Origin of the sequence: Lentzea sp. NPDC005914 (assembly GCF_040629405.1) — a bacterium.
GTDB lineage: Bacteria > Actinomycetota > Actinomycetes > Mycobacteriales > Pseudonocardiaceae > Lentzea.
On the sequence record NZ_JBEXVQ010000015.1, the window covers coordinates 1 to 54,759 of the forward strand.

The window sequence follows — 54,759 nt, forward strand, 5'->3', positions numbered from 1 at the left end:
CGAGTTCCTGCACCACTACAACCACCACCGGGCCCACACCGCACTCGGCGGCAAACCACCCATCACCCGCATCAACAACGTCTCAGGGCACTACAGCTAGGCGGCCGCTGAGCGGGCCAATCTGTGAAACGTTGATGTGACCTGGCGTACAACGCGATAACCCTGAGGCGTGTCTCAGTCACTGAGGGCTAACACCTCCACAGTGAACCAGGGGAGTTCGCATTGAAACGATCACATCTCGCCGCAGGGCTGACGGCTGTCGTGGTTGCCACCACGGCAGCCGTTCCTGTTTCCGCGGCAGCCGCACCACAGCAGGAAGCACGCGCCGACGGGCTGACCACCGAGGTCACGCTCGTCACCGGTGACAAGGTCGTCGTCACCGACGGAAAGGTCCAGGTCAGGCGCGCTCAGGGCAGGGCGGACGCCGAGTTCCGGACCTTCAAGGACACCCAGGGCGACCTGCACGTCGTGCCCGCGGACGCCCAGACCCGGCTCGACTCCGGTGAGCTGGACGCGCGGCTGTTCGACGTCACGCTGCTCGCCAGATCCGGCTACGACGACGCCTCGAGCAAGACCATTCCGCTGATCGTGCAGGGGCAGGGGATCAGCGCGGCCGGTGCCGAGTCGTTGCCGAGCATCGGCGCTCACGCTCTGAGCGCGGACAAGAGCGGCGGCTTCTGGTCCGGTGCTCGGGCGGCGGGTACCGGCAGGATCTGGCTTGACGGCAAGGTCTCCGCGTCACTGGACCGCAGCGCCGCGCAGGTCGGCGCGCCCCAGGCGTGGGCGAAGGGCCTCACCGGCAAGGACGTCACGGTGGCCGTGCTCGACACCGGCGTCGACGAGACGCACCCGGACCTCGCGGGTGCCGTCGTCGAGTCGAAGAACTTCAGCGACAGCGACTCCACCGACGACCGCCTCGGCCACGGCACGCACGTCGCCTCCACGATCACGGGCGAGGGCAAGTACAAGGGCATCGCGCCCGACTCGAAGATCGTCAACGGCAAGGTGCTCGGCGACTACGGCGGCGGCCGCGAGAGCGACATCATCGCCGGCATGGAGTGGGCCGCCACCAAGGCCAAGATCATCAACATGAGCCTGGGCAGCTCGTGGCCCGACGAGGGCACCGACCCGATGTCGCTGGCGCTCAACCGCATCACCGCGCAGACCGGCGCCCTGTTCGTGGTCGCCGCGGGCAACTCCGGTGGCCCGATCGGCTCGCCCGCCGCCGCCGACGCCGCCCTCACCGTCGGCGCCGTGGACCGCGACGACAAGCTCGCCGAGTTCTCCTCGCGCGGCCCGCGCTGGACGAACAACGCGGTCAAGCCCGACATCACGGCGCCGGGCGTCGGCATCGTGGCCGCGAAGGCCAAGAACGGCCAGATCGGCACGCCCGTCGACGAAGGACACGTCGCGCTGTCCGGCACGTCGATGGCGACCCCGCACGTGGCGGGTGCGGCGGCGATCCTCGCTTCGCAGCACCCGTCGTGGAAGGGCGAGGACATCAAGGCGGCGCTGATGAACTCGGCCAAGCCGAACCCGTCGCTGAGCATCTACGAGCAGGGCTCCGGACGTCTCGACGTGGGACGCGCTGTGTCCGCCGGCGTCTCCACGAACCACGGCAGCTTCTCGCTGGGCGTCGCGCAGTGGCCGCACGGCGACGACCAGCCCATCACGCAGAAGCTGACCTACCGCAACAACGGCACCGCTTCGGTGACGCTCGATCTGAGCGTGACGGACGTGAAGCCCGCGGCAACCGGCCTGTTCAGCGTCTCGCCGGCCAAGCTGACCATTCCGGCCGGCGGAACCGCCGACGCCGTCGTCACCGCGGACACTCGGGCGAACGTGCCGGACGCGATCTACGGCGCGGTCGTCGTCGCCTCGGACGGAACACGCGTGGCGGTCGGTGTGGAGAAGGAGACCGAGAGCTACAACGTGAAGCTCTCGTTCGTCGACCTGAACGGCAAGGCGGCGTCGAGCTACACCTACCGGTTCGTCAGCATCGACCAGCCGAAGGCGTACTTCCGCACTGACCCGTCCGAGCCGATCGTCCTGCGTCTGCCCAAGGGCGCGTACTTCTTCGACGGGTCGGTCTACACGCCCAACGCCGACCCCACCAAGCGCGGCAAGACCATGGCGGCGATCGAACCGGCGTTCAGCGTCACGGCCGACAGCGAGCTCGTGATCGACGCGCGCCAGGGCAACCAGCCCGCGATCACGGTCGACCAGAAGGAGGCCAGGCCGGCCACGTCCGAGCTGGGCTTCGGCATGATCACCAACTGGGGAACCACCGGCACCACCTGGATCCTGCGCGACTTCGAGGGCCTGTCCGTGCGCCCGTCCAAGTCGGTGTGGCCGAAGTTCACGTTCTACTCGCAGAGCGTCCTGGCCCGCCCGGACGGCAACGGCTTCTTCGACGGCAGCCCGTACCAGTACCACGTGCGGATCACCGAGAAGACCCGCGTGCCGGCCGACGTCCAGCGCGTGGTGAAGGACCGCGAGCTGGCCAAGGTCGACTCGGTGACGCACGTCCGCGTGCCGGGCTCGGTCGGTCAGCGCGACGACGGTGCCTCGGGCCCGCTGCCGTTGCGGCTCAAGGAGTTCTACACGCCGGACGTGGAGTGGTCGGGCTCGCTCTCGGAGTTCGCGAAGGTGGGCGAGTACCCCGGCTACGGCTACCAGTTCTCGGCCGTCCCGCGCACGTTCAAGCTCGGGCGCACCACCGAGGAGCACTGGAACAGCGCGGTCTACGGCCCCGGTGTGCCCAACGACTCCCGCTACGTCCGGTTCGCCGGCCGCGCTGGCAACGTGCTGCGGCTGGACCTGCCGATCCACGCCGCACAAGGCATGGCCGGCAACAGCGCCGTGAGTACCGCACGCACCGTCGTGACGCTGGACGGCAAGGTCATCTCCGACCAGCCCTCCGCTGGCTACGCCTACATCCCGAATGCGCCGGCGGAGAAGAAGCGCTACTTCGCCCACGTCGAGGCGACCCGCGACACGCAGTCGTCGCAGCTCACCGCCGACTGGCAGTTCACGTCCGAGAACGTGCCGGGCGAGGACTACAAGCCGGTGCCGCTGCTGGCGGTCCGGTTCGCACCGCGCCTGGACGAGCACAACCGCGCCGGTCGTGTCGTCACCGTGCCGATCACGGTGGAGCGCAACGGAACGGGCGTCGTCACCGACATCAAGGACCCGGCGGTGCAGGTGTCCTACGACGAGGGCAAGACGTGGAAACCGGTGCCGTTGTGGAAGAACCGCAACGGGTGGCAGGTCACGTTGTTCCACCCGCACGGGGCCAAGAACGTGTCGTTCAAGGCTCGTGCGGCGGACGCGGGCGGTGAGGTCCAGCAGACCATCATCCGCGCGTACGACCTGAAGTGACGGCGTGTGGGGCCGGGTGAGCCCGGCCCCACACCGCTACTTCTTGTACGGCGCCATGGCTTCCGGGTCCACGTCCGGCGCCCCCGTGATCGGGTGCACCTCGATCGGCGCGTTGAGGATCTTCCCGCCGGGACCGGGACACGCCGAAGCCCGGCGAGCGATCTCCACGACCCGCTCGTGGCTGTCCACGTCCACCACCCAGTACCCGGCGATGACCTCCTTGGACTCCGCGTACGGCCCGTCGACCACGATCGGCTTGTCGCCGTCACCGCCGCGCACCACGAACGCGCGCGCCGGGCCGCTCAGACCCTCGGCCTGCAGCAGCTCACCGTTGGCTTCCAGCTCGGCGTTGAGCGTGCGCATGTACTCGACCATGCGGTGCATGTCCTCGTCCGACCACGCGGCGATGCCCTCCCAGTCCTCCTGGTTGCCGCCGAAGGTCACCAGCATGTACTTCATTTCCGCTCCCCAGAGGTTGCGCGGGCCTTGATCTCCTGCACGGCCCAGCTGTTGCCGTCCGGGTCGTCGAAGAAGATGAACGACCCGCCGTCCTGTTCGTTCATGCGCACGATCTCGCCGACCTCGACGCCGCGCTCGACGAGCTGCGCGCGGGCCTTCTGCAGGTCGGAGACGACCAGCTGCACGCCCTTCAACGTGCCGGGCACGCCTTCCGCGATGCCCTTGCCCATCACGATCGAGCAGCCCGAGCCGGGCGGGGTGAGCTGCAGGACGCGGGTGTTCTCGTTGAACGTCGTGTCGTGGTCGACCTTGAAACCGAGCTGCTCTTCGTAGAAGTGCTTCGCGCGGTCGATGTCCGAGACCGGCACGACGATGACTTCCAGGGTCCAGTCCATGGTGCGAGTTCCTCTCAGCGGCTGCCCTACACGGTGCCGTCGAAGTGCTCAGACGCTTTTCGACAAGGGGTCGCGGCCCACATACCCGAGCAGCCGGTCCTGCAGCGGGGCGTCCGCGGGCACCTCGATCTCGGCGCCGTAGACCTCGACGCCGGGACCGAACGCGCCGGGCGTGCGGAAGCGTTCCATCAGGTCGGCGGGCACGGACCGGGCCGACGCCCAGAGCCGTTCCACGTCCGGTGCCGGGATCGTCTCGTCCTGGCCGGTGGCGCGGGCGAGGTCCCAGCCGTGCAGCACCAGGTCGTCGCTCACGACCTGGTCGACGTGGTCCTCGAGCGTCATCGGGCCCGCGGATGTGGAGACCTCGCCGCGCGCACGGTCCGAGTCCAGCGCCTCCTGCACCTGGCGCCGGGCCTCGCGGAAGTCCGTGAGCGGGTCATCGGTCCGTGGGATCTGCTGGCCGAGCATCACGCCGTGCATGTCGATGATGTGGTCCACCACCTCGAGCGCGGTCCATCGGGCACACGGCGAGGGGTTGTCCCACTGGTCCGCGCGCACGGCGGCGACCTTCGCCTCGAACGCTTGGGCTCGAGCCCGGTATCGATCCGCGATCATGGCCTCACTCCTCGACTGCGCCGCCGATCTTGCGCAGATGCTCGCGGAACGTCAGCCCGCTCGCCAGGTAGTCGGCGAACTGAAGCTGGCCGCGCAGGGACTCACCTTGCCTGACCCGCTCGGCCTGCGCTCGTTCGACGTCACGGATCCCGGCCGCCTTGGCCACGACGACCTCGACCTCGGACGCGGGCACGAACAACACTCCGTCGTCGTCGCCGAACACCACGTCGTCGGACGTGACGGTCCACTGGCCGACCTCTGCCGTCGAGAGAGCCTCGGGCGCACGGTCACGCAGGCTCAGCGGGCCGGTCGGGTTGGTGCCCTGGCTGAACACCGGCAGCCCGATCGCGCGGATGTCCTGGGTGTCGCGGTGCAGCCCCCAGATCACCACGCCGGCCAGCCCCGCGGCCTGCGCCTCGAGCACGATCAGGTCGCCCACGCAGGCCTCGTCGGTGCGGCCGTCGTTGTCGACGACCAGCACGTCGCCGGGCTCGGACCGTTCGATGGCCTCCAGGAAGATGTCGACGCTGCCCGCGTGCCGGGCGGGCAGGACGCGGCCGGCGGTCTTGGTGCCGGGCACGACCGGCGTCAGGGTGGCCGTGCGGACCGGGATGTTCGACCGGATGCACGCGTCGGCGAGGTGTGCGGTCGTGAGATCCAGAGTGGCGAGATCCATGCCGCACAGTCTTACGCCGACACCCGCTCCTCGGCGGATTCGGTCCGCAACACGCCTGCGGAGAATGCCGCGATCACGCAGAACGCGACCGGCAGCAGGAACGCGACGTTGAGCGGCATGACGTGCGTCATCCACCCGATCACCGCGGGTCCGGCCAGCACGCCGAGGTACCCGATCCCCACCACGCGCGACATGTTCGCCGCGGCCGCGCCGGCCTCCGCGTGGCCCGCGGCGCTGAACAGCTGCGGCACGGTGCCCGCGAGCCCGGCCCCGGCGATCGCCCAGCCCACCAGCGCCAGCCAGATCCACGGCGACAGCGCCGCCGTCGCGATGCCCGCGGCCCCGATCGCGGATCCCCAGCGCAGCACCGCCACCGGCCCGACCCTGGCGGTGACCCGGTCCGCGAGCAGCCGGCCGGTCGTCATCGTCGTCGCGAACGCGCCGTAGGCCAGCGCCGCGATCTCCGGCGAGGCGCCCAGCACGTCCTGCAGGTGCAGCACGCTCCAGTCGTTCGCCGAGCCCTCGCTCAGCATGATCAGACCCGCGAGCACCGCCATGACCCAGATCTTGCGAGGCACCCTGCGCTTCCCGGCCTCCTGCACGACGTGCGGCTCTTCCTTCTCGTCGAGCAGCGCCCTGGCCGTGAGGAGGCTGATGACGACACCGAGCGCTCCCGCGGCGGTCAGCGTGACGGCGGGGGAGAGCTCCCAGCTCAGGGTGCGCGCACCGGTCAACGCCGCCGCCACACCACCGAGCGACCACGTCGCGTGGAACGCCGACATCACCGGGCGCTTGTAGTGCCGTTCCACCACCACGGCGTGCGCGTTCATGCTGACGTCGATCAGGCCGTTGCCGATGCCGAAGATGAGCAATGCCGCACCGAGCGTCCACTGTCCGGTGGCCACGCCGGGCAGCACCGCCGTGACGCTGCAGAACACACCCGCGATCGGCAGGATCAGCTTCACGCCCATCCGGTCGGCGATCTTGCCGCCGATCCGCATGCCCACGAACGCGCCCAGGCCGAGCAACAGCAGCAGCCTGCCGAGCTCGGCGTGGTCGATGCCGGTGCGCTGCTCGACCGTCGGGATGTGCACGAGCCACAGCCCGAGCAGGAACCCGTTGAGCCCGAAGTACGTGAAGGTGGCCACTCGCGCGGCCTTGAGAGCGTTCACGTGCTGCACGCTAACGAACGATCGGCGTGTTCGAAAGTTTGAGTTTCGAACATCACTGATGTTCAATCGCGCTGTGTCCCGTTTGAAGCAGATCACCGAGGCCGTCCGCGACGCCGGCTCCCTCGGCGTGGTCGACCTGGCCGCGCTCACCGGCGCGTCCGAGATGACCATCCGCCGCGACCTGGAGGTTCTCGCAGCTCAGGGCGTCCTCGAACGCTACCGGGGCGGCGCCCGCAGCCTGCTCCTGCGCGGCTCCGAGCCCCCGTTCGCGTTGCGCTCCGACGAGAACATGGAGGCCAAGCGCCGCATCGCTACCACCGTCGCGGGCCTGATCGCGGATGGCGAGTCGGTCGTCCTGGACAGCGGCACCACGTGCCTGGCGGTCGCGCGGCTGCTGCACGACCGCCGCCTGACGGTCATGCCCCTCTCGCTGCACGCGGTCAACGCCCTGTCGTCCAGCTCCACCCTGACCCTGCTCGTGCCCGGCGGCCGTCCACGTCCCGGCGAGCTGGCGTTGACCGGCCCGTTGACGCTGGCGTCCCTGCAGGCTCTGCGCTTCGACACCGCCGTGATCGGCTGCTGCGGGCTCTCCGCCGCGCAGGGACTCACCGCTTTCGACCTGGAGGACGCCTCGGTGAAACGGGCCGCCATCTCCTCGGCCCGGCGCGTGATCGCGGCCGTGGACGCCTCGAAACTGACCCGCACCGCGCTGGCGTACGTGGCCCCGGCGTCCTGCCTGGACGCTGTGGTGACGGACGCGGACGGCGACGAAGACCTCGCTGCGGCGGGCGTGACGGTGGTGACGGCGTGATCGTGCTCTTCGACATGTTCGGCGTGATCGCGCGCGACCAGTCGCCCGAGGTGATGGAGCGGATGAGCACCTCGCCGCAGTTCTGGGACGCGTACTGGGCGCATCGCCCCGCCTACGACCGCGGTGATGTGACGGCCACGCAGTACTGGGCGCTCGTCGGCCACCCTCCGCTCGTCGACCTGGACGTCGAGAGCTGGAGCCGCGTGGACTACGAGATGGTCGCGTTCCTGCACGACCTGCACAGGGCCGGTCAGCGGATCGCGTTGCTGTCCAACATCCCCGAGGACCACGCACAGAACTTCGAGCGCACCTACGCGTGGCTGGACTTGTTCGAGGTGCGCGGGTTCTCGTGCCGGATCGGCGCCGCGAAACCGGAGCGCAAGGCGTTCGAGTGGTGCCGCGACGAGCTCGGCGACGACGACATCCTGTTCGTGGACGACAAACTGGAGAACGTCCGAGCCGCCGAGCTCGTCGGGATGCGCGGCCATCACTTCACCGGCATCGACGACCTGCGAGCAGTCCTGAGGTAGGGCCTCAGCAGTACACGTAGACGTACTTGGCCTGGTTGCGAGCGTCCAGCCGCCGGCTGGTCCACGCCTCGACGTCGTCCCAGCGGCCGTCCTGGTAGGTCACCCGGAACGGGTTGCCGTGGGCCTTGCCGGACCAGGGAAGCAAGCCGAAGTCATGGAACCCACAGGCGTCGAAGACCCACCACAGCCCCGGCGAGGGCTGGTCGGGATAGATGCAGGCATGCCCGTAGTCGCAGTTCCTGGACCAGTGTCCGACTCCGACCTTGACCTCGGGCGCGGCTTGGGCCGATGCCGTGAACACGCCGGCCAGGGACAGGCCGGCCGCGGCACAGGCCAGAGCTTTTCGTAGACCGTTCATCGAGTCTGCGATTCCTTTCCAGTGATGACAGAGGGAACGTCTCTGCCACCGCAACCCTGGTGGAGTCCTCCCGCGGCTGGTCGTTGTTCATCTTCACGGATTCATTCTTCACGCGGCGACCGCTACCGGGTGAAGCTCTCGGTTCCCAGCACGGCCAACAGCGCCAGCGCCTCCGATCCGGGCGATCCCGGTGGCGCGGTGTAGAGCACGAGGTGCTGGTCGTGGTCCGTGAGCGCGAGCGTGTCGCAGTCGACGGTGACCTCCCCGACCACCGGGTGCTGGAAGGTCTTCGTCAGCATCGGCGCGGCCTGCACGTCGTGCCGTGCCCAGAGCCGGGCGAAGTCGGCACTGCCGGCCAGGAGTTCGTCGACGAGACCGGTCACCGCGGGATCCGCCGGGTAGCGGGCGAGGGCGGAGCGGAGCTCCATGACGACGTGGTGGCGGAACTCGGCGGCGTCGGAGATCCCGTACAGCGGCGTGCGTTCCGGCCCGAGGAAGGCGCGGCGGGCGAGGTTGCGGTCCTTCTCGTCGAGCCCGGCGAAGTCCTCCATGAGCGCGGCCGCGAGGTCGTTCCACGCGAGCACCTCGAACACGGCGGAGATCACGAACCCGGCCGTGTGCGGCAGCCGTTCGAGCAGCCGCACTATGCTCGGGCGGACGTCGCGCCGGTGCAACCCGGTGCGGATCGGCGCGGTGCCGGCGAGGACGTGCAGGTGGTCGGACTCGGCGTCGGTGAGTCGCAGGGCGCCCGCGATCCCGGCGAGGACCTCACCCGACGGGCGCGGCGCCCGGCCCTGCTCGAGCCGGACGTAGTACTCCGTGGAGATGTGCGCCAGGACCGCGGCCTCCTCCCGGCGCAGGCCCGGTGTCCGGCGGCGAGGTCCGGCGGGAAGGCCGACGTCCTCCGGCCGCAGCCGCTCGCGCCGGCTGCGGAGGAATGCCCCGAGTTCGCGCTTGTCCATACCCCGAGTCTGCCCGGTGAGCGGCGCCGGATCCTGGTACGGCCTGTGCCTGTCTCCGGCCCGCAGGCCGGCTGACGCTGTGGACATGACCAACAACAGCGACTCGATCGGCCTGCTCTCCGGCAAGGTCGTGTTCATCACCGGAGCCAGCCGCGGCATCGGAGCGGCGGCGGCCCGGCTCTTCGCCTCCGAGGGCGCCTCCGTCGTGCTGGCCGCCCGCGGCACCGACGCCCTCGACCGCATCGTCGGCGAGATCCGCGCCGACGGCGGCGTCGCGGACGCCGTCACCCTGGACCTCGCCGACCGGGCGAGCGTCCGCGCCGCCGTCGACCGCGTCGAGGACCTGCACGGACGGCTCGACGGCGCCTTCAACAACGGCGCGACGATCCAGCACCCCGGCCCGCTCGACACCACGAGCGACGACGACGTCGACGAGCAGTTCGCGGTGAACTTCCGCTCCCACTGGACCGCGATGAACGCCGAGGCCGCGCTCATGCGCCGCACCGGCGGCGGGGCGATCGTCAACACCTCGAGCATCGGCAGCCGCCGCGCGAACCCCGCGCTCCCCGCGTACGGGGCGATGAAGCGCGCGCTCAACAGCATCACCGAGACCGCGGCCGTGACCTGGGGCCGCGAGGGCATCCGGGTCAACGGCATCACCCCTGGCGGCACCGCCACGGAGATGATCGACGCGTGGGAGGCCGCGTCGCCCGGCATCGTCGAACATCTCAACGCCGGGACCCCGCTCGGCCGCATGGCGGAACCCCGCGAGGTGGCCGAGGTGGCGGCGTGGCTGCTCAGCGACCGCGCCTCGATGGTGACCGGCGCGATCGTGCCGGTCGACGGTGGTGCCGGAGCCTGACCCCGGCACCGCCGAACCGCTAGACCAGCGTCGACCAGTAGAACCAGAACGCTTGCAGCACACCGGCTCCGACCACCAGATACCACAGGATCAGCACGACGCTGTGGTACTGGAAGGTCGGCCGGACGGTGCGCAGCGTCGTGTACCAGAAGATCGGGATCGTCACCGCCCACACGACCATGCAATAGGGGCACAGCGCGCCGATCTCGTACAGCGACTGGAAGATCAGCCAGTGCACGAACAGCACTCCGAAGGTCACCCCGGCCTGCAGCCCGATCCACATCCACCGCGGCAACGACACCCCGGCCAGCAGCACAACGCCCAGCGTCGTCACGACCGCGAACCCCGCGACGCCCAGCAACGGGTTCGGGAAGCCGAACACCTCGGCCTGCGGCGTGCGCATGACCGAGCCACAGCTCAGCACCGGGTTGATGCTGCAGGTCGGCACGTAGGACGGGTCCTTGAGCAGCGCGATCTTCTCGACCGTCAGCACGAACGAGGCGAGCAGGCCGACGAACCCGCCGACGGTGAGCACCCACGCGACGATCCGGTTCACTTCGAGAGCTCCCGGTCGATCGCCGTCTTGAGGTTCTCGTAGTTGGGGATGCCGCTGAACTTGGTGCCGTTGACGAAGAACGTCGGCGTGCCCTGCACCCCGAGCTTCGACCCCTCGGTGCGCGACGCGAGCACCCGCTCGCTCAGCGCCGGGTCGTCGAGCGCCTTCTCGAACGCGGCGGTGTCGAGCCTGAGCTGATGGGCGAACGAGACGAACGCGGCCCGTTGCGAGGTCTGCTGCCCGCCCCACTGCTGCTGCGACTCGTACATCACCTCGAACATCTCGTCCCGCTTGCCCTGCGCGTCCGCGGCCTCGACGGCGACGGCGGCCAGTTCGGCGTTGCGGTGGCTGGGGATGGGGAAGTGCTTGATGGTGAAGGTGACGCGGTCGGCGTACTCGCCCTTGAGCTTGACCACGCTGGGGTAGGCGGCGCGGCAGGACGGGCACTCCAGGTCGAGGTACTCGACGACGGACACCTTGCCGTCGCCGGACCGCGACGCGGCGGTCGTGTCGTTGCGGGCGAACAGCAGGAAACCGGCGACCACCACTGCGACGACGGCGACGATGACCAGGGACAGACGGGCGTTTTTGGACATGACAGAACTCCACGAAGGCTGAGGAACAGGACCGAAGAACGGGTTCGGTCTAGGCGCGCAGCACGCAGAGCTGCGCCAGCCGTACGTGCGGCCGACGTGAAGGACGAGACCGGACGGGGTGTGGCACCAGCCGCGCCGGCACGGACCCGGACCGCCGCAGCACGGCGAACCCGATCAGCACCGCCAGCGCCACGACGAGACACGCGCCCGCGACGAGGATGCCCTCGAGCAACCCGCCGTCGTCGGTCTGGTCGGAGTGGGCCACCGCGTGGGTGCTCGACGTCGGGCACTGCGCGGTCCAGGCGAACTCCGTCTCGCACGGGGTGCCCTGCATCATCGCGACACCGGCCACCAGCGCGAGCACGGCGAGCACGCGCGCGAGGTACGCACGGGTTCGCGAGGTGCCGGTCACGTGATCCAGCGTAGCGACCTGCGTTGGACGCCACGGCGAGTGTTGGCATTTGCGTGCTCGCATTGGGCGAAAAGCAGCCGTGTGCACTGCCGGCAAGCCATCATCAACTTCCATGAGCACCAGACAGCAGGTGGAGTTACGGCCGCTTCGCCGGTGGGTGATCGTGGCGTGCGCGGTGCTCGTCGTCGTCCTGACCGCCGCGGTGCTCGTCTGGCTGCTCTTCGAGGCCGGCTCCGATCCGGCACGCCGGATGGAGGCGATCAGGACCGGCTTCACCGTCGGGCTGGCGGGCGGCGGCAGCATCGTGCTGTTCCTGGCCGTGCGGCGGCAGTGGCACCAGGAGGTCATCGCTGTCGTCACCACCCGTGACGCCGACGAACGCCGCCTCACCGACCTCTACGTGAAGGCCACCGAGCACCTCGGCTCACCGCTGGCCCAGGTGCGCATCGCGGGCCTCTACGCGTTGGAACGCCTCGCGCAGGAGAACCCGCATCAGCGGCAGGTGGTCGCGGACGTCATCTGCGCGTACCTGCGCATGCCCTTCGCCGACGGCGACCACGACCTGGAGACCCAGCAGGAGATGCACGTCCGCCGGGCCGCGGGAACGGTCCTCACCCGGCACCTGCGCGAGCCGGAGTTCTGGGGCGTCACGCTGGACCTCAGCCGGGCGGTGCTGGTCGACTTCAACGCACGTGGGTGCGTGTTCACCGGCGGCTTCGACTGCGAGCACGCCGTCTTCATCGGCACCGCGCGCTTCACCGACGCCCGTTTCACCGGCGTCGCCCGGTTCGTCGGCGCGGACTTCCGCGACACCAGCCGGTTCACCGGGGTGACCTTCGAGGAGGACGTCCTGTTCGAGGGTGTTCGCTCCGGCGGCTCGCGCTGGTTCATCGGCGCCAGGCTCACCAACCACAAGGCGGTGCTGGACATCCCCGGCTTCCACGTCGACCCGGACGGCAGCATCAAGCCCGACTGACCAGCCCGACGAGGTGGTCGACGGCGGCGCCCAGATCGGCGGGCCCGTCCACGGCGATGCCGGCACCGCCGAGCCGCAGCAGCGGGTCGATGTCGATGTCCACCCGGTCCCCGACGCTCCACGTGTGCGCGGCGGGCACGCCGAACCGGTCGAGCACCACCCGGAACGCCCCCGGATCGGGCTTGGGCGTGTCCCCTGCGTCCTCCGAGCTGAACACCTCGGTGAAGCCGCCGGTCCCGATGCCGACCTTGTCCAGAATGGACTTCATCGAGCCCCTCGTGTTGTTGGTGAGCAACACGATCGGCACCACCTCGCGAAGTCTGCCGAGCTCCCGCACCACGTCCTCGTCGTGGCGCAGGCCGTCCGCGATGGACAGATGGGTCTCGCGGTACCGCAGCCACTGCGCGACGTCGAACCCGTTGGCCCGCACGAACGACGTCGTCGACGTTCCTGACCAGTTGATGCGCATCGCCTCTCGCAGTTCGGCCACCTTCGCGTCCGCGTGTGCCTCGGAAGCGCCCTGCAGTTCCACGAACATGCGGCCGATCACCGCGAGTACCTGCTCCGCGTAGGCCTCACGGGGATAGAGCGTCCCGTCGAGGTCGAACACGACGAGGCGGGGCACGGAACCGTTGCCGAGGACGTTGATCACGCCGCCAGCATGCCAGCCGTGGGTGCTGAGCCTGGTCAAGTCCTCTTGGCCGGGGGTTGCCAGCCGCCGCTGACCTCCTTGGTCGGTTTGTGGGGGAAGCGGCGCTGAGCGTGTTCCTGCGCGGCCGAGCCCGGCATGACGTAGAGGGTCTCCGTCTTCTCCTGCAACGGTCGCAGCACGGTGTCCATGAAGGTCTTGCGGTCGTCGAGGTACGGGCCCAGGACGTCCTCACCCGCGGGGCAGACCGCCACGCAGTAGCCCGACTTGTAACCGGGTGGCGACGCGAGGCTCTGCCACATGGAGGCGCTTTCGGAGTCGGTGACCCTGGCGCGGTAGTCGGCGGCGTCCTCGCTGTCGGCCACGGTCTGCACCCAGTCGGTGAAGCCGCTCATGAACTCGCGGTAGTTGTGCGTGGCGCAGCCCAGCGCGTCGAAGCCGCCGTCCTTGCGGATGGCGCCGACCGGGCAGGCGGCGACGCACAACTTGCAGTCGATGCACGGGTTGTAGTCCAGCGCCTGGCCGTACGCGCTGACCTCCGCGTCGACCAGCACGGTGGCCAGCAGTACGAAGCTGCCGAACTTCGGGTGGATGACGTTGCGGTGCAGGCCCATGACGCCGAGCCCTCCTGCCACCGCGACGGTCTTGTGCGCGACCACCCAGATCCGTCCGGGATAGCGGTCCATCTCCTGGGGGAAGCCGACGGACGGGTTGAGCGCGCGGTAGCCGGCGTCCTGCAGGGCCTGGGTGACGCTGCGGGCGGTGTGGTTGGCCAGCTCGTCGGTCTGGTGGAACTCCTGGTTCGCGACGCTGCGGGCGGGGGAGCGGCAGTTGTCGCGGTTCATGCGGAACACCATCGCGATGAGGGAACGCGTGCCGGGCAACGCGGTGAGCACGTGCTCGCGTTCGCCGGCCAGGTCGGGGTGGTCCAGGCTGACCACGGCCATGTCGTCGGCGCCTGCCGCTAGGCACAGGTCGCGCAGCCAGGCCGCGTCGATCACTTCGGGCGGGTTCGCCGCCTGTCGAGCGAGCACTGCCTGCACGGACGGGTGCGCGGCCAGTTTCGCCGGGAGCTTGGTGGTCATGCGACCGCGTCCAGCACGTCGGGGCGTTCCAGGGCGATGAAGTGCCCGGCGCCCAGGACCTGGGTGAACTCGGCGCCGGGCAGCAGTTCCCTGTTGGCGTGCCGGTCCGAGGTCCGGGACCAGTCCTTCTCGCCGTAGACGAAGTGGACCGGTGCGGTGACGTCGCGGTAGCGGGCGCGGGCCGCGGCGAGGCTGGGCAGGTTGCGGTACACGGCGCGGGCGACGGTCGAGTAGCCGGGGCGGTGGCCGACGGCGAGGAGTTCGTCGAGGTAGTCCTCGCGCAGAGCGGCCGGGTCGCCGAGGCCGCCGGACAGGATGGCGCGCATGACCGGTTTGGGTTCCAGGCGGGCGAGCAGCGGTCCCACGCCCGGTGCGATGACGCCGGTGATGATCAGCCTGGCCAGGAGGCTGGACCTGGCGATTCCGCCGGCGTAGTCGTAGGCGTTCACCGCCACGACCCGGTGGACGCGATCGGGCAGGTCGGCGGCCGTGGTGAGGGCGAGCACGGCGCCCATCGACTCGCCGAGCAGCGTCACGTCCCGCAGATCCAGTTGCGTGACAAGGCTTTTGACGGCGTCGCGCATCGCGGGTTCGTCGTAGGACGCGCCGGGCACGATCTGCGAGTGGCCCATGCCCGGCAGGTCCAGCGCGTAGACGGTGTAGCGCTGCTGGACCAACGGGACGAGCTGGCGGAAGTGCTCGGCCTGGGTGCGCACGGTGTGCAGCAGGACCAGGGGCGTGCCGCTGCCGCCGGTCAGGTAACGAAGCCGGCCCTGCCCTGTCTCGAGGAAGTGGCTAGTCGTTCCGGGAATGCCGATCCCGGTTTCACTCAGCTGCGGGGTCATCTGCACCTCAAGGCCAGTGTGTTGTGTTTTCCTACCGACTCGTCGCCACGGTAGGGCAGTGAGTTGGAAAACACAACACACCGGACTAGGCTGGGGTGATGACCGATTCCGAAGCGCGGCCCGGCATCGACATGGGCGACCTTCCCCTGGGGGCTCGTCCGTGCTCGCTCGCGGCCGCTCTGGACATCCTCGGCGAGCGGTGGTCGCTGCTGGCTCTGCGGGAGATCGGCTACGGCGTGCACCGCTTCGCCCGCATCGCCGGCTACACGGGCGCGTCCCGCGACCTGCTGGCCGACCGGCTGCGCAAGCTCGAGGCCGCGGGAGTCGTCGAACGCCGGCTCTACAGCGAGCACCCGCCCCGCCACGAGTACCACCTCACCGAGGCGGGGCGGGAACTGTTCCCGGTCATGCTCGCCCTGTCCCAGTGGGGCGACAGGTGGGCGGTGGACAGCCCGGCCCTCGTCCGCCGGCACTCCTGCGGCGAACCGCTCCAGGTCGACCTGGTCTGCCACCACTGCGGCGAGCCGGTCACCCGCGCCACGATCCACACGGAGCTAAGCCATCAGGTGGCCTTGCCGGGCGCCACGTAGAGGTTCATGCCGGTGAAGTCGAGCGTGATGTTGTAGGGCTTCCAGAAGCACTGGAAGACGGCGGCGGGCACGTCGAACCCGTACTCGTTGGTACCGCCGCGAGTGGCCGCCTCGCAGTAGATGTCCCTGGCGACGGCACTGCCGACACGGATCTCCTCGGGATAGCAGGGAAGGACGACCGTCGGCGCGCTGTGGCCGAACGTCTCGAGCGGGCGGTCGTGGTCGGTGCGGATCTTCAGCCGCTCGGCCGTGTCCCCGAACACGACCGCGGCCATCACGCCGCTGCCGCCGAAGTTCGTGCCCATCACCCGTGGTCCGGAGCCCGCGATGCTGCCGATGCTGTGCAGGTAGTGGTCGCCGGCCAGCCACAGCGGCAGGGGCTTGGTGCCCGCGCTCGCCGTCTTGACCGCGTCCGGCGTCGGGCGGCGCAGGATCAGCGAGCGGCCGGCGTAGTCGAAGGTGGTCAGCAGGTGGTAGAAGACCCACGTGCCGATCATGCCGTCGTTGTCGGTGTCGACGTCCTCGCCCGACTCGGTCGACGACCAGCCCACGGGAACGTTGCGCAGTTCGAGGCCGCCCACCTTGAACGACTCCAGCACGCCGTAGTGCGCCCAGATCTGGCCGCCCTCGTAGTCGATCTTCTGGCTGGCGACGGGGGTCAGCCCGGCTTCTTTCGCCACGGTGGAACGCATGCCCATGCTCGGGGCGCCGGTGTAGAAGGTGAAGTGCTTGGGCGGTCCGCCGTTGAGCGAGACCTCCACCTGCGGCATCGGGTCCATCCTCAGGAACTCGGCCCGGCCGATGTCGCCGTGGATCTGGTACGGCGCGCCCTGGACCGCCGAGAACCACTTCGCGTAGGACTCCTCGCCGATCGCTCGCCAGTGCGGCACGGAGGCGGCGAGCTTGTCCTGCCGCAGGTAGCAGTCGGCCAGGAGCTGGTGCGCGTCCATGTCGCCGGGCGCCAGCTCAAGAGCCTTCTGCAGATACTTCTCGGCGTCGGCGAACTTGTTGGCCAGCAGGCCGACGTAGCCGCGTTGACGGGCCGCGCGCACGTTCGCGGGGTCTGATTTCAGGATCTTCTCGTACGCGCGGCCGGCCTCCTCGAACTTCCCTGCCTTGAACAACGCGTCCGCGTCGCCGCCCAGCGCGGTGGCCACCCCACCCAGCAGCGGTGCGGCTGCGACGGCACCGGCCATCGCGGCAGCACCGCGCAGCACCGAACGCCGGTTCCACTGTCCCCCAGTAGTCACGCCATCTCCTTCGTCCTCGGCACGAGCCATGCCTTCACCCAAGGCCGAGGACGGTTGCGGTGACGTATGCGGAATTCGATACGCCCGCGATACGTGCGGTGGTTGTCAGCCCTGCTTGGGCACCGGCGAACTGGAGGTGACGGAAACGGCCCACGATTCCGTGCGGGCACAGTAGAAATCCGTGATCAGGCGGTGACGCCGACGTCGTTCCACGAGGCGCGCACCACGCCCGCGACGTCGGCCCCGAACAGCGCCTGGGCGCTCGCGGTGGTCGCCGCGGCCGCGTCGGCGAAGTTCGAGTTCACCTTGAGCTTCGTGGCGAGCGCGTCGTACCAGACCTTGCCCGCCTTCTCCCACGCGTTGCCGCCCAGCCGCGTCGCCGTGAGGTGAAAAGCCTTGTTGGGGATGCCGGAGTTGATGTGCACGCCGCCGTTGTCGTTGCGCGGGTTGCCGTCGTCGGGAAGGTCGACGTACGAACGCATGTGGGCGGGCTGGCGGTCGAGCTGGTGGGCCGTGCCGGGGTCCTTCATCGACCGCAGCGCGACGCCCTGCAGCTGCGTGCCGAGGATGCCCGCGCCGATGAGCCAGTCGGCCTGGTCGGCGGACTGGCCGAGGGCGTGCTGCTTGACGAGCGAGCCGAAGACGTCGGCCATGGACTCGTTGAGCGCGCCGGACTGCTTGCGGTACCGCAGGCCCGCCGTGTGCTGGACGACGCCGTGCGTGATCTCGTGCCCCACGACGGAAATGTCGCGAGAGAGCGCGCCGGGCTGGAAGACCTTGCCGCTGCCGTCGCCGTAGACCATCTGCGTGCCGTCCCAGAAGGCATTGTCGAAGCCGCGTCCGAAGTGGACGGACGAGACGAGCCTGAGGCCGTTGCCGTCGACGCTGTGCCGCCCGAGGACGTCGCGGTAGAAGTCGTAGGTCTGGTCGGCGTTGTCGAAGGCGTCGTTGACGGCGGGATCGCTGCTGGCGCCGTCGCCTTCCTTGCGGCGCATGACGCCGGGCAGGTTGCGCTCGTCGCCGCCCTGGACGTCGTGCACGGCCTTGAACTCGCTGGCCGGTCCGCGCAACTGGTCGGCGCCCAGGCCGAGGAACTGGACGGCCTCGGTGAGCGTGTCGCGCTGGGTGCGCAGGGCGGCCGAGGCGAGCAGAGTCGGGACGGCGTCGCGGATGTCGATGTTGCCGGCTTCCGCGAGCTCGATGAGCAGGTGCGCGGGCAGGATGAAGCAGACCATGTGCGTTTCCCCCTCTAGTCCCCTTGTACCAGGGAGGAGGGGGCCACCTGCCGTGCAAATACATGCCGGTCCGAGATTCATGCAACCAAAGGTTGCGCGAGCACGACGCCCCGGTTAGGTTGATGCGCAACCGATGGTTGCACTGAGACCGGGAGAGTCGCATGGAGTTCGGAAGCATCGAACGGGAGCTGCGCATCGACGCCGCTCCCGAGGTGGTCTACGAAGTGATCAGCTCCGCGGAGCACCTGCGCGAATGGTGGCCCGACGACGCGGAGCTCGACCCCGTACCCGGTGGCACCGGCCGGATCGTCTTCGGCGACCCGGCCTCGCCGGACGCCAAGGTCGAGCAGCTCACCGTGGTGGAGGCCGATCCGCCGCGCCGGTTCGCGTTCCGCTGGGTGTACGACGAAGGCACGTCGGGCGACTCGCTGCTCGTCACCATGGACCTCGTTCCGGCCGACAACGGCACGCTGCTGCGGTTCAAGGAGACCGGCTTCTGCGAGCGCGGGTGGGAGGCCGCCGTGCTGGAGGAGGCCTACCGCGACCACACCCGCGGCTGGGACCACTTCCTGCCGCGCCTCGTCACGCGGGCCAACGCGCTCGTCGCGCGACCGTGATCGACGACGACCTCTGGTCGGCGGTCGGCGACCCGACGCGGCGCCGGATGCTCGACCTGCTGCTCGCCGAGGGCGGCGGCACGGCGACCACGCTCAGCGAACGGCTGCCCGTCACGCGGCAGGCGGTCGCCAAGCACCTCGGTGTGCTGGACCGCGTCGGCCTGGTGCACGCGATGACGGCGGGACGCGAGCGCCGTTACGAGGTGGACGACGCGCAGCTCGCCCGTGCGGTCGCCCAGCTGTCCGCGGTCGGCGCGACCTGGGACGCCCGGCTGCAGCGGATCAAGCGGATCGCCGAACGCATCCAGCGGGACCGAGAGGATCACTCATGACCACGAGCACAGCTCGCAGCTACTCGACGTCGTACACGGTCGGACAGTCACCGGACGAGGTCTTCGCCGCCGTCCTGGACGTCCGCGCGTGGTGGACCGGCGAGGTGCTGGGGCGCGCCGACGAGGTGGGCGCCGAGTTCACCTACCGGCATCCGCCGCAGCACTACAGCCGCCAGCGCGTGGCCGAGCTCGAGCCGGGCCGCCGCGTGGTCTGGCAGGTCACCGACAGCCACCTGTCGTTCGTCTCGGAGCCGGGTGAGTGGACCGGCAGCGAGATCGTCTTCGACATCGTCGCCTCGGCCGGCGGTACCGAGCTGCGGTTCGCCCACGTCGGGCTGGTGCCGGACGTGGAGTGCTACGGCGCGTGCTCCACCGGGTGGCTGCACTACGTCAACGGCAGCCTGCACAGCCTGATCACGACTGGAAAGGGCCTTCCGGACCCATGGTGACCGATCTGGCCGCGAAGGCCGAACTCCTGCGTTCGCTGCACGTCCCCGGTGACCCGCTGGTCCTCCCGAACGCCTGGGACGTCGGCAGCGCGCGTGCTGTCGTGGACGCGGGGTTCCCGGTGGTCGCGACGGCGAGCAACGCGATCGCGGCGGCGCTGGGGTATGACGACGGCGAGGGCGCCCCTCGCGAGGAGATGATGTTCGTCGCCGGGCGCATCGCGGCGTCGGTCGAGGTGCCGGTGACCGTCGACGCCGAGGCCGGGTACGGGCTGGCACCGGGTGAGCTGGTCGAACTGCTCGTCGGGATCGGTGCCGCCGGCTGCAACATCGAGGACACCGACCACGTGAACGGCGGCCTGGTCGACGTGGACGTGCGTGCCGCGTACCTCGGGGCGATGCGGGAGGCCGCCGGCCGCGCCGGAGTGCCGCTGGTCATCAACGCCCGCGTCGACTCGTACTTCCCGGCCTCTCCGCACCACGGGGACGACAGGCTGGCCGACGCCGTCAGCCGCGCCAGGGCGTATTGGTCGGCTGGCGCCGACTGCGTGTTCGTGCCGGGAGCAGGGCCAGCGGACCTCCGCGAGGTGGTCGCCGCCGTTGCCGTGGTGAACGCCGGGCTGCCGTTGGAGGGCGGGTCGCTGGAGGAGCTTCGCGCGGCCGGTGTGGCTCGCGTGTCGGTCGGCCCGCAGCTCTATCGCAGTGCGCTCGACCACCTGCGGGCTGACCTTCAGTTGCTCAGCGGCGCACCCACCGCGTGACGACCGGGGTGCCGTCGTGCGCCGTGACACGGATGCGCACCAGGCCTGGCGGCACCTCGGTCGCCGTGAACCAGCCATCGGCGATCGGCACCGCACGGCGTGACCGCGGCGTCTCCACCACCGCCTCGCCCTCGGCGCCGGTGACCAGGCCGCGGACCACGTCGTCGCTGATCTCCAGGCTGACCGTGACCCGCTCGGACTCGAAGGCCAGCGTGAGCGGTCCGTCGCCGCGGACGAGCGCCTCGTCCTCGATGAGCTCGGCCAGTTCGGCGTCGAGGGTGCGCAGTGCCAGGGCGGCGCTCGCATCGCGCAGCACGCCCGCCGGGACCGGGTCGAACTCGTCGGCGGCGGCGCGCAGGACGTCGAGGAAGTCGTCGTCGTTCATGACCGTTCCTCCAGCACTGAGTGGCCCTTGACCAGCGCTTTCAGCTTGCCGAGGCAGCGCTGCCGGATGGGTCCGATGCTGCCGACCGGCATGTCCAGGGCGAGCGCGGCGTCGGCGTAGGCGGGCGGCGGCGAGGCCATCAGCACGCGCAGCAGCCGCCGGCACCGCTCCGGCAGGTCCTCGAAGACACGCCAGAGCGCGGCGTTGCGTTCGCCTTCGAGCAGCTCGTGGTCGATCGCCGGGGCGGGGTCGGGGGAGTCCTCGATCTCCTCGGCGGGTTCCGGCAGACGGCCTGACCTGCGGATGATCTGCAGGCACTCGTGCCGCGCGGTGGTCGAGAGCCAGCCCGCGAGACGCTCCGGTTCGGCGATGCGGTCGAGGTGCTCGACCAGCTTGATCCACGTGCACTGGACGGCGTCGGCCGCGTCGGCGTCACTGAGGCGGTAGGCGCGGGCGATCGACCACAGCAGTCCGCTGAACTGTCTGACCAGGGCGTCCCACGCGCTCTGGTCCCCACGCGCGGCCGCGGCCACCAGCGCCGGAATGTCCATGTGGACATGATGCCGCGCCACGCGGTCTTGATTCGCGAAATTGCCGTCCAAGTCGGGTCATTCGGGTGCATGCTGTGACCGACAGCACTAGCTGAGGACTGATGAACATGACCAGTGCGACCGCGTCCTCCCGCCACAACTGGGAGACGGACCTGGAGCGCTACCGCAACCGAGCGGTGAGCGTCCTCGAGGCCCACGTGCCTGCTGAGACCGGCTGCACCGAGTGCGGCGACCCGTGGCCCTGTGCCCGCGCGTGCGCGGCCGAGCTGGTGCTCGAACTCTGAGAACCTGCTCTGCTCGCGGACGTGGGGTGTCCACGTCCGCTTCCTACGAGTTCACCCGTTCGAGGAACGCGCCGACCCCGCCGGCCATCCGCTCGACCTGCTCGTCGAGCGTGATCGACTCCTTGAACCGCGACCCCGGTCCCGCGCTCTTCTTCCCCCGCAGGTACAGCGAGCACTCCAGGTCCGCGCACACGTAGACGCCGACGGAGTTGCCCAGCTGCCCGGACTTCCCCGCCTTGCGCGCGGTCATCAACGACACCCCGTCGCCGGAATGCGTGGTCAGGCACCACGCGCACATCGTCTTGCGCGCCCGCCCGGCCTGGGCCGCCCTGCGCAGCGCGATGCCGACGAGCCGTCCGTCCAGTTCGATCACCAGGTACGCGCGGTCGGGGGCGGCGGGATCACGCCAGCCGAGGAAGTCCAGGTCGTCCCACGGTCGTGCGGCAAGATCCTTGGGCACGTGCATGCGCTTCGCCTCGCCCTTGGTGGAATTGACGAAGGACGCGCGGATGTCGTGTTCGGTCACCGGCTTCATGACCAGGGACGCTAGGCTTACCTAGAGGTCCTAGGCAAATTATTAAGGACCCTAGGAAGGGTGGCGCATGGCACGCGCGGGGCTCACCGCCGACCGCCTCACGCAGGCGGCGGCGGAGCTGGCCGACGAGGTCGGCTTCGAGAACGTGACGGTGTCCGCGCTGGCCCGGCACTTCGGCGTGAAGGACGCGTCGCTCTACTCGCACATCCGCAACGCCCACGACCTGCGCGTCCGCCTCGCCGTGCTGGCCCTGGCCGAACTGGCCGACCGGGTCTCCGACGCCCTCGCCGGCCGTTCGGGCAAGGACGCGCTCGTGGCGTTCGCCACCGCCTACCGGACCTATGCCCGCGAGCACCCCGGCCGGTACGCGGCGACGCAGATGGCGCTCGACCCGGACACGGCGGCGACCAGCGCGGCCGGCAAGCACGCCGAGATGACACGCGCGATCCTGCGCGGCTACGACCTGTGGGAGCCGGACCAGACCGACGCCGTACGGCTGCTGCACAGCACGTTCCACGGCTTCGTGTCGTTGGAGCGCGCCGGTGCGTTCCACAGCCACCCGCGCGGGGTCGAGGCGTCATGGACACGGGCCCTCGACGCGCTCGACTCGCTGCTGCGTTCGTGGCCCTAGTTCCGCTGACCGGTATCAATACTTCGGCGACCGACGCCGCACTGCTTGGATGAGCGCCATGCGCGCCCTGCTGCTCTCCGTGCTGCTGACCGTGTCGTTCACGATGCCCGCCCAGGCCACGAGCGGGTTCGTCGTGCTCCGCGACGTGGACCCCACGATCCTGCACGACATCCGCTACTACACCTCCCACAACTTCGTGGGCACCCGCGTCGACGGCTACCGCCAGCCGCTGTGCATCCTGACCAGGCCCGCGGCGCTGGCGTTGCGCTCGGTCCAGCGCGAGATGCTCAAGCAGGGCTACACGCTCAAGGTCTACGACTGCTACCGCCCGCAGCGCGCGGTCGACCACTTCGTGCGGTGGGCGCGCGACCTGGCCGACCAGCGGATGAAGGCCGAGTTCTACCCGCGCGTCGACAAGACGCGGCTGTTCGAGGACGGCTACATCGCGGAGAAGTCCGGGCACAGCCGCGGTTCCACGCTCGACCTGACGATCGTGAAGCTGCCGGCGCGGTACCAGCGGCCGTACGTTCCGGGCGAGAAGCTGGTGGACTGCATCGCGCCGAACCGGTTTCCCGACAACACCGTCGACATGGGCACCGGGTACGACTGCTTCGACACGCTCTCGCACACCGACGACCCGCGGGTGACCGGGAAGGCGCGGGAGAACAGGCAGCTGCTGAAGGCGGCGATGGCGGGGGCCGGGTTCCGCAACCTGCCTGAGGAGTGGTGGCACTTCACGTTGAACGGTGAGCCCTACCCGGACACCTACTTCAACTTCCCGGTGTCACGGGTCTGACGGGTCTCGCGGCTCGGCGCTCCACCAGCCGAGTGGCGCGTGCGCCGGCACGACCCGCCCCTAGCGGTTCAGGCGCTCGAGCAGGGTGCGGGCGTGCGCGGCGATCCGGGGATGCGGGTGCTCGGAGATCTCCCGGACGCACGCCACGACCTCCTCCGGAACCGGGCCCGCGCACAACCGGTCGATTTCCTGCAGGTGGTGGAGCAGTTCCACGGCGTCGCCGGTGTCCGCCGCTCGGGTGAGGGCGTGCGCGGCGGCGACGAGCGCGGAGGCCGTGGCGGCGCCGTCGACGCGTTCGTGGCGCGCTCGAATCAGCGTGGCCTCGACGATGTCGACGGCCGAGCGGGACGGGTCGCGGGCAGCCTGGTTGTAGACGCGCTGGGTGGTGTCGACCGAGGCGTGGCCGACGTCGGCTTGGACGTGGGTCATGTCGGCGCCGCCCTCTGCGGCGCTGGTGACGTAGAAGTGGCGCACGACGTGCGGGCCCAGGGCTCCCGCGATCTCGGCCAGTTCCGGGCCGGCCGCCACGGCGATGCGGCGCAGCAGGGCCCAGACGTCGCGCGGGTTCATCCTGCCCCCGTCGCGGGTGATGATCAGCGGGGTGCGATGCGGGGCCACCTGGTGCGGCAGCGACAGCACCGAGGTCCGTGACCAGCGATCCCGTTCGGCCAGGTACTCCGTCACCGCGTTGTCGGCCAGCTTCGACAGGTACACGATCCGGAACTTGCCGCCCTTGCCCAGGACTCGCAGCGCCTTGCGGCCGCGGTTCTGGTGCAGGTCGCCCCGGTCCAGGCCGGTGGCCTCGGCGACGCGCAACCCCAGGGTGAACAACGCGGTGAGGGCCACGGCACGCAACGCCATCAGCGGGTTCACGCCGCGCCGCACCCGTGCCGCGGTGTGCAGCAGCAGCTCCACCTGCCGCGCGGTCAGCACCACGGTGGCCGAGGTGTCGTGACTGCGGCCCAGCCCCAGGCCCGACCGGTCGAAGTTGGTCGGATCGCCCGGCACCGCGCCGTGCTCCCACAGGTACCCGTAGAACTTGCCCACCACGGCGAGCCGATGCGCGCGCGTCGACTTGGGCACGCCGGCGGCGGCCAGGTCCTGCTGCCACTGCTTCACCTCGGTCGACGTCACGCCGAGCGGGTGGATCCGGGCGTGGTCGCACCAGCGGAACCAGGCCAGGTGCCGGAACTTGCCGGTCCGCACGGGCGGTGTCGACGCGGAGGCGGGACGGGGATCTGGTTGCGAGGTCAGGGACGTCACCCACGTGCGGCTGACGCCGAGCGCGTCCGCATAGGACAGACGGGTGGCCCGGGAGGTGTAGCCGAGCAGCCAGTCACGCAGCAGCCGTTCCAGCTCGGCGAGTTCGGTGAACAGCTCGGCAGGCAGGTCCATCGCACCCGACGCTGTCACGGTGAGCTCTCCACGATCACGCACGCGCGTGACGTTATACCTAGTCGATCACGGCGAGCGCCTCGGCGATCCGCGTGGCGTCGTCCCGGTCGTCATCGGTGCGGGCCTGCAGCGCGAGCTGAACGGCGGTGAGAACGCCGGCGATCCGCTGTGCGCCCGCTGCCGCGCGTTCGGCCTGGTCGCGTAGTGCCTGGAGCAGTTCTCCGTGTCGCTGGGCGCGCTGTTCGTGGCCCTCGACCAAGGCCGCCAGAGACGCTTCGTAGGCCTTCTTCTGTGAGATCAGTTCGCCGGCCTGGTCGCGGCGCAGCTGCTCGAGCTCACCCGTGTGAGCGGCGCGTTCCTGGTCGAGCTGGCCTGCGAGGGAACGCAGCTCGGCTTGGGCGCGCGCCTGTTCGTCTTCGCGTTGCTGCTGGACTGCGGTCAGTTCAGCGGTGAGACGGGCGGCCTTTTCCCGTGCGGCGGCGGCCTGTTCGTGAGCCAGCGCGACGCGGGTGTCGGCGGCCTGGGCGGTGGCGGCTTCCCGGGCGGCCGCGTCGGCGGCTTGCTGTTCGGAGGTGTCGCGCTGGGCCTGCATGCGGTCACGGGCGGCGTAGGCCTCCAGGCGAGCCTGGTCAGCGGCGTCGCGGGTCTTCAGCGCGGCGGTCTCAGCGGCTCGGGACTCGGCGGCCTGGCGCAGTGCCTCGTCCCTGGCGAGCTCGGCGGCGTGCGCCCTCGCCAGCGCCTGGTCCCGATCCTCGACCGCGGCGCGGGTGTCGGCCTCGGCGGTCTCCGCTCGGGCGATCAGGGTCGTTTCCAGGGCTTCGAGGGTCGTGTGGGCCGTGGTCATCGCCTCCAGTAGCCCGTTGAGCGGTTCCCACGCGTCGTCCAGCTGCTCGGCGAGGTCTGCCGCGGTCTGGCGCAACGTCATCGCCTCGCCGCCGGTGAGCTCGGTGGCGCGTGCAGCGGCTCGCTGCAGTTTGGCCTGCGACTGGCAGTCCTTGTCGTCGGCCCAGCAGTACAGCGGCGGGCGGCCGGTCGGCTTGCGCGCCGACACCGGCGTGCCGCAGTAGCGGCAGGGGCGGGTGCGGACCGGCTGACCAGCGGTTTCAACGGTGATCGTCACCCGCACAGCCTACCACGCTTACTAGTTTCCGTTTTCAGTAACCAGTATCTGTTTCTGGCAACAAGAACGTTCAGATCGACCTTGCCGAGATAAGTGTCATTATGTCGGCATCATGTGCTAACGCGAATACAGTGCCGTGAAGGAGGCGGATGTGGGCGCTGCGAAAACTAGGAGGCCGTCACCGTGACGAAAATTGGCCCTTGTCTCGGCATGGGCGGATCACGAGGTCGTGATCCGGCGCTCGGCGTGAGATCGCTCCGAGCGAGCCAGTAGGCTGATCGCGATGGACGAGCTGAAGGGCGACTGCGCCAACTGTTTCGGGTTGTGCTGCGTCGCGCTGCCGTTCGCGAGGTCGGCGGACTTCGCGGCCACCAAGGACGCCGGGACGCCGTGCCGCAACCTGCTGGCCGACCACCGGTGCGGCATCCACGACCAGCTGCGGCAGAAGGGCTATCCCGGCTGCACGGTCTACGACTGCTTCGGTGCCGGGCAGCGGGTGTCGCAGACGGTGTTCCGCGGCGTCGACTGGCGCACCGGTGAGCGGCAGAAGATGTTCGCCGTGTTCCCTGTCGTGCGGCAACTGCACGAGCTGCTCTGGTACCTCGCCGAGGCACGGCGCCTCGATCCGCACGACGACCTCGACGACGCCTACGCGGAGGTCGAGCGGCACACGGTCGCGGAGCCGGACGACATCCTGCGGCTCGACGTGGCGGAGATCCGGGCGAAGGTGAACGTCCTGCTGCTGCGCACCAGCGAGCGGCTGCGGTCGAGCGCGAAGTCGTACCGGGGCGCGGACCTGATCGGCGCGCGGATGCGGAACAAGAACCTGAGCAGCGCCGACTTCCGGGGTTCCTACCTGATCGGCGCGGATCTGACGAACGCCGACCTGTCGCGGGCGGACATGATCGGTGCCGACCTGCGGGGTGCGGAGCTGGCGGGTGCGGATCTGAGCACGTGCCTGTTCCTGACGCAGCCGCAGGTCAACGCCGCTCGGGGCAACGCCCGCACGAAGCTGCCCGCGACGCTGACGCGGCCGTCGCACTGGGACGCGGTGACCGGCAAGCGCCGCTGACGGTGTCAGGGCGGTGTCAGCGGCCGCTGTCAGAGTGCCGATCATGAAGAAGGCACTTCTGATCATCGCCGCCGCGGTGGCGGGTCTGCTCGCACCCGGCGTCGCGCACGCCGAGACCCCTCCCGGCTGCGCGTCGGCCCAGCAGATCGGCTCGACCGCCTACGTGAAGTTCGCGGACGGCTCGACGGCCGCGTCGGTGAAGCAGTTCGCGGGCTGCGGCAAGAACTGGGGCTACGTGTTCGTGTGGGCGGACTTCGCCGCGAAGTACGACCAGTTCCACGTCGTCGTGTCGGTCAAGACCGACGACGGCCTCGACCACGGCAAGGTGATCGGCCGGCTCGACCAGCGCGAGGTGTGGTCCAAGGGCACGTCCACCATCAACGAGTGCACGCGGGCGGCCGGCATCGTGGCGCTTGGCGAGGACGGCTGGAGCGCCAACACGAGCCGTCGCTGCTGACCAGCGCGAACGGTCTGACTGAAATTTCAGTCAGGATCTGGGGTGGGCCTCATGAAGAGGCGCGCTTTCGTGCAGCCGGCGGCGGCCGCGGTCAGTGGTCTGCTCGCCGGCTGCGCGGATGATCAGAGGTCCTGGGTGATGCCGGAGGAAGGGCAACCCCACAGGCGGACGTGGATGGCGTTCGCCGCCTCCGAACGGATCTGGGGGCGAGACCTGGTTGCCCAGGTGCAACGCGACCTGGCCCGGATCGCTACCACGATCGCCCGGTTCGAGCCGGTGTCGATGCTCGTGAGCGCTGACGAGCTGGACCTCGCCCGTCAGCTGACCGGCGGAAACGTCGACCTGGTCACCGCGGAGCTCGACGACCTGTGGCTGCGGGACACCGGTCCGGTGTTCGTGAACGGTGCCGCCGTGGACTTCAACTTCAACGGCTGGGGCGGCAAGCAGCGGCACAGCCGGGACGCGATGGTCGCGCGGTGCGTGGCAGGTCACGCCGGCGTCGAGGCGGTGAAGACCGATCTGGTGCTCGAGGGCGGCGCGCTGGAGGTCGACGGCGAGGGCACGGCGATCATCACCGAGAGCTGCGTGCTCAACGACAACCGCAACCAGGGCTGGACCAAGCGCGACGTCGAGGAGGAACTGGCGCGCCTGCTGGGGATCCGGAAGGTGATCTGGCTGCCGCGCATCGCCGGGCGTGACATCACCGACGGGCACACGGACTTCTACGCGCGGTTCGCCGGTCCCGGTGTGGTGGTGGCAGGGCTGGACAACGACCCCGAGTCGTTCGACTACGACGTCACGCGCCGCCACCTGGAGATCCTTCGTGAGGCCACGGACGTCCAGGGCTGGAAGCTGCGGGTCGAGGTGCTGGAAGGGCCGTCGCGGACGCGGGTGCAGGACGAGGACTTCGCGGCCGGGTACGTGAACTTCTACGTGTGCAACGGCGCGGTGATCGGGCCGGAGTTCGGTGACCCGGAAGCCGACGGGAAGGCCCTGGCGATGCTCACGCGACTGTTTCCCGGACGTACGGTGGTGCAGATCAACATCGACGGCATCGCGTCGGGTGGTGGTGGCATCCACTGTGCGACGCAACAAGAACCGAGGTAGCCCCAGTGTCGGAGCGCAGGACGCAGATGCTCGAGGCGGCCGTTCGCGTGATCGCGCAGGACGGTGTGCGCGGGCTGCGCGTCGAGAAGCTCGCGGCCGAGGCCGGCGTGTCCACGGCGTTGATCTACTACCACTTCAAGGACCGCGCGGGGATCCTGCGGGCGGCGTTGGGGCACGTCAACCATCGTGCGCGTGTCTACACCGAGCCGGCGGACGGTGATCCGCGCGCGCAGCTGGAGCAGATGCTGCTGGCTGAGCTGCAGGACGTCGCGCAGGTGCGGGAGACGAGCGTGGCGTGGGGTGAGCTGCGGGCCAGCGCGGTCTTCCACGCCGAGCTGCGCGAACCCCTGGAAGCCGCCACCCGCGCGTGGAACGCCGACGTCGCCGAACTGGTCCGCGCGGTCGATCGGGAGCTGGACTGCGAGGCGGTGGCCGAGCGGCTCACGGCGCTGGTCGAGGGGCTGAGCGAGCGCTGGCACAGCGGGTCGGTGTCTCTGGAACGGGCGCGCGAGCTGCTGACCGGCGCTTTGCGTGACCTCTAGACCGACAGGCGTTGCTGGGCGACCGCGCGGGCGAAGCCCTCGACGTTGTCGATCATGATGTTGTGGCCGGTGTGCGGCACGGAGATGACCTGGACACCGGCGGCGGTGAGTTCGCGGGCGCCGGAGGGCGGGGCGTCCTCGGGGTGCAGGAAGACGCGCGGGATCTCCAGTTCCAGCAACAGCTTCCGCATCGTCGGGGACGTGCCGCGGACGAGGTCGACGGCGCTGCGGTAGAGGGCTTCGCGGCCGGCCATGCGCATGGTGGCGGCCCAGTGCGGCCCGACGTCGCGCAGCACGCGCTCGAAGCCGTGCGAGAGGAAGTCGGCCTCACCGTAGGCGGCGATGCCCCGGCTGCCGGGCGCGCCGAGCGCGGGCGTGGCGGGGTCGACGTGGGGGTCGACGAGGACGAGCGAGCGCACCATCTCGGGATGGCGCGCGGCGAGCACGATGGCGACGGCGCCGCCCATGCTGTGGCCGATGATCTCGCTGCGCCGCAGCCCGATCTTGGCCAGCGCCACCGCGAGCGCGTCGGCGTGCCCTTCGAGCGAGTAGGCGAACCCGGTGGGCCGGTCGCTGATGCCGAAGCCGAGCATGTCCATCATCAGGCTGCGGCGGCCGGCGAGCAGCGGGTGCGAGACGGCTTCGGCGTAGTAGGGCGCCGATGACGCGCCGAGGCCGTGCAGGTAGACGCGTGCGGGCGTGGCGCCCGGCACTTCGACCCAGCGGATCCGGACCCCAGGTCTGATCTCGACGGCGCGCATTTCTCTCCCCGCGTGGATTCGGTTTCCGGACCCTACCCTGCGTCCCCTGAGTGTGAGACCGCTTTTGAGAGCCGGTTCTCAGCTAGTCGACGACTCGTGCCGAGACCACCGCGAGAAGCAGTGTCACGGCGGTGAACACGAAGGTGTAACTGAATCCTATGGCCGCGTGCAGAGGGCGTGATCGCGCTCCCTCGCACAGCTGCAGCTGCCAGTAGGCGGCGCCCAGCCCGAAGATCAGCCACGGGATGACGATCAGCGCTGTGGTGGGTCCGCCGAGCATGCCGCTGACCGCGAAAGGTGTTGCGGCGGTGAGGATTCCGGTGACCGCGGCGACTGTTCGCGGCCTAGTCACCGGCTCACCGGACAGGCGCGTGGCTCCCGTGGCGACGGCTGCCGCGAGCGCCACGGCGGTGATCAGGAGGCCGAACAGCCACGGGCGTTCGTCGGCGCCGGTGGCGGTGACCGGGATGAGGGCGGCCGCGATGAGCAGCACGACGGCGGTGGGTGTCAGCGGCAGCACCCAGGCGTGGCGGAGGGGCACCGCGTGATGCTCGCTCATGTTCGTGTTGATCGGCAGAGGCCGAACGGTGTCACTCCACCGCTGTCTTGCCGGGTGTTCGCGAACTGAGGTAGCCGTTGTCGGCCCGGTATCTGATCTCAGGGGGTCTGACGGTGACACGTCCGAAGGCATTCGTGGTCATGCCGTTCGCGAGAGAGTTCGACGACATCTGGACCGAACTGCTCAAGCCGGCACTCGAGCGGGCGGGCTTTGCCGCGACCCGCGCCGATTCGGTGCTCAACCAGCGGAACATCCTGCAGGACGTCGTGCTCGGGATCGGTGAGGCCGCCCTGATCATCGCCGATCTGACCGGCCTCAACAGCAACGTGATGTACGAGCTCGGGCTCGCGCACGGCCTGCGGCGCCGGGTCGTGCTGATCACCCAGAACCTGGAGGACGTGCCGTTCGACCTGAGGGCGTACCGGGTGATCGAGTACTCGACGAGGTTCGGCCGCAGTGACGAGCTGGTCTCCGTCATCGCCGAGATCGCCGGCAACCTGTCGCAGCTCGGCTTCGGCAGCCCGGTCACGGACTTCTGGAACCCAGACCTGCATCCCGTCGAGGCCGAGGCGGAGCTGTCCTCGGCGGCGCACCCGGTGGCCCCCGCGGACGTCGAAGCGGCCATGGCGTTGACCGAGGCCTCGATGCGGACACTCCTGTCGCTCGCCACGACGGCGGTCGAACCCATCGGCACCGACACGGACACGCTGGTGGGGCTGGCCACCGTTCTGCAGTCGGACGAGCCGGCCGGCAAACCCGGCTTCTTCCGTCGCCGCGCTCGCGAGAACGACGTGGCCGCGGCAGAGCAGGAGATGGCGTCCTGGATCATTGCGCTGGGCGCCCGCCTCGACGAGTACGTCCCCGACATGACGCGGGAGTTGGAGAAGATCGACCGCGGGGTGAGCACCATCGCCTTCGCCGATCGGCTGGACTTCCCGTCGGCCGTCGTGACGTTGAACAGGTGGCGGATCTCCGTGCCCGATCAGCTCGAGAGGATCGGCAAGGCGGAGACGAGTCTGCGGCGGTTCGCCATGGGATGCGAGTCACTCGGCGCGGACTACCCGGTGATCCGGCGGGCCAGCGACCGGGCGGGGGTGCCGCTGTGGGCGATGGTCGACCGTTACGTGAGCGCCCAGGCGCAGCTGTCACGGCTGGAGAACCTGCTGGAGACGAAACCGGCCCCGGCCGCGGGCCAGTAGCAGTAGCTCAGGTCAGGCCGAGCGCGGCGCAGGCGGCCGTCACGGTGGCGGCTTTCAGTTCGTCGACGGGTGCGTCGGGGAACTGCATGGTGCAATCCTGCATGCCGCCGAACGCCAGCACCGCGCGGGCTTCCTGCTCCAGCGTCGCTCCCGGCCCGAACACGAGCCGGGTCAGGCGGGCGCGCCACGCGAGCACGATGTCGATCAGGCCCAGCTCGGCGAGCGTGGTCATCTCGGTGAGCAGGAGCAGCATGTCCTTGCGGTGGCGGTGGTGGAAGTCGAAGAAGCCCTCCACGAGCTCGCGGGGCGCGACGTCGGCGCGGGCCTCCATGCGGTCGAGGAACTGCTCGCCGTCGTCGAGCAGCGGCGTGACGATGCTGCGGACCAGGTCCTCGCGCGAGGTGAAGTGGTAGTAGAGCGCGGGTTTGGTGATGCCGAGGCGGTCGGCGATCTCCTGCAGGCTCGTCTGCTGCACGCCTTTGGTGGCGAACAGCTCGCGGGCGGTCTGCATGATCCGCTGTTTGGTGTCGGACGGTCGGGCCACGCGTCGAATCTTACTTAACAGTCGGTAAAAACGGGTGTAGGCTCGCCGGCAGGGGACTTACCGAACGTTAAGTAAGGGGTTGACGTGCGGATTCTTGTTTCAGGGGCGAGCATCGCGGGTCCGGTTCTGGCGTACTGGCTGGCCCGGTACGGGCACGAGGTGACGGTGGTGGAGCGGTCGCCGGTGCTGCGCAAGACAGGTGGGCACGCGGTCGACCTGATGAAGCCCGCGATGGAGATCTCGGAGCGCATGGGCGTGGTCGGGCGCATCGAGGCGCTGGCGACCGGGACGGAGCGGATCACGGTCCTGCGGGAGGGGACGCGCAGACCTATCAGCGCGGACGTGACCAAGCTGTTCGCGGCGGCGTCGGACCGGCATGTCGAGGTGATGCGCGACGATCTGAGCGAGATCTACTACGAGGCGACGCTGCCCGACGTGGCCTACATGTTCGGCGACTCGATCACGTCCATCGGCGACGACGGTGACGTGACGTTCGAGAACGCGCAGCCGCAACGGTTCGACCTGGTGATCGGCGCCGACGGGTTGCACTCGAACGTGCGCCGGCTGGTGTTCGGCGAGGTCGCCAAGAACTTCACCGGCGCGTACCTGGCGGTGTTGTCGGTCCCGCGCGAACTGGGTGTGCCGGGAGCGATGACCGGGCACATCGGGCCGGGACGCAGCGCGCAGGTCTACGGCGCACGGCACGTGGACGACGCGCGGGCGGTGTTCCTGTTCCGCAGCCCCGAACTCGACTACCACCACCGCGACGTCGACCGGCAGAAGCAGCTGCTGCGTGAGGCGTTCGCGAACCTGCACCCCGAGGTCGACGCGTGGTTGAAGTATCTCGACGAGGACCGGGTGTTCTACTTCGACTCGATCACGCAGCTGCGCGAGGACCGGTGGTCGAAGGGACGCGTGGCGCTGGTCGGGGACGCGGGTTACTGCCCCGGCCCGGCGATCGGGGGCAGCACGAGCCTGGCGGTGATGGGTGCGTACGTGCTGGCGGGCGAGCTGGCGCACACCGACGACTACGCGGCGGCGTTCGCGCGCTACGAGAACGAGATGCGCGAGCTGGTGCACGCGAGCCGCAAGTTCGCGCTCGGCGTGGCGAAGACGCTGATCCCGCGGACGAGGACGGGTGTGTGGGCGTTGACGCGGGGTGCGCAGCTGGTGACGTCGCTGCCGTCGTGGATGGTGCGGCCGCTGGCCAAGCTGAACTCGAAGGGCCTGCGGCTGCACGACTCGATGGTGGTGCGCGACTACGAGCGTCAGGGCGCCGGTGTTGCGGCGCCCTGACGCGTCAACTCAGAACTGCAGGCTCCACTTGTCGAGGAAGCCGGTGTCCTGGGCCGCGTTGTCGTTGACCCGCAGCTGCCAGTTGCCGTTGGCGACCTCGCTGGAGGCGTTGACGGTGTAGGTGGTGTTGATGTTGTCGGTGCCGCCGCCGGTGCGGTTGTGCAGGGTGTAGACGGTGCCGTCCGGGGCGACCAGGTCGACCTTGAGGTCGCCCTGGTAGGTGTGCTTGATGTCCACGGCGACCTTGAGGGCCGCCGGGGCGTTGCCGGTCACCTCGGACACCGCGATCGGGGAGTTGACGGTGCTGTTGTCCGCGATCGGGAAGTCAGTGGCGTTCTCGAAGTACTTGCCGGGCGGGGTGGTGACGCCGCAGTACTGCTGCTCCTTGCCGATGGCCTCGTACGGGCAGTCGGCGCGTTCGAGCAGCTGCAGCACGGCCTCCTTGTTGCGGGAGGTCTGCGCCGGGATCACCTCGTCGGGCGGGTAGAAGCCGCCGCCGGAGCCGGAGCTGCCGGGGTACATCTCGAAGGTGTAGGCGAAGATGCCCTGCGTGCCCCACAGCCAGTCCGGGATCGACCCGTCGGTGATGTACAGGTCGCTGGACTGCTCGGGCGTGTAGCCGTTGCTCTGAGCCATGGACTGGCCGATGGTGGCGAACGTGTCGCGCTGGTCCTGGGTCAGGCCCGGCGCGACGTCGTCGTAGGTCCAGCCCCACGGCCACAGGATGAGCTGGCTGTAGGTGTGGAAGTCGATGGACGCGGTGATCTGCTGCTTGCCGCCGACGGTGCGGCCGCGCACGAAGTCGGACACGACCTTGACCTCGGGAGCGGACGCCGCGCTGGGGCCGCGGTAGGTCTCACTGCCGGTACTGCCCGAGGAACCGCCGCAGCAGCCCCACTTGTAGTCCCAGTTGCGGTTGAGGTCGGTGCCGACGTTGCTCGAACCGGCGTTGGGCTGGCGGTTCTTGCGCCACGACCGGTAGCTGCCGGTCGCGATGTCGTACTCGCCGCCGTCGGGGTTGACGTCCGGGATGATCCAGATCTCGCGGGTGTCGACGAGGTCCTTGACCCGCGGCTCGGTCGCGTACTTCGAGGTCAGCTCGTTGATCGTGTACAGCGCCATCTCGACGGTGAGGTGCTCACGGGCGTGCTGGTGGTGCGTGAACAGCACCTCCGGCTCGTTCTCGTCGACGCCGACGTTGTCGCTGATCTTGAGCGCGATGATGTCGCGGTTCTCGTAGGACTTGCCGATGACCTGCTTGGAGATCAGGTTCGGGTACGCGGCGACCACGTTGTTGATCTCGGCGGTCATCTCGGCGTAGTTGTGGTAGTTCGAGTCCGCGGCGGGGAAGTCGAACGGCCCGATCTCGGAGTTCGCCTCCATCCGCTTCGGCAGCTCGGAGACCTCGAAGCCCTGGGCCCTGAGGTTGCGGACCTCGCGCTCGGTCGCGGTGATCACGACGATGCCGTGCTCCTCGACCGAATCGATCGCGGCGCCGGAGCGGGCGACCTTGGAGCGCTGCTCAGCGGTGCGGACGTTGTTGACCTGGTAGTTCGTCGACGTTTCTTGCTTGTCGGGGGCCGCCCCGGTGGGCACGCCTCCCATGGCGAACACGACGCTCGCGGCGACGGTGACCCCGATCAGAGGTCTGAGATGGTTCTTTCGCATGCAGGGCAACCCTTTCGTACCACGGCAGGGACATGGCTCCGCCAAGTGAAGTGCGTGTGAAGGCCCACTGTCATCCCGCCATCCGTATGGGGTTACCTGGTGAGATGACGCGCTATGACGCTGTGGAGGCCGCTTCGTACCGGGTGGCCCGCGAGATTTCGCTGACGGGGCTGTCGTCGTGGCGCGACGCCGTGGCGCCGTACTTCCTGCCGGGACGGTCCGTGCTGGACCTGGGGGCCGGGACCGGGTTGTTCGTGCGGGCGTTCGGCGAGTGGTTCCCGGACGTGTCCGTGGTGGCGGTGGAGCCTTCGGCGGACATGAGGGCCGCGTCGGGCCTGGCGATGCTGGCCGGGGACGCGTCGGCGGTGCCGTTGCCGGACGCGTCGGTGGACGTGGTGTGGATGTCCACGGTGGTGCACCACGTTCGTGATCTGGCCGCGGCCGGGGCGGAGTTGCGGCGGGTGCTGCGTCCGGGCGGTGTAGTGGTGTTGCGGTCGTTGTTCCGGGAGCGGCACTCCGGGATCGGGTTGTTCCGGTTCTTCCCCGAGGCGGTGCGGGCGCTGGCGTCGTTTCCGACGGTGGACGAGGTCGCGGACGGGATGGGGTTCGTGGTGGAGCGGCTGGAGGCGGTGCCCCAGGTGACCGCGTCGTCGCTGGCGGAGAAGGCATCGAACGTGCGGTGGGAGGCGGACACGCTGCTGCGGTCGCTGTCGGCAGAGGAGTTCTCGGCGGGGCGGGAGCGGCTGGCCGCAGCGGCTCTGGTGGAGCCGGGGCCGGTGGTCGATCACCTGGATCTGCTGGTGCTCAAAACTGTCGGTGGTGTCTGAGACGCTGCTGGGTGTGGATGAGAAGCAGCTGTTGCACCAGTACCTGGACGCGGCTCGATCGGCGTTGCTGTGGAAGCTTTCCGGCCTGTCGGACTACGACGTGCGCCGGCCGTTGACGCCGACCGGGACGAACCTGCTGGGCCTGGTGAAGCACGCGGCCGGGGTGGAGCTCAACTACTTCGGCCGCGTGTTCGGCCGCCCGTTCCCGAATCCTCCGCTGTGGTCGACGGCGGAGGCGTTACCGGCGTCGGACATGTACGCGGCCGAGGACGAGTCGCGCGAGTCGGTGCTGGAGTTCTACGGCGAGGTGCGGTCGTTCGCCGACGCGACGGTCGCCGCGTTGCCGCTGGACGCGCCTGGGGTGGTGACGTGGTGGTCGCCGCAGCGGCGCGAGGTGACGTTGCGGCAGGTTCTGGTGCAGGTGTCGATCGAGCTGCACCGCCACGCGGGGCACGCGGACGTGGTGCGGGAGCTGATCGACGGCGCGGTCGGCATGCAGGACGGCAACTCGAACATGCCGCAGATGCCGGCACAGTGGTGGGCCGAGCACCACGCCCGGCTGGAGGAAATCGCGGCCGCGTCGTCCCAGGTTCTGAAAGGCTGACGGTCATGGCCTCAGATCCGAAAACCGACCTGCACCGCTACCTGCGCACGGCCCGCGAGGTCCTGCTGTGGAAGCTCGAGGGCCTGTCCGACTACGACGTCCGCCGCCCGCTCACCCCGACCGGCACAAACCTGCTGGGCCTGGTCAAGCACGTGGCCACCACCGAGCAGGGGTACTTCGGCGCGTGCATGGGCCGTACGTTCCCCGAGACGCTCCCGTGGGAGCAGCAGATCGACGACGGCACCGACCCGAACGCGGACATGTTCGCGACGGCCGACGAGTCGCGCGAGGACATCCTGTCGCTGTACGCGCGGGTCGCGGAGTTCTCCGACGGCGTGATCTCCGAACTGCCGCTGGACGCGCCGGGCGTGGTGCCGTGGTGGCCGGAGGAGCGCCGGTACGTGACGCTGCACCTGCTGCTGGTGCACATGGTCGCGGAGGTGAACCGGCATGCCGGCCATGCGGACATCCTGCGCGAGGGGCTGGATGGGGCGGCTGGGTTGCGGGCCGGGGTGACGAACATGCCTGAGCAGGACTGGGTGGGGTATCGGGAGCGGTTGGAGCAGGTGGCGAAGGAGGCGTCGGGGCGGGCGTGAGTTGCTCGTTGTGGCGCGCGGGATTGTTGGCGCGCGGGTTGTACGGCGGGCGTTGTGGCGCGCGGATGGAGTGGTCGGGCTTGGAGCGATCAGGCTTTGGGCGATCAGCGTTGGCGCAGGCGGTCTTGGCGCAGTTGGTCTTGAGGCCGTCGGTTTTGTGGCGGTCCGTCTTAGGGCGGTCACCTTTAGGGCGGTCAGCGTTGGCGCGGTCCGTAATGGGCTCGCCGGTCTTGGTGTGGCCGATCACGGAGGCTTCGGGCCGAGGCGATGGCCACTCGAACGGGTGAACGGTGTCATGGATTCACGCGTGAGGCCCTCTAGTAGATGTCCTGATTTCATGATCTACCGCCTCCCGCAAAGAAGGCGGAGCGCGGGGCGGATGGCATGACTGCGCCACTGGTCAAGATCGGCTCCACGTCCCCTCGGGGTTCGTGGATCTTCGTACACTCTCGGACGGTCGTCCGGACTGGGGATTGGGGGCCGCGGTGAGCGGTATCAGGGTGTTGGTGGCGGGAGCGAGCGTCGCGGGACCGGCGCTGGCCCACTGGTTGCGCCGGCGGGGAGCCGAGGTGACCGTGGTGGAGCGGGCTCCCGGGTTGCGTCCGGGCGGTCAGGCGGTGGACGCGCGCGGGGTGACCAAGGAAGTCATCACGCGGATGGGGCTGGACGCGGCGGTGCGCGCGGCCTGCACCGACACCGCGGGCGCACACACCGTGGACATCGACGGAAACGTGCTGGAGACCTTCCGCGCCGACGACCACGGCGGTGACGGGTTCATCGCGGACATCGAGATCCTGCGCGGAGACCTGTCGCAGGTGCTCTACGACGACACCCGCGACGGTGTCGAGTACCTGTTCGGCGACCGGATCGCCGAGCTCACCCAGGACGCGGACGGCGTCGACGTGACCTTCGCGGGCGGCGAGCGGCGGCGTTTCGACCTGGTGGTCGGGGCCGACGGGCTGCACTCGGCGTTGCGCGCGATGGTGTTCGGGCCGCGCGAGCGGTTCATCCGGCACCTCGGGCTCGTGCTGGCCTTCTACAGCGTGCCCAACGAGTTCGGGCTGGACCGCTGGCTGGTCGAGTACCAGGAACCGAAGACCGGGCGCTCCGCAATGTTGCGGCCCATCCAGGACGCGACCAGGGCGATGGCGATGTTCTCGTTTCCCGCGGCCGATTTTGAGGTCGACTACCGCGATGTCGAGGGGCAGAAGCGGCTGCTGCGCGAGCAGATGGACGGCCTGGGCTGGCTGACGCCGCGCATCCTCGAGCACCTGGACGACTCCCCGGACTTCTACCTCGACCAGGTCGCTCAGGTGGTGATGGACCGCTGGTCGCAGGGGCGGGTGGGGCTGATCGGGGACGCGGCGTTCAGCTCGTCGCCGATGTCGGGGCAGGGCACTGGGCTGGCTCTGGTCGGCGCCTACCTGCTGGCCGGGGAGTTGGCCTCCGCGGGCTGGGATCCCGAGGCGGGGTTCGCGGGCTACGAGGCGCGGATGCGCTCGTTCGTCGAGGCCAACCAGGAGATCGGCAAGGCGCACGCCCACAGCCGGCTTCCGGACGCCGAACCGGACCCGGAGCCCGACATGGACGCGCTGATGGCGCTGGTGGACCGCGCGCTCAACGGCGTCGAACTGCCCGACTACGCCGAGCTGCCCGACTACGCCGAGCTGCCCGACTACGCCGGGCTGCCGGATTCCGGGGCCTAGGACCACGAGCAGCCCACGACTCGAAGCCCACAACTCCTGGGGCTCGGACTCCCAGGGCCAGGACACCGAGCCAACCCGCACGGCATCACGACGATGCCGGTCCACCTGGGGTGGGCCACGCCGTCCCAGCCCAGGACTCCCAGGACTCCAGTGCCAGGACTCCAGGGCCTGGGGCCACGAGCACGCCCCGGACTACCAGAAGCCCAGGGCTGCCAAGGACTTACGAGGCGGCGCTGAAGTACTTGAGGACGTCGGCGACGTAGAGGTCGGGCACCTCGATGGCCGGGAAGTGGCCGCCGCGGTCGTATTCGGTCCAGTGCTCGACCTCATGCGCCGGGTCGAGCAGGGAGCGGATGCCGGTGTCGGCGGCGAAGGTCGCGAAGCCGGTGGGTGCGGGGGCTGCTCCCCAGGTGCCGGGTGAGTTCATGGACTCGTAGATGAACTCGGCGGCGGTGGCGCCGGTGCCGGTGAACCAGTAGATCGACACGGCGGTGAGCAGGGCGTCGCGGTCGACGATCGAGCACCAGGCCTGGAACTTCTCGTAGATCCAGGCGAGCAGGCCTACCGGCGAGTCCGTGAGGGAGAAGCCGATGGTCCACGGTTTGGTCGACATCAGCTGCAGGTAGCCCAGGCCGGTGGCGACCAGGTCGTTGAACCGTTCGGCGCGGGCCAGTTCGGTGCCGGTCAGGCCGTCCACGGCGAGCGGGCCGCCGAACGGGTGGGCGCTGGGGCCGTTGATGTGCAGGGCGGTCACGGCGGGCGTGAGGCGGCTCATCGCGCCGGCGATGCCCGCGCCGACGTCGCCCGCCTGGATGCCGTAGCGGTTGTAGCCCAGCGAGTCCATGAGTGTCACGAACGCGGCGGCGGTGCGGGAGACGTCCCACGCGCCGGTGACCGGGACGGAGAAGCCGAAGCCCGGGATGGACGGCACTACGACGTGGTGGTCGCGGGCGAGGTCGGCGATCACGGCGGCGTACTCGGCGAACGTCGAGGGCCAGCCGTGGATCAGCAGCAGCGGCAGGGCGTCGGGGCGTTCGCTGCGGATGTGGACGAAGTGGATGCGCTGGCCGTCGATCTCCGAGACGAACTGCGGGAAGGCGTTGAGACGGGCCTCGGCGGCGCGCCAGTCGAAGCCGTCGGCCCAGTACCGCGCGAGCGAGCGCAGTTCCGCGACTGGCACTCCCCGCCGCCAGCCGTCGCCCGTGCCCTGTGCGGGCCACCGCGCGCTCTGAAGCCGTTGCCGCAGGTCAGAGAGCTCGTTCTGGGGGATCTCCACGCGAAATGTGTCCATGGGTGGAACAGTAGGAGCGATTGCGGAAAGGTTCGTTCCTCATTCGCGGGGAGGATGGAGCTCGTGCTGGAGACGTCGGCGAGGTTGCTGAAGATGCTTTCGTTGCTGCAGACCCCGCGCGACTGGACGGGCCCGGAGCTGGCCGAGCGGCTCGGCGTGACGACCAGGACCGTGCGCAACGACGTGGACCGGCTGCGCACCCTCGGTTATCCGGTGCACGCGACGCCGGGGGTGGCGGGCGGGTACAAGCTCGGCGCCGGGGCGAGCCTGCCGCCGTTGCTGCTCGACGACGAGGAGGCGGTCGCGATCGCGCTGAGCCTGAGCACGCAGGAGTCCGAGACCGCGGCGCAGGCGCTCAAGAAGCTCGAGCAGGTGCTGCCCACCCGGCTGCGGCACCGGCTGAGCACGGTGCAGGAGTACACGGTCGGCACCGCGAAGGAGCTCGACCCCGAGGTGGCGACGAGCATCGTCACCGCCTGCCGCGCCCAGGAACGCCTGCGGTTCGACTACGTCACGTTCGACGGCCGGCAGGACCGCCGCGAGGTCGAGCCCTACCGGCTCGTGCACACCAGGGGCCGCTGGTACCTGGTGGCGTGGGACATCACCAGGCAGGACTGGCGGACCTTCCGGGCCGACCGCGTGCAGCCGCGCGTCCCGAACGGCCCGAGGTTCACCCCGCGCGACCTACCCGACCTGGAGGCCTATCTGGCGCAGGGCCTGGCCACGGCCGCGTGGCGGTTCCGGGCGACGGTCGTGGTCCACGCGCCGGCGCACGAGATCGCCGCGAAGGTCCCGGCGGCGCTGGTGGAGGCCGTCGACGACACGACCTGCCGGATGACGGCCGGGTCGGACACGCCGGAGATGCTCGCGGTCTACCTGGGCATGCTGGGCTGCGACTTCGAGGTCGACGGCCCGCCGGAGCTCGTTCACCACCTGGGAAAGACCGCTGACAGGTTCCGCAAAGCGATCAATACTGCTGAACATGGGTAAGGAATACGAGCGCATCGAGCCGCGGCTGTGGGAGTTCATCGAGAACCAGAAGGTGTTCTTCGTGGCCAGTGCGCCGCTGGCCGGTGACGGGCACGTCAACCTCTCGCCCAAGGGCCGTGAGGGCACGCTGCGGATCCTCGACGACCGCACGGTGGCCTACCTGGACTTCGGCGGCAGCCACGCCGAGACGATCGCGCATCTTCGGGAGAACGGCCGCATCACGTTGATGTGGTGCGCGTTCGAGGGCCCGCCGAACATCGTGCGCGTCCACGGCCGTGGCGAGCCGGTGTTCCGCGACGACCCGCGCTTCGCCGAGCTGGCGGCGGGTTTCGGTGACGCGGACGGCCCGGCGCTGCGGGCGATCATCGTGGTGACGGCCGAGCTGATCTCCGACACGTGCGGGTTCGCGGTGCCGTTCATGGACTACCGCAGCGAACGCGACCTGCACGCGGACTACTTCGGCCGCAAGTCCGACGACGAGTTCCGCGAGTACACCGACAAGAAGCCCTACAACATCGCGAGCATCGACGGTCTGCCCGCGATGCCGCTGCCGTTGCCGCCCCGCTGAAAAATCTTGGGCGCGGCATGTCGAGAACGTCGTGCCGGCTCCGTCCCCTGGGCATGACGATGACGCAGAGCGAGATCAACGAGGTTCTCTCCCGGCCGCTGAGCCAGGAGCTGCTGGCCCGGGACCTGACCCGGCTCGCGTACGTGGCCAAGGACGGCACGCCGCGCTCGATCCCGATCGCGTTCGCCTGGAACGGCGAGCAGATCGTCCTGTGCACCACGCCGAACGCCCCGAAGCTGCACTCGCTGCGGGCGAACCCGGCGGTGGCGCTGACGATCGACACCGAGGTGCACCCGCCGAAGATCCTGCTGATCCGCGGCACCGCCGAGCTGGACCACACCGACGGGATCCCGGACGAGTACCTGCAGATGAACGGCAGCTACGAGATGACGGCGCAGCAGCGGGTGGAGTGGGAGCGCGAGGTCCGCTCGCTCTACACCGACGGCATGGTGCGGATCGTCATCACGCCGACGTGGGCGAAGCTGATCGACTTCGAGAACACCCTGCCGACGCCGGTGCAGGAACTGGTGCAGCGGCGCTCAGCTCGACAGGAAGCGGTCTAGAACGCGGACGCCGAACTCGAGGCCTTCGACGGGGACGCGTTCGTCGACGCCGTGGGCCATCGACCGGTAGTCGAAGCCGGCGGGCAGCGACAGCGGCGAGAAGCCGTAGCAGTGGATCCCGAGCTGGCTGAACGCCTTGGCGTCGGTGCCGCCGCCGAGGCAGTACGGCACGACCACGCCGGCGGGGTCCTCGTCGCGCAATGCCTCAGCCATCGACGCGAACCACGTGGTGTCCACGGGTGCCTCGACCGGCGGCTGATGTTCCAGGAACTCCCGTGTCACGCCCTCGCACAGCAGCGAGTCGATGGTCGCTTCGAGCTCGGCGACGGTGCCGGGCAGCGTGCGCACGTCGAGCTGGGCGGTCGCGGTGCCGGGGATGACGTTCACCTTGTACCCGGCCTGCAGCATCGTCGGCGTCGTGGAGCACCGCACGGTGTTCTCCACGAGCTTCGCGGCGGGTCCGAGACGGCTGATCGTGCCGTCGACGTCCTCCAGGTCGACCTCGACACCGAGCGCTTTGCCCGCGCCCACGAGGAACGCCTCGACCGTGGGCGTCAACCGGACGGGGTGTTCGTGTGCCGCGATGCGCGCCAACGACGTGACCAGCGCCGTCACCGCGTTCTGGGCGTTGCGCCGTGAGCCGTGGCCCGCGCGGCCGACGGCGGTGAGCTTCATGTGCGAGGTGCCGCGCTCGGCCGTGCCGATCGGGTACAGCCGGGTGCCGTCGACGTCGAAGGAGAACCCGCCGGACTCGCTGATCGCGGCCTCGACCCCGGCGAAGTGGGCGGCGTGGTGCTCGACGAGCCAGTGTGCGCCGTAGACGCCCTGGTCCTCCTCGTCCGCGACGAACGCCAGCACCACGTCGCGGCGCGGCCGGCGGCCCTCGGTGTGCCAGCGGTTGACCACGGCCAGCGTCATCGCGGCCATGTCCTTCATGTCCACGGCGCCGCGGCCGTGTACGAAGCCGTCGCGGATCTCGCCGGCGAACGGGTCGAAGCTCCACTCGGCGGCGTCGGCGGGCACGACGTCGAGGTGCGCCTGGACGAGCACGGCGGGCAGCGACGGGTCGGTGCCGTGGATGCGCGCGAGGACGTTGGTGCGGCGCGGCGCGGGTTCGAGCAGCGTGGGTGGCACGCCGTTGTCCTGCAGGATCGCGGCGACGTACTCGGCGGCCTCGCGTTCGCCCTCACTCGAACCGCCACCGCGGTTGGTCGTGTCGAAGCGGATGAGCTGCGCGCACAGCTGCGCCACGTCCAGCGTCATGCCGCCACCGTATCCGCACCCGAACCGACCAGTGCTTCCAGGCCTGATACAACCGGTGGACACGGGCAGACCGGAGGGGTGGGGGCTCGAGGATGATCCGTCTGGTTCAGATCAGCGCACTGCCGGACAGTGGTCGTAGCACTGCACCGGGCGCGGTCAGCCGTAGATGCCCTCGATCGCACCCGCCGCGACGTGCGTGACGACCTTGAACGCCTTCATCGCCTCGGTCATCGTCGCGGCGTCGAACCCGACCCGGCGCGCGCCGATCAGCTCGACGGTGGGCACGACCGCGGCGGCGTCGGCCAGGTGCGTGGCGTCGAACTCGACCTCGATCCGGTGCGGCGCCACCACACCCTCGCCACGCCCGGCCGAGGCCATCGCGGCGGTGGCGGCTTCTGTGATCTGTGAAAAAGCCACGGCGGGTGGCAGGCACACGGCCGCATACCGCGACACGCACTCCTTCACGGCGACGCCTAGAGCCCCTGGCGCATAGGAGGAAGCGTCCTCGCAGGTCAGGTCGTCACCGGTCACCAGCAGTACCGGAACCCCGTACTCGGCGGCCAGGGCGGCGTTGAGCCGGCCTTCGGAGGCGTGCACGCCGTCGAGCCACACGCCGGTGATCGAGTTCTCCAGGTAGGTGTGGGCGAGCACGCCGGGAGAGCCCGCCGCGGTGTGGTAGCCGAGGAAGACGACACCGTCCACGCCGCTGTCGATGCCCTGCATCATCGACAGCGGTTTGTGCCGGCCGGTGAGCAGGCGTGCCGAGGTGTGCAGGTCCTCGAGCAGCAGGTTGCGCTGCGAGGAGTGGGCCTCGTTGACGAGCACGGCGGTGGCGCCGCCCGCGACCAGGCCTTCCGCGCACGCGTTGACGTCTCCGGTGAAAAGGCGCCGCTTCCGTTGCCACTGCTCGGTGCCGGGGACGACGTCGCCGGTCCAGGTGACTCCGGTGGCGCCTTCCATGTCCGCCGAGATCATGATCCGCACAACTGGGTAACGTAGCGGTGGGCTGCTGGGGAAGAGGGGTATTTCGTGCGTGTGAAGGCGTGCGCGTTGCTTGCAATAGCAACGACACTGGGGCTGGCGGCACCACCGGCGGTCGCTCAGGGGCCGGTGATCCTCAAGGTCGCCATCGTGCAGCAGATCGACTCGATGAACCCGTTCCTCGCGGTGTTCCAGTCGAGCACCGAGGTCGGCCGGTTGATGTACGACTACCTGACCGCCTACGCGGCAGACGACCAGCGGGTCACCGAGGGCATCGCGAACAGATGGGAGCCCTCGGCGGACAAGCTCACGTGGACGTTCACCGTCCCGGAGGGCAAGAAGTGGTCCGACGGGCAGCCGATCACGGCGCGCGACGTCGCGTTCACCTACAACCTGATGCTGACCGACGAGGTCGCGCGGACCGCGAACGGCAGCTTCGTCACCAACTTCGAGTCGGTCACCGCGACCGACGACAAGACGGTGGTGATCAAGACCAAGGCGCCGCAGGTCACCATGCTGGCGCTGGACATCCCGATCGTGCCCGAGCACGTGTGGGCGAAGGCCGGCAGCATCAAGGACTATGCCAACGACCAGATGCCGGTCGTGGGCTCGGGCCCTTTCGTGCTGACCGAGCACGTGGCCGGCCAGTTCATCAAGCTCAAGGCCAACAAGAACTACTGGCGTGGCGCGGCGAAGTACGACGAGCTGCACTTCGTGTACTTCCAGAACTCCGACGCCGCGGTGCAGGCGCTGGCCAAGGGCGAGGTGGACCTGGTCAACCGGATGGCGCCGGCCCAGTTCGACTCGCTCAAGGACAAGGCCGGCGTCGCGCGCAACAAGGCGCAGGGCCGCCGGTTCACCGAGCTGCTGATCAACCCCGGCGCGCAGACGCGGTCCGGGGAGCCGATCGGGGACGGCAACCCGGCGCTCAAGGACGTGCGGGTGCGGCGGGCGATCGCGCAGGCCGTCGACCTCGACGCGCTGGTGCAGCGGGTGAACCTGGGCTACGCGGAGAAGGGGTCCGGGCTGGTGCCGCCGGTGTTCGACAAGTGGCACTGGCAGCCGGGCGAGAACGAGCTGCGCAAGTTCGACCCCGCCGCCGCGAACGCCGCCCTCGACGCGGCCGGTTTCCCGCGCAAGCCCGACGGCTCGCGGTTCGCGCTGCGGCTGGTCGGCCGTGCCGGGCGCGCCTACGACGAGCAGGCCAGCGAGTACCTGAAGCGGTCGATGAGCGACATCGGCATCCCCCTGGACGTGCAGCTGGTGTCGGACAACCAGCTCAACGAGGCGACCACGGCGGCGACCTACGACCTGGCGTTCTCCGGCTGGGCGACGAACGTGGACCCGGACTTCATCCTGGGGTTGCACACGTGCGCGCAGCGGCCGGGCGCGGACGGCAAGGGCGGCACCACCGACGCCTACTTCTGCGACGCGACCTACGACCAGCTCTACGCGCGGCAGCTCTCGGAGTTCGACGAGGGCAAGCGGGTGGAGATCGTCAAGCAGATGCAGGCCCGCTTCTACGACCAGGTGCCCGCGGTGGTGCTGTCGTACGAGAACGCGCTGGAGGCCTACCGGTCCGACCACTTCGCGCGGTTCACGACGCAGCCCGCGCAGGGTGGCGTGATCATGGCGCAGAACGGCATGTGGGGCTACTACGGCGCCGAGCCCGCGGCCCGCACGGCGGGTGCGTCGAGCAGCAAGTGGCCCGCGATCGCGATCGGCGGCATGGTGCTGGTCGCGCTCGTGGTCGTGGGCGTCGTGGTGACACGCCGGCGCCGGGCGACGGCCGGGGAGCGCGAGTAGGTGCGACTGGCCGGTCGACTCGGTGGTGCCGCGCTCAGCCTGGTGATGGTGGCGGTGCTGGGCTTCTTCCTGTTCCGGGTGGTGCCCGGCGACCCCGTCGTGTCAATGACGCGCGGGCGGCCGACGACAGCGGCGATGCAGGCCGAACTGCGGGTGCAGTTCGGCCTGGACCGCCCGCTGTACGAACAGTTCTGGAGCTACCTCACCTCGCTGCTGCGCGGTGATCTCGGGACGTCGTTCACGTTCCGGCGGCCCGTGGCGGACGTGATCCTGGAACGCCTCGGGCCGACGCTGCTGCTGGTCGGCACGGCGACGCTGATCGCCGTGGGGCTCGGGCTGTGGCTCGGGGTGCGGGCGGCGTGGCGGCGTGACTCGGCGTTCGACAAGGTGACGACGGGTGTGTCGCTGACGTTGTGGGCCGTGCCGACGTTCTGGCTCGGCATGCTGCTGATGATGGCCACGGGTGACCTGTTCCCGTCGCGGGGCATGCGCGACACCGACACCGCGCCGGACTTCGTCTCGCAGGCCCTCGACATCGCCCATCACCTGGTGCTGCCGTCGATCACGCTGGTCGCGGTGGTGTGCGCGGAGTACATGCTCGTGATGCGGTCGTCGCTGCTGGAGGAGATGCACGCCCCGTACCTCACGACGGCGCGCGCGAAGGGCCTGCGCGACGACCTGGTGCGCCGCCGCCACGCGGTGCCGAACGCGGTGCTGCCGGCGATCACGCTGGTGTTCATGCGGTTCGGGCTGGTGGTGGCCGGGGCGATCACGACCGAGACGGTGTTCTCCTGGCCCGGGCTGGGGTTGTTGTTCTACGACGCGCTGACCGGGCCGGACTACTTCCTGCTGCAGGGGTTGTTGCTGACGACGGCGGGCGCGGTCGTGGTGATGAACCTGCTGGCCGACCTGCTGCACGGGGTCCTGGATCCACGGGTGAAGGTCGTATGAGCGGGGTGGGCACGCGGAGGCTCGGCAGGGCTGGCCTGAGTGGGGCTGGTCGGGTTTGGGCCAGTCGCGGCGGGAACGGCCGGAGTGGGGCTGGCTGGGGTGAGGCTGGACGGAGCGGCACTGGCTGGGGCAGAGCCGGCGAGGTCGGTTCTGGTGGGGTCTGGGCTGATAGCGGCGGGGATGGCTGGAGCGGCGCCGGTCGGAGTGGCGCTGGTCCGGTCGGTGTTGGCCGGAACACAGCCGGGCGGAGCACAGCCGGTCGGGTCCGGCCGACTGGGGCCCAGTCGGCCCAGGTCGCGGCTGGGAGGGCTGGAGTGGTGCTGGCCGGGCAGGGCTGGTCGGGTCCGGGCCGGTGCGGTCCGGGCGTGTCGGGGCTGGCTGGAGTGGGGCGGTGACGGCGGCATGAGCGGGTTCGGTACACGCCGGGGCAGGGCTGGTCGCGGCGACGGCGGCCTGGGCGGGCTTCTGCGTCACCGGTTCTTCGACCACCGTGCGGGTGTGGCCGCGGGCGCGGTCCTCGTCCTCGCGGCTGTCGCGGCCGTGCTCGCCCCGTTGCTGATCTCCGCGGACGCCCTGGACGTCACGCGGGTGACGGCGGCTCCGTGGCAGCCCCCGAACGCCGGCTACTGGCTGGGCACCGACCACACCGGGCGGTCGGTCGCGCTGCTGGTGGTGCAGGGCGCGGGGACGTCGTTGTTCGTGGGGTTGACGGCGGCGGTGCTCGCGGTCGGGATCGGCACGCTCGTCGGGATCGTGAGCGGACATTTCGGCGGGCTCGTGGCGGGTGCGTTGCTGCGGGTCACGGACTTCTTCCTGGTGCTTCCGGCGCTCGTGCTGGCGATCGCTCTGTCGACGGTGCTGCCGCGCGGGCTGGGAACGATCGTGCTGGCGATCGGCCTGACGGCCTGGCCGTCGACGGCGCGGATGGTGCGGGCGCAGACGCTGACGATCGAGGCGCGGCCGTTCGTGGAGCGCGCGCGGGCTCTGGGGGGCGGGCACTGGCACGTGATCGGGCGGCACGTGTTGCCGTCGGTGGTGCCGTTGGTGCTGGTCAACGCGACGTTGGCGGTGGCGTCGGCGATCGTGGCCGAGTCGACGCTGGCGTTTCTCGGGCTGGGTGACCCGACGCGGATCTCGTGGGGCGCGATGCTGCACCAGGCGCAGTTGCACGGGGCGGTGCCGCAGCGGGCGTGGTGGTTCCTGCTGCCGCCGGGTGTCGCGATCGTGGTGGTGGTGCTGGCGTTCACGCTCGTCGGGCGCGCCCTCGAAGCTGTTGTGACGCCGAAGAGGTGACCCGGTGCTGGAACTGAAGAACCTCTCCGTCCATTACGGACCCAAGCGCGTCGTCAACGACGTCAGCCTTGCTCTGGCACCCGGTCAGACGCTCGGGCTCGCGGGCGAGTCGGGGTCGGGCAAGTCGACGGTGGCGATGTCGGTGCTGCGGTTGCTGCCCGCGGCCGCGCGCGTCGAGGGCGAGATCCTGCTGGACGGCGACGACGTGCGGACGATGTCGTGGGGCAGGCTGCGGGCGGTGCGGTGGGCGTCGGCGTCGATCGTGTTCCAGGGTGCGATGCACTCGCTCAACCCCGTGCAGCGCGTCGGCGACCAGATCGCTGAACCGATGCGCCTGCACGGCACGCACGGCAGCGTCGGCGACCTGCTGGACCAGGTGGAGTTGCCGCGAGAGAAGGCGCGCGCTTATCCGCACGAGCTGTCGGGCGGGCAGAAGCAGCGGGTCATGATCGCGATGGCCCTGGCGTGCGGGCCGAGGCTGGTCATCGCCGACGAGCCGACGACCGCGCTGGACGTGGTCGTGCAGGCGCAGGTGCTCAAGGTGCTCAAACGCCTGGTCGCCGAGCAGGACCTGGGCCTGCTGATGATCAGCCACGACCTGTCGGTGCTCGCGGAGACCTGTGACGACCTCGCGGTGATGCACCGAGGCGAACTGGTCGAGCGCGGCGCCACCCGCACGGTCATCGCCAACCCCCAGCACCCGCACACCGCCGCGCTCACCGCGGCCTTCCCGGTGATCGGCGACCCCGCGCACCGGTGGGTGGAGCCGGTCGCGGAGCCCGCGCCGTTGCTCGAGGTGCGGGACCTGACGGTGGACTACGGTCGGACGCGCGCGGTCGACGGGGTGGACCTGACGATCGGCCGAGGCGAGATCGTGGCGTTGGTCGGGCAGTCCGGATCAGGCAAAACGACACTCGCCCGTACCATAATGGGGCTCCGGAAACCGTCCTCCGGTCGGGTGATCTTCGACGGTGTGGACGTGCCCCGGAAGAGCAAGGCGCTCAAGGCGTTCCGGCGGCAGGTGCAGCTGGTGCTGCAGGACCCGGCGAGCGCCCTGAACCCCCGCCACACCGTGCTCGACGCGGTCGCGGAGGGACTACGGGTCCACGGCATTCCCGGCGACGAGGAATCGCAGGTCACGGCCGCTGTCGAACGTGCGGAACTGCGTCCCGCGAGCCTGTATCTGGAGGCCCTTCCGCACGAGCTGTCCGGGGGTCAGCAGCAGCGGGTGGTGATCGCCGGCGCACTGGTGCTGCAACCCCGTCTGCTGGTGGCCGACGAGCCCGTCGCCTCGCTCGACGCCTCGGTGCGCGGGGAGATCGTGGCGCTGCTGCTCCGGTTGCGGCGTGAGCTGGGCCTTGCTTCATTGATCATCACGCACGACCTCGGACTGGCGTGGCAGATCGCCGATCGGGTCGCGGTGATGCATCAGGGGAAGATCGTTGAACAAGGCTCGGTGGAACAAGTGCTGCTCAACCCGTCTCATGACTACACGCGTGCGTTGCTGCGCGCGGTTCCGCAGGTCTGACAAGTGATCCCGATCGAACACGCCCGGTATCGGGCCTCGCTGACGCCTGCCGAGATCGGGCGGGGCGGGGCCGACGGCTGGGTGGCCGTCGACGAGGTGCCCACGCTGGCCTGGCTGGCGTGGAACGACCTGGGCCGCCCGCCGGGAGTCCTGGGCGAGCTGGCCGAGGCGAGCGAACCGGAGCACGTGCTGGAGCTGTGCCGGATCCTGGCCTCGACCTCCCGCGCGGACACGGCGGCGGTGTGGCGCTACTTGGCGGCGGACTGGGAGCGCACGGGGGAGCGTTCCGACGGCAGGCAGCGTTTTCTGCTGGATCGTGCGACGCGTGGTGAGGGCATGAACTGGCGCGACTTCTCCGCTCTGATGGGCACCGACCGCCCGGAGGAGGTCGACGCGGCGTTCGACCGCGGCGAGGACATGGTCGGCATCTCGGTGATCGGCCTGTCGTTGTCGTACCCGGACCCGTGGGTGACGCTGGCACGCGTCGCGCGCGCGTTGGACCACAACCGCATCGAGGTCCGCAATCACGGCGCCACGGCTCTCGCGCACGTGGCACGGGTGCACGGGGTGGTGTCGCGGGAGTGCCTGGAGGTGCTGCGCCGTCACCCCAACGACGTGGCCGAGGACGACCTGTGGACGTTCATCGCGCACCGCCGGCTGCCGGCGTGGCTGTGGTGGCGGCGGATCAAGGCGCGGATAGGGCGTCGAGTTCCGCGCGCACGGCGGTCTCGGTTACGAGGTTGCGCTGCCTCGCGGCCCGTTGCAGCGCGTCCTCGAAGTGCTCGCGGGCCTGTTCTCGGTCGCCCGAGTCCTTCGCGACGCGGCCGCGTTCCAGCGCGATGTGGCAGCGCATCTCGTCCGGCCCGTACCAGCCGCCCGGGGTCAGCTCCCACGCCTGGTCGCAGTGCGAACGGGCGTCCGCGTAGTCACCGGTGAGCCTGGCCAGCTCGGCCAGGCCCAGGTGAGCACCTGCCTGCACGACCTGCGCTCCGGCGCGGCGGGCGAGGGTGAGCGCGAGGTCGAAGTCGGTCTTGGCGGCGGCGAGGTCGCCCGCGGCGAGGTTCGCGTGGGCACGTCCGGCGACGACTTCCGCGGTGTCCTCGGTGGCGCCGAGCTCGTCGAGCAGCTGCCGCGCGCGTTCGATGTACGCGAGGGCGTCGGCGGTGTCGCCTGCCGCGAGGGCGATCTCGCTGAGCTGGTTGAACGCGAGCGCCGCACCCCACCGGTCACCCGCCAGCCCGAACGCCGCGGCACCCTCCTTCAGCAACTCCGCGCCCGCCAGCGGATCGCCCTCCATGCGTTTGACCAGGCCGTCACCGACGATCGCGAGCGCCACGCTCCACGGGTCGGTGCCCAGCAGCCGGTTGCGGCGGTGCCAGATCTCGGACTCGTCCTCCGGCGCTCCCAGCGCCATGCCCCACATCATCGTCATGATCGGGTAGCGCGGCGGCGCGTCGAGCGTGGCCAGCAGCCCGTCGGCCTGGCGGATCCGCGCGGTCTGGTCACCGGTCGCGACGGGCCACGCGATCAGCAGGCACAACGCGTACTCCTGCTCCCGCCCGTGCGGCGCGGTCTCGCCGCACGCGTGCAGGACGGCTTCTGCCTGTAGAGCGGCTTCCGTGCGGAGCCCGCGGCACCAGTAGTAGGTGGCGAGCGCCGCCACGAGCTCCAGCGCGAGGTCGACGTTGTGGGCAGTGGCCCACGTGACGGCGGCGACGAGGTTGTCGTGGTCGTCCTTGAGCCTCGTGAGCCACTCGATCTGCTCGTGGGCGCGCAGGTGCGGTTCGGCTTGCTGCGCCAGCTCGAGGAACCAGCGGGCGTGGCGCTCGGCGAGGTCCGGTGCGTAACTCGCGCAGAACTCCCGGATGGTGTCGAGCATCCGATAGCGATCTTCAACGACCTCTACGAGCGACTTGTCCACCAACGAGGTCAGAACGTCCACATCGGACTCGGTGACCTCGGTCGCCGCCCGCAGGCTCGCGCTGCCGTGAAAGACGGTGTACCGCGCGGCCAGGTCGCGTTCGGCGGCGGTGAGCAGGTGCCAGCTCCACTCCACGACGGCGTGCAGCGTGCGATGGCGGGGTGCGGCGGTGCGGCTTCCCTTGGACAGCAACCGGAACCGGTCGTCGAGCCGCACCGCGATCTCGGCGAGCGGGAGCGACCGGACACGTGCGGCGGCGAGTTCGATGGCGAGCGCGATCCCGTCCAACCGGCGGCAGACGTCCGCGATGACCTCGTGCTCCGCGGTGAAGCCGGGTTTGACGGCCTGGGCGCGGTCCAGGAACAGCCTGGTGGCGGCGTCGTCGTCGAGCGCGGTGACCGGGCTGAGGGTCTCGCCGGTGATGCCGAGCGGTTCCCGGCTGGTCGCGAGCACCCGGACGTCCGGGCACGCGGCCAGCACGGCCCCGAGCACACGGGCGGCGTCGTCGATGACGTGCTCGCAGTTGTCGACGATCAGCAGCACGTCGCGCGCGGCCAGCGCGGCCAGGAGCCGGTCCTCGCCGCCGACGGCTCCCGCGGACAGCAGGCTCGCCTCCCGGACGCCGACACCGTCGAGCAGCGCTCGTGCGACGTCGGTCGTGGCGCTCAGGTCGACGAACGCCACTTCACCCGGCTCGCGATGGGCCACCTCGACGGCGAGGCGGGTCTTGCCCGTGCCGCCAGGGCCGATGAGTGTGACGAGACGGTTCTCCTGCAGCCACTTGGTCACGCGCCGCAGGTCGTCATCGCGCCCGATGAAACTCGTGAGCTGTGCCGGAACGCCCCGGTGTGGTGCCTGGGCCCTGAGCACCTCCAGGTGTGCGGCGGCCAGGCCGGGGGAGGGATCGACGCCGAGCTCGTCCGCGAGCAGCGCACGGCCCCGCTCGAACACCTCCAGCGCCTCGGCCTGATGGCCGTCGCGGTGCAGGGCACGCATCAACGCCGCCCGCACGTCCTCCCGCAGTGGATCCTCGACCAGAATTTCCCGGAGGTCGTCAGCAGTCCCGCCGGACAGTGCGCAGGTGATGAGCAGTTCTCGGAGCCGGCGGCGCGCGTCCGCCGCGAAAGGCGCGTCGACGTCGGCCAACGCCGTGCCGCGCCACAGTTTGAGCGCCTCCGCACCACGTCCAGCGTCCAGCAGCTCGACACACAGCTGAGCGTCCACTTCGGACGGTCCAGCGGCCAGCCGATAGCCCGCGGGGTGGTGCTCGACGACCAGGCCGGGGATCGTCCTGCGCAGCCGGGACACCTGGGACTGCAGGGCGTTCGCGGCACCGGCGGGCGGCTCGTCGTAGAGACCGTCGAGCAGCCGGGCGTGACCGACGATCCGGCCGGCGTCGAGGGCGAGCATCGCGAGCAGGGCGCGCTGGCGGGGTGCGGGCAGGGCGATCACCGTCCCCGCGTCGTCGTGGACCTCGACCGGCCCCAGCACCCCGAACCTCACATCGCGTGATTCTTCCGCACCGCCGAACTTCAGGAGTGCAGTTCGTGTCCGATCGTCGCGTCCACGTGGGCCGGAACCTCGTCGTGACGATCGCCGACGGTCGGCGTCCCGGTGGGCTCCACCAGCAGAATCGAGGCACCAGAAGGCGCGGACGGCTTGTGGAAGATCCCGCGCGGCACGGTGAACACCGAGCCCTTCGGCAGCGTCACCGTGCGTTCCCCGGCAGGCTCCCGCAACGCGATGCGCAGCTCGCCGTCGAGCACCAGGAAGAACTCGTCGGTGTTGTCGTGCACGTGCCAGACGTGCTCGCCCTCGACCTTGGCGATCCGCACGTCGTAGTCGTTCACGTGCGTGACGATCCGGGGGCTCCACAGGGCGTCGAACGAGGCCAGGGCCTCGTCGAGCGCGATGGGTTCGTTGTTCACGAGACCCAGCCTCGCCGCTCGCGCACACCACGCGTGAGTGCTAGGAATCGCACATGTCGCAAGAATCCTCGCACCGGGTCGTCGTGATCGTGGATGAGAACTCCAACCCGTTCGAGCTCGGCTGCGCCACCGAGGTCTTCGGCCTGCACCGCCCCGAGATCGGCCCCGACCTCTACGACTTCCGGCTCTGCGCACCCCAGCCCGACACCCTCATGCGCGACGGCTTCTTCACCCTCACCGGCGTCGCCACCCTCGACGCCGCGGACACCGCCGACACCCTGATCGTCCCCAACCGGCCCAACGTCGAAGCACCCCGCCGCCCCGCCGTCCTCGACGCCATCCGCCGCGCCCACGCCCGCGGCACCCGCCTCGTCGGCTTCTGCAGCGGCGCCTTCACCCTCGCCGAGGCGGGAGTCCTCGACGGCCGCCGCGCCACCGCGCACTGGCAGTGGGCAGACGAGTTCCGGACC

General features: G+C 69.9%; 60 protein-coding genes (1 of these 60 only partly in view). 31 read left to right on the forward strand and 29 right to left on the reverse strand.

Annotated features, from left to right (window positions below):
- The first annotated feature begins 222 nt into the window (after nt 1-222).
- Complete coding sequence (locus tag ABZ345_RS21705; RefSeq protein WP_359851430.1) at nt 223-3,381, forward strand: S8 family peptidase; 3,159 nt, start codon at nt 223-225, stop codon at nt 3,379-3,381.
- Nucleotides 3,382-3,417: 36 nt separating this feature from the next.
- Here ABZ345_RS21705 and ABZ345_RS21710 read toward each other — a convergent pair whose 3' ends face one another.
- The 5 genes from ABZ345_RS21710 to ABZ345_RS21730 are packed head-to-tail and all read right to left on the reverse strand — an operon-like array spanning nt 3,418 to nt 6,869.
- Nucleotides 3,418-3,840: a YciI family protein gene (locus ABZ345_RS21710; RefSeq protein WP_359851433.1), complete on the reverse strand. Its 423-nt coding sequence runs from the start codon at nt 3,838-3,840 to the stop codon at nt 3,418-3,420.
- Complete coding sequence (locus ABZ345_RS21715) at nt 3,837-4,235, reverse strand: VOC family protein (RefSeq protein WP_359851436.1); 399 nt, start codon at nt 4,233-4,235, stop codon at nt 3,837-3,839. The genes ABZ345_RS21710 and ABZ345_RS21715 overlap by 4 nt, the downstream gene beginning before the upstream one ends.
- Nucleotides 4,236-4,283: 48 nt before the next feature.
- Nucleotides 4,284-4,850, reverse strand: a complete 567-nt coding sequence (locus ABZ345_RS21720) for a TIGR03086 family metal-binding protein (RefSeq protein ID WP_359851439.1) — start codon at nt 4,848-4,850, stop codon at nt 4,284-4,286.
- 4 nt (nt 4,851-4,854) lie between these two features.
- Nucleotides 4,855-5,526, reverse strand: coding sequence for an RraA family protein (locus ABZ345_RS21725; RefSeq protein ID WP_359851442.1), 672 nt, complete (start codon nt 5,524-5,526; stop codon nt 4,855-4,857).
- 11 nt (nt 5,527-5,537) lie between these two features.
- A complete protein-coding gene (locus tag ABZ345_RS21730) occupies nt 5,538-6,869 on the reverse strand; it encodes an MFS transporter (RefSeq protein ID WP_359851445.1) in 1,332 nt (443 codons plus the stop codon).
- Here ABZ345_RS21730 and ABZ345_RS21735 point away from each other — a divergent pair.
- A complete protein-coding gene (locus tag ABZ345_RS21735) occupies nt 6,772-7,509 on the forward strand; it encodes a DeoR/GlpR family DNA-binding transcription regulator (protein ID WP_359851447.1) in 738 nt (245 codons plus the stop codon). The genes ABZ345_RS21730 and ABZ345_RS21735 overlap by 98 nt on opposite strands.
- Nucleotides 7,506-8,039, forward strand: coding sequence for an HAD family hydrolase (locus ABZ345_RS21740; RefSeq protein ID WP_359851450.1), 534 nt, complete (start codon nt 7,506-7,508; stop codon nt 8,037-8,039). The genes ABZ345_RS21735 and ABZ345_RS21740 overlap by 4 nt, the downstream gene beginning before the upstream one ends.
- Nucleotides 8,040-8,043: 4 nt before the next feature.
- Here the strand turns inward: ABZ345_RS21740 and ABZ345_RS21745 are convergent, their stop codons facing one another.
- Nucleotides 8,044-8,397: a hypothetical protein gene (locus tag ABZ345_RS21745; RefSeq protein WP_359851452.1), complete on the reverse strand. Its 354-nt coding sequence runs from the start codon at nt 8,395-8,397 to the stop codon at nt 8,044-8,046.
- A 122-nt stretch (nt 8,398-8,519) separates the two neighbouring features.
- Entirely contained in the window at nt 8,520-9,359 is an 840-nt protein-coding gene (locus tag ABZ345_RS21750) for a helix-turn-helix transcriptional regulator (protein ID WP_359851454.1), read from the reverse strand.
- An 85-nt stretch (nt 9,360-9,444) separates the two neighbouring features.
- On the opposite strand from ABZ345_RS21750, the gene ABZ345_RS21755 reads away from it, so the two are divergent.
- Nucleotides 9,445-10,221 carry an SDR family oxidoreductase gene (locus tag ABZ345_RS21755; RefSeq protein WP_359851457.1) on the forward strand — a complete coding sequence of 259 codons (777 nt, stop codon included), beginning with the start codon at nt 9,445-9,447 and terminating at the stop codon, nt 10,219-10,221.
- Between the two features lie 19 nt (nt 10,222-10,240).
- Here the strand turns inward: ABZ345_RS21755 and ABZ345_RS21760 are convergent, their stop codons facing one another.
- Genes ABZ345_RS21760 through ABZ345_RS21770 form a run of 3 tightly spaced genes read right to left on the reverse strand, consistent with a single transcriptional unit; the run spans nt 10,241 to nt 11,785 of the window.
- Entirely contained in the window at nt 10,241-10,777 is a 537-nt protein-coding gene (locus ABZ345_RS21760; protein WP_359851460.1) for a vitamin K epoxide reductase family protein, read from the reverse strand.
- Nucleotides 10,774-11,373 carry a thioredoxin domain-containing protein gene (locus ABZ345_RS21765; RefSeq protein ID WP_359851463.1) on the reverse strand — a complete coding sequence of 200 codons (600 nt, stop codon included), beginning with the start codon at nt 11,371-11,373 and terminating at the stop codon, nt 10,774-10,776. Before ABZ345_RS21765 ends, ABZ345_RS21760 begins: the two co-directional genes overlap by 4 nt.
- Nucleotides 11,374-11,422: 49 nt before the next feature.
- On the reverse strand, nt 11,423-11,785 hold the full coding sequence (locus tag ABZ345_RS21770; protein WP_359851466.1) for a hypothetical protein: 363 nt from the start codon (nt 11,783-11,785) through the stop codon (nt 11,423-11,425).
- Between the two features lie 112 nt (nt 11,786-11,897).
- Between ABZ345_RS21770 and ABZ345_RS21775 the strand changes: the two genes are divergently transcribed.
- A complete protein-coding gene (locus ABZ345_RS21775; RefSeq protein WP_359851469.1) occupies nt 11,898-12,761 on the forward strand; it encodes a pentapeptide repeat-containing protein in 864 nt (287 codons plus the stop codon).
- On the opposite strand, the gene ABZ345_RS21780 is transcribed toward ABZ345_RS21775, so the two are convergent.
- From ABZ345_RS21780 to ABZ345_RS21790, 3 genes are read right to left on the reverse strand one after another with little or no spacing between them, the layout of a single operon-like run.
- Nucleotides 12,748-13,413 (reverse strand): HAD family hydrolase, encoded by a 666-nt coding sequence (locus ABZ345_RS21780; RefSeq protein ID WP_359851472.1) that lies wholly within the window; start codon nt 13,411-13,413, stop codon nt 12,748-12,750. The genes ABZ345_RS21775 and ABZ345_RS21780 overlap by 14 nt on opposite strands.
- Nucleotides 13,414-13,448: 35 nt before the next feature.
- Nucleotides 13,449-14,495 carry a 4Fe-4S binding protein gene (locus ABZ345_RS21785; RefSeq protein WP_359851475.1) on the reverse strand — a complete coding sequence of 349 codons (1,047 nt, stop codon included), beginning with the start codon at nt 14,493-14,495 and terminating at the stop codon, nt 13,449-13,451.
- Nucleotides 14,492-15,340, reverse strand: a complete 849-nt coding sequence (locus tag ABZ345_RS21790) for an alpha/beta hydrolase (RefSeq protein ID WP_359851478.1) — start codon at nt 15,338-15,340, stop codon at nt 14,492-14,494. The genes ABZ345_RS21785 and ABZ345_RS21790 overlap by 4 nt, the downstream gene beginning before the upstream one ends.
- Nucleotides 15,341-15,438: 98 nt before the next feature.
- On the opposite strand from ABZ345_RS21790, the gene ABZ345_RS21795 reads away from it, so the two are divergent.
- Nucleotides 15,439-15,930, forward strand: coding sequence for a helix-turn-helix domain-containing protein (locus ABZ345_RS21795; RefSeq protein WP_359851481.1), 492 nt, complete (start codon nt 15,439-15,441; stop codon nt 15,928-15,930).
- On the opposite strand, the gene ABZ345_RS21800 is transcribed toward ABZ345_RS21795, so the two are convergent.
- Both ABZ345_RS21800 and ABZ345_RS21805 read right to left on the reverse strand, forming a co-directional pair.
- Entirely contained in the window at nt 15,903-17,180 is a 1,278-nt protein-coding gene (locus tag ABZ345_RS21800) for a tetratricopeptide repeat protein (protein ID WP_359851484.1), read from the reverse strand. The two genes, ABZ345_RS21795 and ABZ345_RS21800, sit on opposite strands and share 28 nt — an antisense overlap.
- Nucleotides 17,181-17,365: 185 nt before the next feature.
- Complete coding sequence (locus ABZ345_RS21805) at nt 17,366-18,415, reverse strand: M4 family metallopeptidase (RefSeq protein WP_359851487.1); 1,050 nt, start codon at nt 18,413-18,415, stop codon at nt 17,366-17,368.
- A 161-nt stretch (nt 18,416-18,576) separates the two neighbouring features.
- On the opposite strand from ABZ345_RS21805, the gene ABZ345_RS21810 reads away from it, so the two are divergent.
- From ABZ345_RS21810 to ABZ345_RS21825, 4 genes are read left to right on the forward strand one after another with little or no spacing between them, the layout of a single operon-like run.
- Nucleotides 18,577-19,032 (forward strand): SRPBCC domain-containing protein, encoded by a 456-nt coding sequence (locus tag ABZ345_RS21810; RefSeq protein WP_359851490.1) that lies wholly within the window; start codon nt 18,577-18,579, stop codon nt 19,030-19,032.
- Nucleotides 19,029-19,364, forward strand: a complete 336-nt coding sequence (locus tag ABZ345_RS21815; RefSeq protein ID WP_359851493.1) for a metalloregulator ArsR/SmtB family transcription factor — start codon at nt 19,029-19,031, stop codon at nt 19,362-19,364. Before ABZ345_RS21810 ends, ABZ345_RS21815 begins: the two co-directional genes overlap by 4 nt.
- Nucleotides 19,361-19,813, forward strand: a complete 453-nt coding sequence (locus ABZ345_RS21820; protein WP_359851496.1) for an SRPBCC domain-containing protein — start codon at nt 19,361-19,363, stop codon at nt 19,811-19,813. Before ABZ345_RS21815 ends, ABZ345_RS21820 begins: the two co-directional genes overlap by 4 nt.
- A complete protein-coding gene (locus ABZ345_RS21825; RefSeq protein WP_359851499.1) occupies nt 19,807-20,571 on the forward strand; it encodes an isocitrate lyase/phosphoenolpyruvate mutase family protein in 765 nt (254 codons plus the stop codon). Before ABZ345_RS21820 ends, ABZ345_RS21825 begins: the two co-directional genes overlap by 7 nt.
- Here the strand turns inward: ABZ345_RS21825 and ABZ345_RS21830 are convergent.
- Both ABZ345_RS21830 and ABZ345_RS21835 read right to left on the reverse strand, forming a co-directional pair.
- Nucleotides 20,549-20,956, reverse strand: a complete 408-nt coding sequence (locus tag ABZ345_RS21830) for a hypothetical protein (RefSeq protein WP_359851502.1) — start codon at nt 20,954-20,956, stop codon at nt 20,549-20,551. The two genes, ABZ345_RS21825 and ABZ345_RS21830, sit on opposite strands and share 23 nt — an antisense overlap.
- Nucleotides 20,953-21,507: a sigma-70 family RNA polymerase sigma factor gene (locus ABZ345_RS21835; RefSeq protein WP_359851504.1), complete on the reverse strand. Its 555-nt coding sequence runs from the start codon at nt 21,505-21,507 to the stop codon at nt 20,953-20,955. Before ABZ345_RS21835 ends, ABZ345_RS21830 begins: the two co-directional genes overlap by 4 nt.
- A gap of 107 nt (nt 21,508-21,614) precedes the next feature.
- Here ABZ345_RS21835 and ABZ345_RS21840 point away from each other — a divergent pair, with 107 nt between their 5' ends.
- A complete protein-coding gene (locus ABZ345_RS21840; protein ID WP_359851507.1) occupies nt 21,615-21,791 on the forward strand; it encodes a hypothetical protein in 177 nt (58 codons plus the stop codon).
- A gap of 43 nt (nt 21,792-21,834) precedes the next feature.
- Here the strand turns inward: ABZ345_RS21840 and ABZ345_RS21845 are convergent, their stop codons facing one another.
- A complete protein-coding gene (locus tag ABZ345_RS21845) occupies nt 21,835-22,326 on the reverse strand; it encodes an FBP domain-containing protein (protein ID WP_359851510.1) in 492 nt (163 codons plus the stop codon).
- A gap of 67 nt (nt 22,327-22,393) precedes the next feature.
- On the opposite strand from ABZ345_RS21845, the gene ABZ345_RS21850 reads away from it, so the two are divergent.
- A complete protein-coding gene (locus ABZ345_RS21850; protein WP_359851513.1) occupies nt 22,394-22,957 on the forward strand; it encodes a WHG domain-containing protein in 564 nt (187 codons plus the stop codon).
- A 49-nt stretch (nt 22,958-23,006) separates the two neighbouring features.
- A complete protein-coding gene (locus ABZ345_RS21855; RefSeq protein ID WP_359851516.1) occupies nt 23,007-23,753 on the forward strand; it encodes a M15 family metallopeptidase in 747 nt (248 codons plus the stop codon).
- A gap of 60 nt (nt 23,754-23,813) precedes the next feature.
- On the opposite strand, the gene ABZ345_RS21860 is transcribed toward ABZ345_RS21855, so the two are convergent.
- Together ABZ345_RS21860 and ABZ345_RS21865 are read right to left on the reverse strand one after the other, a co-directional pair.
- Entirely contained in the window at nt 23,814-25,190 is a 1,377-nt protein-coding gene (locus ABZ345_RS21860) for a tyrosine-type recombinase/integrase (protein WP_359851519.1), read from the reverse strand.
- Nucleotides 25,191-25,206: 16 nt separating this feature from the next.
- Nucleotides 25,207-26,268: a hypothetical protein gene (locus ABZ345_RS21865; RefSeq protein WP_359851522.1), complete on the reverse strand. Its 1,062-nt coding sequence runs from the start codon at nt 26,266-26,268 to the stop codon at nt 25,207-25,209.
- A gap of 283 nt (nt 26,269-26,551) precedes the next feature.
- On the opposite strand from ABZ345_RS21865, the gene ABZ345_RS21870 reads away from it, so the two are divergent.
- The 4 genes from ABZ345_RS21870 to ABZ345_RS21885 are packed head-to-tail and all read left to right on the forward strand — an operon-like array spanning nt 26,552 to nt 29,446.
- Nucleotides 26,552-27,340: a pentapeptide repeat-containing protein gene (locus ABZ345_RS21870; RefSeq protein ID WP_359851525.1), complete on the forward strand. Its 789-nt coding sequence runs from the start codon at nt 26,552-26,554 to the stop codon at nt 27,338-27,340.
- A gap of 43 nt (nt 27,341-27,383) precedes the next feature.
- The gene (locus tag ABZ345_RS21875; protein ID WP_359851528.1) at nt 27,384-27,797 is read left to right on the forward strand and encodes a hypothetical protein; all 414 of its coding nucleotides are present in this window, start codon (nt 27,384-27,386) and stop codon (nt 27,795-27,797) included.
- A 51-nt stretch (nt 27,798-27,848) separates the two neighbouring features.
- Nucleotides 27,849-28,904, forward strand: coding sequence for an agmatine deiminase family protein (locus tag ABZ345_RS21880; protein ID WP_359851531.1), 1,056 nt, complete (start codon nt 27,849-27,851; stop codon nt 28,902-28,904).
- Nucleotides 28,905-28,909: 5 nt separating this feature from the next.
- Nucleotides 28,910-29,446, forward strand: a complete 537-nt coding sequence (locus ABZ345_RS21885; RefSeq protein WP_359851534.1) for a TetR/AcrR family transcriptional regulator — start codon at nt 28,910-28,912, stop codon at nt 29,444-29,446.
- On the opposite strand, the gene ABZ345_RS21890 is transcribed toward ABZ345_RS21885, so the two are convergent.
- Nucleotides 29,443-30,207 carry an alpha/beta hydrolase gene (locus ABZ345_RS21890; RefSeq protein ID WP_359851537.1) on the reverse strand — a complete coding sequence of 255 codons (765 nt, stop codon included), beginning with the start codon at nt 30,205-30,207 and terminating at the stop codon, nt 29,443-29,445. The genes ABZ345_RS21885 and ABZ345_RS21890 overlap by 4 nt on opposite strands.
- Nucleotides 30,208-30,289: 82 nt before the next feature.
- Complete coding sequence (locus tag ABZ345_RS21895; protein WP_359851540.1) at nt 30,290-30,766, reverse strand: hypothetical protein; 477 nt, start codon at nt 30,764-30,766, stop codon at nt 30,290-30,292.
- Nucleotides 30,767-30,879: 113 nt separating this feature from the next.
- Here ABZ345_RS21895 and ABZ345_RS21900 point away from each other — a divergent pair, with 113 nt between their 5' ends.
- Complete coding sequence (locus ABZ345_RS21900) at nt 30,880-31,965, forward strand: hypothetical protein (protein ID WP_359851542.1); 1,086 nt, start codon at nt 30,880-30,882, stop codon at nt 31,963-31,965.
- 7 nt (nt 31,966-31,972) lie between these two features.
- Here the strand turns inward: ABZ345_RS21900 and ABZ345_RS21905 are convergent, their stop codons facing one another.
- Nucleotides 31,973-32,509 (reverse strand): TetR/AcrR family transcriptional regulator, encoded by a 537-nt coding sequence (locus ABZ345_RS21905; protein WP_359851544.1) that lies wholly within the window; start codon nt 32,507-32,509, stop codon nt 31,973-31,975.
- An 84-nt stretch (nt 32,510-32,593) separates the two neighbouring features.
- Here ABZ345_RS21905 and ABZ345_RS21910 point away from each other — a divergent pair, with 84 nt between their 5' ends.
- Nucleotides 32,594-33,805: an FAD-dependent monooxygenase gene (locus ABZ345_RS21910; protein ID WP_359851547.1), complete on the forward strand. Its 1,212-nt coding sequence runs from the start codon at nt 32,594-32,596 to the stop codon at nt 33,803-33,805.
- A 9-nt stretch (nt 33,806-33,814) separates the two neighbouring features.
- Here the strand turns inward: ABZ345_RS21910 and ABZ345_RS21915 are convergent, their stop codons facing one another.
- Entirely contained in the window at nt 33,815-35,473 is a 1,659-nt protein-coding gene (locus ABZ345_RS21915) for a M14 family metallopeptidase (protein ID WP_359851550.1), read from the reverse strand.
- Between the two features lie 104 nt (nt 35,474-35,577).
- On the opposite strand from ABZ345_RS21915, the gene ABZ345_RS21920 reads away from it, so the two are divergent.
- The 4 genes from ABZ345_RS21920 to ABZ345_RS21935 all read left to right on the forward strand — a co-directional run bounded on the left by ABZ345_RS21920 (nt 35,578) and on the right by ABZ345_RS21935 (nt 39,206).
- On the forward strand, nt 35,578-36,300 hold the full coding sequence (locus ABZ345_RS21920) for a class I SAM-dependent methyltransferase (RefSeq protein ID WP_359851553.1): 723 nt from the start codon (nt 35,578-35,580) through the stop codon (nt 36,298-36,300).
- Nucleotides 36,293-36,904: a DinB family protein gene (locus ABZ345_RS21925; RefSeq protein ID WP_359851555.1), complete on the forward strand. Its 612-nt coding sequence runs from the start codon at nt 36,293-36,295 to the stop codon at nt 36,902-36,904. The genes ABZ345_RS21920 and ABZ345_RS21925 overlap by 8 nt, the downstream gene beginning before the upstream one ends.
- 5 nt (nt 36,905-36,909) lie before the next feature.
- Complete coding sequence (locus ABZ345_RS21930) at nt 36,910-37,500, forward strand: DinB family protein (RefSeq protein ID WP_359851558.1); 591 nt, start codon at nt 36,910-36,912, stop codon at nt 37,498-37,500.
- 431 nt (nt 37,501-37,931) lie between these two features.
- The gene (locus ABZ345_RS21935; RefSeq protein ID WP_359851561.1) at nt 37,932-39,206 is read left to right on the forward strand and encodes an FAD-dependent monooxygenase; all 1,275 of its coding nucleotides are present in this window, start codon (nt 37,932-37,934) and stop codon (nt 39,204-39,206) included.
- A gap of 220 nt (nt 39,207-39,426) precedes the next feature.
- Here ABZ345_RS21935 and ABZ345_RS21940 read toward each other — a convergent pair whose 3' ends face one another.
- Nucleotides 39,427-40,497 (reverse strand): epoxide hydrolase family protein, encoded by a 1,071-nt coding sequence (locus ABZ345_RS21940; RefSeq protein ID WP_359851564.1) that lies wholly within the window; start codon nt 40,495-40,497, stop codon nt 39,427-39,429.
- 63 nt (nt 40,498-40,560) lie between these two features.
- Between ABZ345_RS21940 and ABZ345_RS21945 the strand changes: the two genes are divergently transcribed.
- The 3 genes from ABZ345_RS21945 to ABZ345_RS21955 are packed head-to-tail and all read left to right on the forward strand — an operon-like array spanning nt 40,561 to nt 42,618.
- Complete coding sequence (locus tag ABZ345_RS21945; RefSeq protein WP_359852026.1) at nt 40,561-41,487, forward strand: YafY family protein; 927 nt, start codon at nt 40,561-40,563, stop codon at nt 41,485-41,487.
- The gene (locus ABZ345_RS21950) at nt 41,480-42,055 is read left to right on the forward strand and encodes a pyridoxamine 5'-phosphate oxidase family protein (protein ID WP_359851567.1); all 576 of its coding nucleotides are present in this window, start codon (nt 41,480-41,482) and stop codon (nt 42,053-42,055) included. Before ABZ345_RS21945 ends, ABZ345_RS21950 begins: the two co-directional genes overlap by 8 nt.
- A 59-nt stretch (nt 42,056-42,114) precedes the next feature.
- The gene (locus ABZ345_RS21955; RefSeq protein WP_359852029.1) at nt 42,115-42,618 is read left to right on the forward strand and encodes a pyridoxamine 5'-phosphate oxidase family protein; all 504 of its coding nucleotides are present in this window, start codon (nt 42,115-42,117) and stop codon (nt 42,616-42,618) included.
- Here ABZ345_RS21955 and ABZ345_RS21960 read toward each other — a convergent pair.
- Together ABZ345_RS21960 and ABZ345_RS21965 are read right to left on the reverse strand one after the other, a co-directional pair.
- Nucleotides 42,595-43,881 carry a M20/M25/M40 family metallo-hydrolase gene (locus ABZ345_RS21960; protein ID WP_359851570.1) on the reverse strand — a complete coding sequence of 429 codons (1,287 nt, stop codon included), beginning with the start codon at nt 43,879-43,881 and terminating at the stop codon, nt 42,595-42,597. The two genes, ABZ345_RS21955 and ABZ345_RS21960, sit on opposite strands and share 24 nt — an antisense overlap.
- A gap of 156 nt (nt 43,882-44,037) precedes the next feature.
- Nucleotides 44,038-44,865, reverse strand: a complete 828-nt coding sequence (locus ABZ345_RS21965; protein WP_359851572.1) for a M55 family metallopeptidase — start codon at nt 44,863-44,865, stop codon at nt 44,038-44,040.
- Nucleotides 44,866-44,910: 45 nt separating this feature from the next.
- On the opposite strand from ABZ345_RS21965, the gene ABZ345_RS21970 reads away from it, so the two are divergent.
- The 4 genes from ABZ345_RS21970 (at nt 44,911) to ABZ345_RS21985 (ending at nt 50,440) form a co-directional block, all read left to right on the forward strand.
- On the forward strand, nt 44,911-46,668 hold the full coding sequence (locus tag ABZ345_RS21970) for an ABC transporter substrate-binding protein (RefSeq protein ID WP_359851575.1): 1,758 nt from the start codon (nt 44,911-44,913) through the stop codon (nt 46,666-46,668).
- Nucleotides 46,669-47,619 (forward strand): ABC transporter permease, encoded by a 951-nt coding sequence (locus ABZ345_RS21975; RefSeq protein WP_359851577.1) that lies wholly within the window; start codon nt 46,669-46,671, stop codon nt 47,617-47,619.
- A gap of 402 nt (nt 47,620-48,021) precedes the next feature.
- Nucleotides 48,022-48,912: an ABC transporter permease gene (locus ABZ345_RS21980; protein ID WP_359851579.1), complete on the forward strand. Its 891-nt coding sequence runs from the start codon at nt 48,022-48,024 to the stop codon at nt 48,910-48,912.
- 4 nt (nt 48,913-48,916) lie between these two features.
- Entirely contained in the window at nt 48,917-50,440 is a 1,524-nt protein-coding gene (locus ABZ345_RS21985) for an ABC transporter ATP-binding protein (RefSeq protein ID WP_359851581.1), read from the forward strand.
- Nucleotides 50,441-51,125: 685 nt separating this feature from the next.
- Here ABZ345_RS21985 and ABZ345_RS21990 read toward each other — a convergent pair.
- Nucleotides 51,126-53,864: a BTAD domain-containing putative transcriptional regulator gene (locus ABZ345_RS21990; protein ID WP_359851584.1), complete on the reverse strand. Its 2,739-nt coding sequence runs from the start codon at nt 53,862-53,864 to the stop codon at nt 51,126-51,128.
- A gap of 29 nt (nt 53,865-53,893) precedes the next feature.
- Nucleotides 53,894-54,289, reverse strand: coding sequence for a cupin domain-containing protein (locus ABZ345_RS21995; protein WP_359851587.1), 396 nt, complete (start codon nt 54,287-54,289; stop codon nt 53,894-53,896).
- 53 nt (nt 54,290-54,342) lie between these two features.
- Between ABZ345_RS21995 and ABZ345_RS22000 the strand changes: the two genes are divergently transcribed.
- A protein-coding gene (locus tag ABZ345_RS22000) for a helix-turn-helix domain-containing protein (protein ID WP_359851590.1) crosses the window boundary here: on the forward strand, nt 54,343-54,759 show its start. The gene runs 555 nt beyond the window's last position; only the first 417 of its 972 coding nucleotides appear in the window; its start codon is at nt 54,343-54,345; its stop codon lies off the right edge, out of view.

Coding starts and splice junctions, on each gene's coding strand:
- ABZ345_RS21890 (WP_359851537.1), bottom strand. CDS start 30,207: ATGCGCGCCGTCGAGATCAGACCTGGGGTCCGGATCCGCTGGGTCGAA.
- ABZ345_RS21940 (WP_359851564.1), bottom strand. CDS start 40,497: ATGGACACATTTCGCGTGGAGATCCCCCAGAACGAGCTCTCTGACCTG.
- ABZ345_RS21955 (WP_359852029.1), top strand. CDS start 42,115: ATGACGCAGAGCGAGATCAACGAGGTTCTCTCCCGGCCGCTGAGCCAG.
- ABZ345_RS21725 (WP_359851442.1), bottom strand. CDS start 5,526: ATGGATCTCGCCACTCTGGATCTCACGACCGCACACCTCGCCGACGCG.
- ABZ345_RS21765 (WP_359851463.1), bottom strand. CDS start 11,373: ATGTCCAAAAACGCCCGTCTGTCCCTGGTCATCGTCGCCGTCGTCGCA.
- ABZ345_RS21835 (WP_359851504.1), bottom strand. CDS start 21,507: ATGGACATTCCGGCGCTGGTGGCCGCGGCCGCGCGTGGGGACCAGAGC.
- ABZ345_RS21805 (WP_359851487.1), bottom strand. CDS start 18,415: ATGGTCTGCTTCATCCTGCCCGCGCACCTGCTCATCGAGCTCGCGGAA.
- ABZ345_RS21880 (WP_359851531.1), top strand. CDS start 27,849: ATGAAGAGGCGCGCTTTCGTGCAGCCGGCGGCGGCCGCGGTCAGTGGT.
- ABZ345_RS21855 (WP_359851516.1), top strand. CDS start 23,007: ATGAGCGCCATGCGCGCCCTGCTGCTCTCCGTGCTGCTGACCGTGTCG.
- ABZ345_RS21750 (WP_359851454.1), bottom strand. CDS start 9,359: ATGGACAAGCGCGAACTCGGGGCATTCCTCCGCAGCCGGCGCGAGCGG.
- ABZ345_RS21755 (WP_359851457.1), top strand. CDS start 9,445: ATGACCAACAACAGCGACTCGATCGGCCTGCTCTCCGGCAAGGTCGTG.
- ABZ345_RS21730 (WP_359851445.1), bottom strand. CDS start 6,869: ATGGTCATCTCGGACGCGCCGGTGAGCGCGGCCAGGTCGACCACGCCG.
- ABZ345_RS21825 (WP_359851499.1), top strand. CDS start 19,807: ATGGTGACCGATCTGGCCGCGAAGGCCGAACTCCTGCGTTCGCTGCAC.
- ABZ345_RS21875 (WP_359851528.1), top strand. CDS start 27,384: ATGAAGAAGGCACTTCTGATCATCGCCGCCGCGGTGGCGGGTCTGCTC.
- ABZ345_RS21960 (WP_359851570.1), bottom strand. CDS start 43,881: ATGACGCTGGACGTGGCGCAGCTGTGCGCGCAGCTCATCCGCTTCGAC.
- ABZ345_RS21920 (WP_359851553.1), top strand. CDS start 35,578: ATGACGCGCTATGACGCTGTGGAGGCCGCTTCGTACCGGGTGGCCCGC.
- ABZ345_RS21930 (WP_359851558.1), top strand. CDS start 36,910: ATGGCCTCAGATCCGAAAACCGACCTGCACCGCTACCTGCGCACGGCC.
- ABZ345_RS21895 (WP_359851540.1), bottom strand. CDS start 30,766: ATGAGCGAGCATCACGCGGTGCCCCTCCGCCACGCCTGGGTGCTGCCG.
- ABZ345_RS21840 (WP_359851507.1), top strand. CDS start 21,615: ATGACCAGTGCGACCGCGTCCTCCCGCCACAACTGGGAGACGGACCTG.
- ABZ345_RS21710 (WP_359851433.1), bottom strand. CDS start 3,840: ATGAAGTACATGCTGGTGACCTTCGGCGGCAACCAGGAGGACTGGGAG.
- ABZ345_RS21775 (WP_359851469.1), top strand. CDS start 11,898: ATGAGCACCAGACAGCAGGTGGAGTTACGGCCGCTTCGCCGGTGGGTG.
- ABZ345_RS21845 (WP_359851510.1), bottom strand. CDS start 22,326: ATGAAGCCGGTGACCGAACACGACATCCGCGCGTCCTTCGTCAATTCC.
- ABZ345_RS21915 (WP_359851550.1), bottom strand. CDS start 35,473: ATGCGAAAGAACCATCTCAGACCTCTGATCGGGGTCACCGTCGCCGCG.
- ABZ345_RS21950 (WP_359851567.1), top strand. CDS start 41,480: ATGGGTAAGGAATACGAGCGCATCGAGCCGCGGCTGTGGGAGTTCATC.
- ABZ345_RS21785 (WP_359851475.1), bottom strand. CDS start 14,495: ATGACCACCAAGCTCCCGGCGAAACTGGCCGCGCACCCGTCCGTGCAG.
- ABZ345_RS21820 (WP_359851496.1), top strand. CDS start 19,361: ATGACCACGAGCACAGCTCGCAGCTACTCGACGTCGTACACGGTCGGA.
- ABZ345_RS21980 (WP_359851579.1), top strand. CDS start 48,022: ATGAGCGGGTTCGGTACACGCCGGGGCAGGGCTGGTCGCGGCGACGGC.
- ABZ345_RS21830 (WP_359851502.1), bottom strand. CDS start 20,956: ATGAACGACGACGACTTCCTCGACGTCCTGCGCGCCGCCGCCGACGAG.
- ABZ345_RS21745 (WP_359851452.1), bottom strand. CDS start 8,397: ATGAACGGTCTACGAAAAGCTCTGGCCTGTGCCGCGGCCGGCCTGTCC.
- ABZ345_RS21795 (WP_359851481.1), top strand. CDS start 15,439: ATGACCGATTCCGAAGCGCGGCCCGGCATCGACATGGGCGACCTTCCC.
- ABZ345_RS21790 (WP_359851478.1), bottom strand. CDS start 15,340: ATGACCCCGCAGCTGAGTGAAACCGGGATCGGCATTCCCGGAACGACT.
- ABZ345_RS21715 (WP_359851436.1), bottom strand. CDS start 4,235: ATGGACTGGACCCTGGAAGTCATCGTCGTGCCGGTCTCGGACATCGAC.
- ABZ345_RS21850 (WP_359851513.1), top strand. CDS start 22,394: ATGGCACGCGCGGGGCTCACCGCCGACCGCCTCACGCAGGCGGCGGCG.
- ABZ345_RS21810 (WP_359851490.1), top strand. CDS start 18,577: ATGGAGTTCGGAAGCATCGAACGGGAGCTGCGCATCGACGCCGCTCCC.
- ABZ345_RS21720 (WP_359851439.1), bottom strand. CDS start 4,850: ATGATCGCGGATCGATACCGGGCTCGAGCCCAAGCGTTCGAGGCGAAG.
- ABZ345_RS21870 (WP_359851525.1), top strand. CDS start 26,552: ATGGACGAGCTGAAGGGCGACTGCGCCAACTGTTTCGGGTTGTGCTGC.